This window comes from Arthrobacter celericrescens (assembly GCF_003614925.1).
Taxonomy (GTDB): Bacteria; Actinomycetota; Actinomycetes; order Actinomycetales; family Micrococcaceae; genus Arthrobacter; species Arthrobacter celericrescens.
Window position 1 is genome coordinate 56,430 of the sequence record NZ_QYLP01000014.1, and the last position, 57,671, is coordinate 114,100.

45 protein-coding genes (2 of these 45 cut by a window edge) are annotated in these 57,671 nt (G+C 63.8%); 34 read left to right on the forward strand and 11 right to left on the reverse strand.

What is annotated here, in order from left to right; all coding sequences use genetic code 11:
- From D3654_RS01925 to D3654_RS01965, 9 genes are all read left to right on the forward strand, one after another.
- On the forward strand, window positions 1-271 hold the 3' end of the coding sequence (locus D3654_RS01925) for a sigma-54-dependent Fis family transcriptional regulator (RefSeq protein WP_245413031.1). It extends 1,451 nt beyond the left edge of the window; 271 of the gene's 1,722 nt are visible here — the last part of the coding sequence; the start codon falls outside the window, past its left edge; the stop codon is at window positions 269-271.
- Between the two features lie 238 nt (window positions 272-509).
- Window positions 510-1,457 (forward strand): C-terminal binding protein, encoded by a 948-nt coding sequence (locus tag D3654_RS01930; RefSeq protein WP_120519849.1) that lies wholly within the window; start codon window positions 510-512, stop codon window positions 1,455-1,457.
- Between the two features lie 30 nt (window positions 1,458-1,487).
- On the forward strand, window positions 1,488-2,768 hold the full coding sequence (locus tag D3654_RS01935) for an aspartate aminotransferase family protein (protein ID WP_120519900.1): 1,281 nt from the start codon (window positions 1,488-1,490) through the stop codon (window positions 2,766-2,768).
- A complete protein-coding gene (locus D3654_RS01940; protein ID WP_120519850.1) occupies window positions 2,765-3,664 on the forward strand; it encodes a fumarylacetoacetate hydrolase family protein in 900 nt (299 codons plus the stop codon). The genes D3654_RS01935 and D3654_RS01940 overlap by 4 nt, the downstream gene beginning before the upstream one ends.
- Before the next feature lie 34 nt (window positions 3,665-3,698).
- Window positions 3,699-5,789, forward strand: coding sequence for a hydantoinase/oxoprolinase family protein (locus D3654_RS01945; protein WP_120519851.1), 2,091 nt, complete (start codon window positions 3,699-3,701; stop codon window positions 5,787-5,789).
- A 2-nt stretch (window positions 5,790-5,791) separates the two neighbouring features.
- Complete coding sequence (locus tag D3654_RS01950; RefSeq protein WP_120519852.1) at window positions 5,792-7,552, forward strand: hydantoinase B/oxoprolinase family protein; 1,761 nt, start codon at window positions 5,792-5,794, stop codon at window positions 7,550-7,552.
- 83 nt (window positions 7,553-7,635) lie between these two features.
- The gene (locus tag D3654_RS01955) at window positions 7,636-8,769 is read left to right on the forward strand and encodes a Gfo/Idh/MocA family protein (protein ID WP_120519853.1); all 1,134 of its coding nucleotides are present in this window, start codon (window positions 7,636-7,638) and stop codon (window positions 8,767-8,769) included.
- Window positions 8,770-8,955: 186 nt separating this feature from the next.
- On the forward strand, window positions 8,956-10,905 hold the full coding sequence (gene iolD / locus D3654_RS01960; RefSeq protein WP_120519854.1) for a 3D-(3,5/4)-trihydroxycyclohexane-1,2-dione acylhydrolase (decyclizing): 1,950 nt from the start codon (window positions 8,956-8,958) through the stop codon (window positions 10,903-10,905).
- A 99-nt stretch (window positions 10,906-11,004) separates the two neighbouring features.
- On the forward strand, window positions 11,005-12,360 hold the full coding sequence (locus D3654_RS01965) for an aldehyde dehydrogenase family protein (protein ID WP_120519855.1): 1,356 nt from the start codon (window positions 11,005-11,007) through the stop codon (window positions 12,358-12,360).
- Window positions 12,361-12,428: 68 nt separating this feature from the next.
- Here D3654_RS01965 and D3654_RS01970 read toward each other — a convergent pair whose 3' ends face one another.
- Together D3654_RS01970 and D3654_RS01975 are read right to left on the reverse strand one after the other, a co-directional pair.
- On the reverse strand, window positions 12,429-14,255 hold the full coding sequence (locus D3654_RS01970; RefSeq protein WP_120519856.1) for a flavin-containing monooxygenase: 1,827 nt from the start codon (window positions 14,253-14,255) through the stop codon (window positions 12,429-12,431).
- A 50-nt stretch (window positions 14,256-14,305) separates the two neighbouring features.
- Window positions 14,306-15,055: an SDR family NAD(P)-dependent oxidoreductase gene (locus D3654_RS01975; RefSeq protein WP_120519857.1), complete on the reverse strand. Its 750-nt coding sequence runs from the start codon at window positions 15,053-15,055 to the stop codon at window positions 14,306-14,308.
- A 183-nt stretch (window positions 15,056-15,238) separates the two neighbouring features.
- Between D3654_RS01975 and D3654_RS01980 the strand changes: the two genes are divergently transcribed.
- From D3654_RS01980 to D3654_RS01995, 4 genes are all read left to right on the forward strand, one after another.
- Window positions 15,239-15,979 carry an SDR family NAD(P)-dependent oxidoreductase gene (locus D3654_RS01980; protein ID WP_120519858.1) on the forward strand — a complete coding sequence of 247 codons (741 nt, stop codon included), beginning with the start codon at window positions 15,239-15,241 and terminating at the stop codon, window positions 15,977-15,979.
- A gap of 108 nt (window positions 15,980-16,087) precedes the next feature.
- Complete coding sequence (locus D3654_RS01985; protein ID WP_120519859.1) at window positions 16,088-17,617, forward strand: aldehyde dehydrogenase family protein; 1,530 nt, start codon at window positions 16,088-16,090, stop codon at window positions 17,615-17,617.
- A gap of 33 nt (window positions 17,618-17,650) precedes the next feature.
- Window positions 17,651-19,471, forward strand: coding sequence for a sigma-54-dependent Fis family transcriptional regulator (locus tag D3654_RS01990; RefSeq protein ID WP_120519860.1), 1,821 nt, complete (start codon window positions 17,651-17,653; stop codon window positions 19,469-19,471).
- A 189-nt stretch (window positions 19,472-19,660) separates the two neighbouring features.
- A complete protein-coding gene (locus tag D3654_RS01995; RefSeq protein WP_162943591.1) occupies window positions 19,661-21,133 on the forward strand; it encodes an APC family permease in 1,473 nt (490 codons plus the stop codon).
- Window positions 21,134-21,204: 71 nt separating this feature from the next.
- Here D3654_RS01995 and D3654_RS02000 read toward each other — a convergent pair whose 3' ends face one another.
- Window positions 21,205-22,389 carry a Gfo/Idh/MocA family protein gene (locus tag D3654_RS02000; protein WP_120519862.1) on the reverse strand — a complete coding sequence of 395 codons (1,185 nt, stop codon included), beginning with the start codon at window positions 22,387-22,389 and terminating at the stop codon, window positions 21,205-21,207.
- Window positions 22,390-22,580: 191 nt separating this feature from the next.
- On the opposite strand from D3654_RS02000, the gene D3654_RS02005 reads away from it, so the two are divergent.
- The 10 genes from D3654_RS02005 (at window position 22,581) to D3654_RS02055 (ending at window position 36,357) form a co-directional block, all read left to right on the forward strand.
- Window positions 22,581-23,348 carry an SDR family NAD(P)-dependent oxidoreductase gene (locus D3654_RS02005; RefSeq protein ID WP_120519863.1) on the forward strand — a complete coding sequence of 256 codons (768 nt, stop codon included), beginning with the start codon at window positions 22,581-22,583 and terminating at the stop codon, window positions 23,346-23,348.
- Between the two features lie 50 nt (window positions 23,349-23,398).
- On the forward strand, window positions 23,399-25,159 hold the full coding sequence (locus D3654_RS02010) for an IlvD/Edd family dehydratase (protein WP_162943592.1): 1,761 nt from the start codon (window positions 23,399-23,401) through the stop codon (window positions 25,157-25,159).
- Between the two features lie 45 nt (window positions 25,160-25,204).
- Complete coding sequence (locus D3654_RS02015) at window positions 25,205-26,209, forward strand: D-2-hydroxyacid dehydrogenase (protein WP_120519865.1); 1,005 nt, start codon at window positions 25,205-25,207, stop codon at window positions 26,207-26,209.
- A gap of 108 nt (window positions 26,210-26,317) precedes the next feature.
- A complete protein-coding gene (locus D3654_RS02020; RefSeq protein ID WP_120519866.1) occupies window positions 26,318-27,775 on the forward strand; it encodes an APC family permease in 1,458 nt (485 codons plus the stop codon).
- 42 nt (window positions 27,776-27,817) lie between these two features.
- Window positions 27,818-28,828, forward strand: a complete 1,011-nt coding sequence (gene iolG / locus D3654_RS02025; protein WP_120519867.1) for an inositol 2-dehydrogenase — start codon at window positions 27,818-27,820, stop codon at window positions 28,826-28,828.
- A gap of 455 nt (window positions 28,829-29,283) precedes the next feature.
- The gene (locus D3654_RS02030) at window positions 29,284-30,171 is read left to right on the forward strand and encodes an ATP-binding cassette domain-containing protein (protein WP_162943593.1); all 888 of its coding nucleotides are present in this window, start codon (window positions 29,284-29,286) and stop codon (window positions 30,169-30,171) included.
- Complete coding sequence (locus tag D3654_RS02035; protein WP_120519869.1) at window positions 30,168-31,166, forward strand: ABC transporter permease; 999 nt, start codon at window positions 30,168-30,170, stop codon at window positions 31,164-31,166. The genes D3654_RS02030 and D3654_RS02035 overlap by 4 nt, the downstream gene beginning before the upstream one ends.
- Before the next feature lie 68 nt (window positions 31,167-31,234).
- Window positions 31,235-32,218 carry a sugar ABC transporter substrate-binding protein gene (locus D3654_RS02040; RefSeq protein ID WP_120519870.1) on the forward strand — a complete coding sequence of 328 codons (984 nt, stop codon included), beginning with the start codon at window positions 31,235-31,237 and terminating at the stop codon, window positions 32,216-32,218.
- 122 nt (window positions 32,219-32,340) lie between these two features.
- The gene (locus D3654_RS02045) at window positions 32,341-35,271 is read left to right on the forward strand and encodes an FAD-binding and (Fe-S)-binding domain-containing protein (protein WP_245413032.1); all 2,931 of its coding nucleotides are present in this window, start codon (window positions 32,341-32,343) and stop codon (window positions 35,269-35,271) included.
- Between the two features lie 411 nt (window positions 35,272-35,682).
- On the forward strand, window positions 35,683-36,357 hold the full coding sequence (locus D3654_RS02055; RefSeq protein ID WP_245413033.1) for a TetR/AcrR family transcriptional regulator: 675 nt from the start codon (window positions 35,683-35,685) through the stop codon (window positions 36,355-36,357).
- 30 nt (window positions 36,358-36,387) lie between these two features.
- On the opposite strand, the gene D3654_RS02060 is transcribed toward D3654_RS02055, so the two are convergent.
- Window positions 36,388-37,071: a TetR/AcrR family transcriptional regulator gene (locus D3654_RS02060; protein WP_120519874.1), complete on the reverse strand. Its 684-nt coding sequence runs from the start codon at window positions 37,069-37,071 to the stop codon at window positions 36,388-36,390.
- 181 nt (window positions 37,072-37,252) lie between these two features.
- Between D3654_RS02060 and D3654_RS02065 the strand changes: the two genes are divergently transcribed.
- The 5 genes from D3654_RS02065 to D3654_RS02085 all read left to right on the forward strand — a co-directional run bounded on the left by D3654_RS02065 (window position 37,253) and on the right by D3654_RS02085 (window position 42,910).
- Window positions 37,253-38,089, forward strand: coding sequence for an oxidoreductase (locus D3654_RS02065; protein ID WP_120519875.1), 837 nt, complete (start codon window positions 37,253-37,255; stop codon window positions 38,087-38,089).
- Window positions 38,090-38,293: 204 nt separating this feature from the next.
- The gene (locus tag D3654_RS02070) at window positions 38,294-39,778 is read left to right on the forward strand and encodes an APC family permease (RefSeq protein ID WP_120519876.1); all 1,485 of its coding nucleotides are present in this window, start codon (window positions 38,294-38,296) and stop codon (window positions 39,776-39,778) included.
- A gap of 23 nt (window positions 39,779-39,801) precedes the next feature.
- The gene (locus D3654_RS02075) at window positions 39,802-40,572 is read left to right on the forward strand and encodes an SDR family oxidoreductase (RefSeq protein ID WP_205571705.1); all 771 of its coding nucleotides are present in this window, start codon (window positions 39,802-39,804) and stop codon (window positions 40,570-40,572) included.
- Window positions 40,573-40,596: 24 nt separating this feature from the next.
- Window positions 40,597-41,340, forward strand: coding sequence for an SDR family NAD(P)-dependent oxidoreductase (locus D3654_RS02080; protein WP_120519878.1), 744 nt, complete (start codon window positions 40,597-40,599; stop codon window positions 41,338-41,340).
- A 295-nt stretch (window positions 41,341-41,635) separates the two neighbouring features.
- Complete coding sequence (locus D3654_RS02085; protein WP_120519879.1) at window positions 41,636-42,910, forward strand: MFS transporter; 1,275 nt, start codon at window positions 41,636-41,638, stop codon at window positions 42,908-42,910.
- A 151-nt stretch (window positions 42,911-43,061) separates the two neighbouring features.
- Here D3654_RS02085 and D3654_RS02090 read toward each other — a convergent pair whose 3' ends face one another.
- Window positions 43,062-44,060, reverse strand: coding sequence for an ABC transporter substrate-binding protein (locus tag D3654_RS02090; protein ID WP_120519880.1), 999 nt, complete (start codon window positions 44,058-44,060; stop codon window positions 43,062-43,064).
- A gap of 408 nt (window positions 44,061-44,468) precedes the next feature.
- Between D3654_RS02090 and D3654_RS02095 the strand changes: the two genes are divergently transcribed.
- On the forward strand, window positions 44,469-46,655 hold the full coding sequence (locus D3654_RS02095; protein ID WP_120519881.1) for a PxKF domain-containing protein: 2,187 nt from the start codon (window positions 44,469-44,471) through the stop codon (window positions 46,653-46,655).
- An 84-nt stretch (window positions 46,656-46,739) separates the two neighbouring features.
- Window positions 46,740-47,027, forward strand: a complete 288-nt coding sequence (locus tag D3654_RS02100; RefSeq protein ID WP_120519882.1) for a hypothetical protein — start codon at window positions 46,740-46,742, stop codon at window positions 47,025-47,027.
- 93 nt (window positions 47,028-47,120) lie between these two features.
- On the opposite strand, the gene D3654_RS02105 is transcribed toward D3654_RS02100, so the two are convergent.
- On the reverse strand, window positions 47,121-47,621 hold the full coding sequence (locus D3654_RS02105) for a hypothetical protein (RefSeq protein WP_120519883.1): 501 nt from the start codon (window positions 47,619-47,621) through the stop codon (window positions 47,121-47,123).
- A gap of 289 nt (window positions 47,622-47,910) precedes the next feature.
- A complete protein-coding gene (locus tag D3654_RS02110) occupies window positions 47,911-48,333 on the reverse strand; it encodes a hypothetical protein (protein ID WP_120519884.1) in 423 nt (140 codons plus the stop codon).
- Window positions 48,334-48,524: 191 nt separating this feature from the next.
- Between D3654_RS02110 and D3654_RS02115 the strand changes: the two genes are divergently transcribed.
- From D3654_RS02115 to D3654_RS02125, 3 genes are all read left to right on the forward strand, one after another.
- Complete coding sequence (locus D3654_RS02115; protein WP_120519901.1) at window positions 48,525-49,514, forward strand: LLM class flavin-dependent oxidoreductase; 990 nt, start codon at window positions 48,525-48,527, stop codon at window positions 49,512-49,514.
- Window positions 49,515-49,683: 169 nt separating this feature from the next.
- Complete coding sequence (locus D3654_RS02120; protein ID WP_120519885.1) at window positions 49,684-51,687, forward strand: MSCRAMM family protein; 2,004 nt, start codon at window positions 49,684-49,686, stop codon at window positions 51,685-51,687.
- Window positions 51,688-51,845: 158 nt separating this feature from the next.
- Window positions 51,846-54,485 (forward strand): trehalase-like domain-containing protein, encoded by a 2,640-nt coding sequence (locus D3654_RS02125; protein ID WP_120519886.1) that lies wholly within the window; start codon window positions 51,846-51,848, stop codon window positions 54,483-54,485.
- A 25-nt stretch (window positions 54,486-54,510) separates the two neighbouring features.
- Here D3654_RS02125 and D3654_RS02130 read toward each other — a convergent pair whose 3' ends face one another.
- The 4 genes from D3654_RS02130 to D3654_RS02145 form a co-directional block, all read right to left on the reverse strand.
- Window positions 54,511-55,446: an AEC family transporter gene (locus D3654_RS02130; protein ID WP_120519887.1), complete on the reverse strand. Its 936-nt coding sequence runs from the start codon at window positions 55,444-55,446 to the stop codon at window positions 54,511-54,513.
- 149 nt (window positions 55,447-55,595) lie between these two features.
- Window positions 55,596-56,024 carry an aspartate 1-decarboxylase gene (panD, locus tag D3654_RS02135; protein ID WP_175453492.1) on the reverse strand — a complete coding sequence of 143 codons (429 nt, stop codon included), beginning with the start codon at window positions 56,022-56,024 and terminating at the stop codon, window positions 55,596-55,598.
- Window positions 56,025-56,072: 48 nt separating this feature from the next.
- Window positions 56,073-56,369, reverse strand: a complete 297-nt coding sequence (locus D3654_RS02140; protein ID WP_120519888.1) for a putative antibiotic biosynthesis monooxygenase — start codon at window positions 56,367-56,369, stop codon at window positions 56,073-56,075.
- 251 nt (window positions 56,370-56,620) lie between these two features.
- Window positions 56,621-57,475, reverse strand: coding sequence for a LysR substrate-binding domain-containing protein (locus D3654_RS02145; protein WP_120519902.1), 855 nt, complete (start codon window positions 57,473-57,475; stop codon window positions 56,621-56,623).
- A gap of 181 nt (window positions 57,476-57,656) precedes the next feature.
- Here D3654_RS02145 and D3654_RS02150 point away from each other — a divergent pair, with 181 nt between their 5' ends.
- Window positions 57,657-57,671 carry the beginning of an MFS transporter gene (locus D3654_RS02150; protein ID WP_120519889.1) on the forward strand. It continues 1,377 nt past the right edge of the window, so only the first 15 of its 1,392 coding nucleotides appear in the window; it begins with the start codon at window positions 57,657-57,659; its stop codon lies off the right edge, out of view.

Consider the following 57,671-nt stretch of genomic DNA (forward strand, 5'->3'; position numbering starts at 1 on the left):
GAACATTGACCAGCTGCGGGCAGTGGTGTCCAACGCGGTTGAGCGTGCGGAAGGTGCCGAAGTCACCGTGGACGACCTGCCGCAAGGCTTCCATCGTGTCTTGACCAAGGGTCGGCTCTCACGGCTCGAAGACGCCGAGCTCAGCGAACTCCGCACCGCGCTTACCGAAGCGAATGGCAACCGCAGCCTCGCGGCAGAGACGCTCCAGATTGGCCGCTCGACGCTCTACCGCCGGATGGACTATTTCCGCAGCCGGGGATTCGACCTCTAGTCCAAGGCGTCCGGTCCCAAGCGTCGGCAAAAGAAAGTGCCGGCCATCTCTGGATGGCTGGCACTTTCGGCTGCCTTGGGTGTTCCAGTCCCGCGGCCGCAGGTGTCCCAGCGGTGTCTCGATCTGGCACGGATAGGCCAGTTGTTATCGCGCTGTACTTGAAATCACCCGGAACCGGCACCCCCCGAAGGGGTGCTCGGCAGCGAACGAGGGTACGACACGAAGAGGACGAGAAACTATGACCCGCGATGCCCAGGGAACCATTCTTGTGGCCCCTCACCATTTTCCGAACCTGGACCGCGAGCACGCGCTCGCGGAAGAGTTCGGCTACAAACTCAATCCCGCGGCAGACGCCGACGGCTTCCGCGCAGGGCTTCCTGAAGCCGACATTGTGATGATCACGCCTTACGCCAAACTCACTGCCGCGGATTTCCCGGTGATGGGCAAGTGCCGGGCCGTGATCCGGTACGGCATCGGCTACGACAACATCGATGTTGCCGCGGCCACGGAAGCCGGCATTCCCGTATCCATCGTCCCTGGTACTGCATCGGAAGAGGTCGCCTCGCATGCATTCGCCATGGGCCTGGCGCTGGCCCGTCGCCTGCCTGCTGGTGACGCCTCCATCCGCGACCTCGGTTGGGCCGGAACCATCGGCTATGACACTCCGGTGTTGTCCGAGCTTGAGGTCGGGGTGCTTGGGATGGGACGCATCGGCCAGCACGTGGCGCGGATGTACCAGGCCGTTGGCGCACGTGTACGGGCCTATGACCCCTTCGTCACGGACAGCTTCGTGGAGATGACCGGCCTCGCCGACGTGCTGGAGAACTCCGACGTCGTCTCGCTGCATCTGCCGCTCAACGACGACACTGCAAACCTTGTCTCCGGAGACGTCCTGGCGAAGATGCGCAAGGGTGCCGTCGTCGTCAACGTCTCGCGTGGAGGCCTCATCGATGAGGCCGCCCTCGCGGCCGCGTTGACCTCCGGGCACATTGCGGGTGCGGGGATCGATACTTTCGCCCAGGAGCCCCTCGGTCCGGAACACCCGCTCCGTTCCGCTCCCAACGCCATCCTCACGCCCCATATCGCCTGGCGTTCGAACCGCTCGACGGGCGCCCTTCAGGACGGCGCGGTGGAGCGGGTACGGCTCGCACTCACCGGGCAGCCGCTGATCGATCTTGTGAACTGAAAGAAGGACGAATTGGGAACGAACACACACGTGGAACACGCTGCACAGCGCGGAATCGCGGAGGACCCGCATCTGCGCAGGGGACCCCGGGGTTTCCCGCTGTTGCCGGGTGGCTACGGACGGTCGACTTACTTCACCGGTGCACCGAGCCCCTATGCGATCCGGGGCGAAGGCTACCGGGTCTGGGATGACCGTGGCCGCGAACTGATCGATGCAAACAACAACTTCACCTCGCTGATCCACGGCAACGCCCACCCCGAGATCACGGAAGCAGCCACGAAAGCCCTGTCGAGCGGAGCCAGTTGGGGTATCCCCAACCTCTACGAATGGGAACTGGCAGATCTGCTGCTCTCGCGCCTGCCGGACCTCGACCAGGTGCGCTTTACGAACTCCGGCACCGAGGCCGTCATGTCGGCGATCCGAATCGCGCGGGCCAGCACCGGCCGGGAGCGGGTGGTTGTCACCAAGGGCGGTTACCACGGCACCTCCGAGGTCGCGCTGGTGCCGGGTGGTCCGAGCTACACACGGGGTGTCACGCAAGGCGTCATCGACGACGTCACCGCAGTGCCGCTCAATGACATCCAGTTCCTGCGCCAGGCAGTTGAAGCCGCACCGGACGCTTACGCGGCCATCATTCTCGACCTCTTGCCCAACCGGGCCGGCCTGCTGAGCATCAACGAGGATTTCGTGCGGGAGGCCCGCGAACTTGCGACCCGCTTTGGCATTGTCCTGATCATCGACGAGGTCATCAGTTTGCGGCTCGGTTACAGCGGCCTCAGCGGAGAATACGGGGTCTCGCCTGATCTGCTCACCACTGGCAAACTCATTGGCGGCGGATTCGCAGTGGGGGCAGTGGCCGGCAGGGCGGAACTCATGGCAGAGGTAGACCCGACCCGCCCGGGCAGCCTGCCCCACGGTGGCACGTTCTCCGGAAACCCGGTCAGCATGGCCGCCGGTGCAGCCGCACTGCGCCTCTACCCGAACGAGGAAGTGCAGCGCCTGAACCGACTGGGAGATACCACCCGTGAGGCTGTGCGGTCCAAAATCGCCGAAGCCGGCTGGGAAATCCGTGGCCGTGGCTCGCTGCTCCGGGCAGTTCCTGCCGGTGCGGAAAAGGTCGGCGAGGAGATCCAGCACCGCCTGTGGTGGGCGAGCTACGAGCGCGGCTTGCTGGGTTCGCCGGCCAACCTGCTCTCCCTCTCCACGCCCATGGACGAAAACGTCGCCGCGGACATCGCGGAGCGCCTCGCCGACGCCGTGCTTGCGGTGGCCGGAAACGCCGAAGCAAAAGACGGGAGCCAGGAACTGTGAAGCTCATCTCCTACGAACACGAATCCGGCGTCCGGGGCGGCGTCCTGATTGAAGATTCGGTCTACGACCTCGAACTCCTTCTGCAGGGCTCGAACGAAGCAGTCCACGGCGCAACGGCCTCCGTTCGTGAGTTCCTTGAACTCTACGGTGGACGGATCGCGGCGGTCTCTGCCGAGGTGACCGCGCTCGCCGCACAGGACCCGGTGGCCCGGGTCGGCGCGCTGTCCGGGGTTCGCCTCACGACGCCGGTCACGGACCCCTCGAAGGTGCTCTGCATCGGACTCAACTACAAGGACCACGTGGCTGAGACCGGGCGGGCTTTCCCCGAATACCCGGACGTCTTTGCCAAGTTCGCCTCCACCATGATCGGCCCCGAGGACGAGATCGGCGGCGCCCGCGTCAGCGAAAACCTCGACTTCGAAGGTGAGGTAGCAGTAGTCATCGGGCGCCGCGCAAGCGAGGTTTCGGAGGCCGAAGCACTCCAGTACGTCGCTGCCCTTGCCCCGCTGAACGATGTGACGGCCCGCGATCTCCAGTACCGCGGAACCCAGTGGCTGGCCGGCAAAGCAGTGGATGGTTCAACTCCCTGGGGACCGGCCCTGGTAACCCTCGACGAAATCGGGGACCCGCAAACACTTGAGCTGGTCACGCGGGTGAACGGCGTTGAAGTGCAGCGCTCCAACACGCGGCACCAGATCTTCTCCATCGCGCGCATCGTCTCCTACCTGTCGAGCTTCCTCACGCTCGAGCCCGGTGACGTCATCGCGACGGGGACACCGCAAGGCATCGGTGCGAAGCGGAACCCGCCCGTCTGGCTGGAGCCAGGCGACACGGTGGAAATCGACATCGAGAAGGTCGGGCTCCTTCGCAACCGCGTCGGCAAGCCCCAACTCTAAACCCCTGCAAGCTCTACGAAAGTAGCAAAGAACCATGAGCGAAGTTCAAACAAAACCAAGCGAGGCGAGGTACCGCATCGCCGTCGACACGGGTGGCACGTTCACGGACGTGGTGCTCGACTCAACCACGGGTGACATGGCAGTCGGTAAGGCACTGACCACCTATGACCGCGTCTTCACCGGCTTTGAAGCCTCCGTCCGCCGGGCCGCCGAGTCCGTCGGATGGGACGGCGATGAGGTCCTGCGCAACGCGGACGTGATCGTCTACGGCACCACCCACGCCACCAATGCAGTGCTCACCGGCAAAGTCGCCAAGACCGCACTGCTGACCACGGACGGTTTTGCCGACACCCTGCTGCTCCGCGAAGGTGGCCGCCGGGACGCCTTCGACTCCAAGGCTGCCTACCCGCCGCCCTACATTCCCCGCCAGCTGACGTTCGAGATCAACGAGCGCATGTCCGCTGAAGGTGACGTGCTGGTGCCGCTGGACGAAGAGCAGGTCCGCGAAATCCTGGGCTCCTTCAAGGAGCAGGGCATCGAGGCCGTGGCCGTCTCCTTCCTCTGGTCGATCATCAACGACGTCCACGAGCGGCGTATCGCGGAACTCATCAAGGAAATCTTGCCTGGTGTTCCGTACACGCTCTCCAATGAGGCGAACCCCACCATCCGCGAGTACCGCCGTTCTTCCGCCGCTTCCATCGACGCCTCGCTGAAGCCGCTGATGGCCGACCACCTGGGTAAGCTGCGCGCGGATCTCCAGGAGTTCGGGTTCGCCGGCGACCTGCTGGTGGTCACCTCCGAAGGTGCCGTGCTCGACGTCGCGGACGTCCTGGACCGTCCGGTGCTGCTGTTGAACTCCGGCCCCTCCATGGCGCCGCTCGTGGGTGCGGCGGCCGCCCCGGACCGCGACACCGTAGTGGTGTGCGACATGGGTGGCACCACCTTCGATGTTTCCCTCGTGGAAGAAGGCGTTGTCCGCCACACCAGGGAAGCCTGGCTCGGTGAGCCGTTCGTCGGCCACCTGACCGGCCTGTCTTCGGTTGCCGTCTCCAGCATCGGTGCCGGTGGCGGCAGCATTGCATGGATCGACGGCGGCGGCTTGCTTCGTGTGGGTCCGCAGAGTGCCCGCAGCACTCCCGGTCCCGCTGCCTACGGCCGCGGTGGTGAAGAACCCACGGTCACCGACGCCTGCGTGGCGCTCGGCTACCTCGACACCGAAGGCTTCGAGGGCGGGTTCACCCTCGACCGTGAGGCCGCGGTCCGGGCCATCGACACCCGAATCGCCGGACCCCTCAAGATGGACACCCTGCAGGCTGCGCAAGCCATCCTGGACGTCTCCGCCAACCACATGGCCACGGCCATCCGCCAGGCCGCACTCGAACAGGGTGTGGACCCCCGCGGCGCCTTGATTGTGGCCGGCGGCGGCGCCGGAGCCATGGTTGCCGCCGCGATCGGTGTCCTTCTTGAGGCCGACACCGTGCTCATTCCGGCAACCGCAGGTGTTTTGGCCGCCTACGGCGCCCACCGTGCACCGATCGCAACGGAATTCCTCTCGCCGCTGCACAACGACACCCGCAGTTTCGACGCCGGTTCGGCCACCCGCGCGGTGGGGGACCTCACGTCCAAGGCGAACGTCTTCGCCGAGCGTTTCAACGGCGTGGGCGAGGCGCCCAACGTCACCTACTTCGTCGATGCCCGCTACCCGGGCCAGGCATGGGACCTGCGCGTCTACCTTGACGCGGCCCCCGACACCGCCGTCGACGCTGCAGGAATCATTGAACGTGCCTTCCATGAAGAGCACGACCGCCGCAACGGCACGCACGATCCGGACAGCCGCGTCGAAATCATCACCTGGGGCGTCCGCGTGGAAATCCCCCGGCCGGAGCACGCCAAGGAGGAAGCCGGAGTCAGCCGGACCGGCGAAGTCCACCGCACCGACTCCATTGTCTTCGGCGGAGAGAGCTTCAGCACGCAGCGGTACCGCGGCGTGACGCTTGCACCTCGGGACAAGATCGTCGGTCCTGCAGTCATCGACCAGCCAACCACCACCATTGTCGTGCCGCCGGAGTGGAACGCCACCCTCGACGAACGATCCAACATCTACCTCACCCGTAAGGAGGCGTAACCGTGACGCGCGAATTCGACCCCGTAAAGCTCTCGGTACTAGCCAACGCATTCGACGGCATCGTCCGGGAGATGACCAGCGGCCTGCTGCGCTCGGCCCGTTCGTCGGTCATCAACACGGCCCGCGACTTCTCCTGTGCCGTGCTGACCGCCGACAACCAACTGCTCGCCGCTGCCGAAGGCGTGCCGGTGCACGTCTTCGGGGCAGGCCCGCTCGGCGAAGACATGGTGGAGCTGCACGACGACATCCGGGAAGGCGATGCCTTCCTGCACAACGACCCCTACATGGGTAACTCGCACGCAGCCGACCATGTGATCCTGGTTCCCATCTTCATCCAGGGACGGCACCTGTTCACTGCGGTCACCAAGGCCCACCAGGCAGACTGCGGCAACTCGCTTCCCACCACGTTCTTTGCCACGGCCCGGGACGTCTACGAGGAAGGTGCCCTGATCTTCCCGTGCGTCCGCGTCCAGCGCGACTACAAGGACATCGACGACATCATCCGCATGTGCCGGTCCCGCATCCGGGTACCGGACCAGTGGTACGGCGATTACCTGGCCTCGGTAGGCGCCTCCCGCATCGCCGAACGCCGCATCCACGAGCTCGCCGAAAAGTTCGGCGTCGACGACCTGGTGGACTTCGTGGACGCCTGGTTCGACTACTCCGAGCGCTTGACGGCAAGTGCCATCGAGACCCTGCCCGAGTACGTCCTCCACGGCACCTCGGCCCACGACCCGTTCCCGGGCACCGGCCCGGACGGTGTGCACCTGCAGGCAACCCTCGAGGTGAAGCCGAAGCAAGGCAAGATTGTCATCGACCTTCGCGACAACCCGGACAACCTCCCCAACGGCCTGAACCTCACGAAGGCTACCGCTACAGGTGCCGCACTGGCAGGCATCCTCTCGGGGATCCCGGAGAACCTGCCGAGCAACGCGGGCACGTTCCGCCGTGTTGAGGTGCTGTTGCGGGACGGCTGCGCCGTCGGCGTCCCGAAGCACCCGTACTCGTGCTCGTCCGGCACCACCAACCTCGCCGACCGCGTGGTGAACATCGTTCAGGCCGCGTTCTCCCAGATCGACGACGGTTACGGCACCGCTGAGGGGGCTGCCGGGCAGGCACCTGCCAAGTCCGTCATCTCGGGCATCGACGAGCGCAACGGCAACCCCTACGTGAACCAGATCCTGGTGGGCGGCGTCGGTGGCCCGGCGACTCCCTACGTGGACGGCTGGCCGACCTACCAGCGCCCTGTCTGCGGAGCGCTGCTGTACCACGACAGCGTGGAGGTCGACGAGCAGCGCTACCCGATCCTGATCCACGAGCGCACCCTGGTGGCCGACACCGGCGGAGCAGGCCGGCAGCGCGGCGGACTCGCTACCCGCGTCACCATGGAACCTCGTGGGGAAAGCGTGACCCTCACCTACGGCATCGAGGGCAAGCTGAACCCGCCCAAGGGCGTCCGTGGCGGACACGACGGCGCCGTGCCGTCAACCTGGGTGGAGGACCTGGCCACGGGCGAACGCCGTGAGATTCCGGTAGTGGGCCGCTACGACCTGCAGTCCGGCGAAAAGGTCGTATCCATCACCCCCGGTGGTGGCGGATACGGCAACCCGCTGGAACGTGACGTCCTGGCCGTCCTCGACGACTACCGCGAGTCCCGGGTGTCCCTGGAAGCGGCGGCCGCGGACTACGGCGTCGTCATCGCTGACGGCAAAGTGGACGAAGAGGCCACGGCCAAGGCACGCCAAGAGCGCCTCGCCAGCTAATAGCACCAGCGCTCGCAACTGATTCCGGGGCGGGGTATATTCCTCGCCCCGGGAGGTTTCAACAACTAACTACGGAGATTCACATGGAACCCATTCGAGTCGGCATCATCGGCGTCGGAAACGTTCTCAACCAATACCTGGACAAGATCGGCGTCCATCCCGACGTCGACGTCGTGGCGCTCGCGGACGTGAACGCGGAAGCCGTCAAAGCCCGGGCAGCAGAATATTCGGTTCCCAAGGCGCTCTCACCCGAGGAGCTGCTGGCGGACGACGAGGTGGAACTGGTCCTCAACCTTACGCCGCCGAAGCTCCACGCACCGGTGACGCTTCAGGCCATCGCGGCCGGCAAACACGTCCTCTCCGAGAAGCCCTTCGCTACCTCCCTCGAGGAGGCCAAACAGATCCTTGACGCAGCCCGCGACGCCGGCGTCAAGGTAGGCTCGGCGCCCACCACCTTCCTGGGCTCGGGCATGCAGACCAGCCGCAAGCTCATCGACGACGGCTGGATTGGCCGGCCTGTGGCTGCCTTCGCGTCGTTTGCCTGCCGCGGCTACGAGCACTGGCACCCGAATGTCGATCCCTTCTACAGCCCGGGCGCCGGGCCGATGCTCGACATCGGGCCCTACCTCATCACCAACCTCGTGAACTTCTTCGGCCCGGTCAAGCGCGTATCCGCAACTGCGCCGCGTTCATCGGAGACCCGTCCCCGTCCCGGCAAAGAGGGCGAAATCATCCAGATCAAGACCCCGACGCACGTCACCGGCACCATCGACTTCGAGTCCGGAGCCGCCGCCACCGTGATCGTCAGCTGGGACATCTGGAACCACAACCTGCCCCACCTTGAGATCTACGGCACGGGCGGCTCCCTGGCCGCGCCGAACCCGGACCACTTCTCCGGGGCGCCGGTGCTCCGCCGCGGTGAGCCCGGCGACCTCGCGCTGGACATGACCCCTCCCGGCGGGGGCGACTGGCGTGAAACGCCGATCACACACCGTGACGACGCCTACCGTGGCATCGGCCTGGCCGAGTTCGGCTACGCCATCCGCAAGGGACGTGAACCCCGTACTGGCGGTGACTTTGCCTATCACGTCCTGGAAGTCCTGCTCGCTTTCGAAGCATCCTCGGAGCAGGGCCGGCACATCGAGATCGAAAGCACGTGCGAGCGGCCGCGGCCGCTGCCTTCGGTCGGCCCGCAGGAGCCCTATCGGTTCGACTGACAGCCAACAAACACAACAGCAGCCGACGGCGGTACGTACGTGCCGCCGTCGGCTGCTGTTTGTGTTGTTCATGCCGGGAACCTGCGTCCCAAACTGGGACACAACTTTGCCTCCCCGCAGTGAAAACCTGAAGTTCGGGCGAATCGGTTTGCAAGTGCCGACGCACCTACGAATTTAGGAGAACGCATGACTAGCACAGCTGCTGCTGATATCGGCACCGACGTCGGCATCAAGAACGTCCGCCGCCGCACTGTCGCGCAAGCGATCGTTGAGTACCTTCAGGTCCAGTACAGCGAACTGGACGGTGAGAAGAGGCGCCTGGTTGCCGGCATGTACGGCATTTTCGGGCACGGAAACTCCGTTGGCCTCGCCCAGGGAATTGACGAGTACGGTGTGGACTTCCCCCACTATCAGGGCAAGAACGAACAGTCGATGGTGCATGCCGCGATCGGCTTCGCGAAGGCCTCCAACCGCGCCGCCACCCTTGCCTGCACAGCCTCCGCCGGCCCCGGATCCACCAACATGATTTCCGGTGCTGCCACGGCCACCACCAACCGCCTGCCGGTGCTCCTGTTCCCCGCGGACATCATCAACAACCGTTTCGGTGATCCCGTACTGCAGCAGGTTGAGCACCCGGTTGAACGGGATGTCTCGGCGAACGACTGCTTCCGCCCGGTGAGCCGGTACTTCGACCGGATCACCCACCCGGCACAGCTGCTGTCCACCCTTCCGGAGGCCATGCGCGTCCTCACCGATCCGGTGGAAACCGGTGCCGTGGTGGTCTGCTTGCCGCAGGACATCCAAGGTGCGGAATTCGACTTCCCGGAGTCCTTCTTCACGCCGCGCGTCTGGCACATCCGCCGTCGCCCGGCGGTGGAGGACGAGATCCGCGATGCTGCCGAGATCATCCGCAACGCACAGCGTCCCCTGCTGATCTCAGGCGGCGGCGTCCGCTACTCGAAGGCCCAGGAGGAACTGGCACGCTTCAGCGCGGAGTTCGGCATCCCTGTCTCCGAGACCTTTGCCGGCAAGGGGAGCGGCCCGATCAGCGAACTCAACGTTGGCGCCCTGGGCGTCACCGGAACGGTTGGTGCCAACGAGATCGCCGACGGCGCCGATTGTGTCATCACCGTGGGTTCCCGCCTCCAGGACTTCATCACGGCCTCCCACTCGCTGTTCCAGAACCCGGACGTGAAGTTCGTCCACCTCAACGTGAGCTCGTTCGATGCACACAAGATGGGTTCGTTCCCCGTGGTGGGCGATGCCAGGCTGTCCCTGTCCGGGCTGCGGGAGTGGCTTGGCGCAGCGGGCTACGGTACCCCCGAAAGCTACCGCAGCGACATTGCGGATGCGCAGAAGGCCACTCGCGAAGTCCGCAAACACGACCTCCAGGCCTTCCCCGGCGAGAAGATGAGCCAGGCGCAGGTCATCGAGGTGCTCAACAAGCAGGCCACCAGCGAGGACGCGCTGATTCTGGGTTCCGGTGGTGTGGTGGAAGGCATTCACAAGGCCTGGGACCCGTCCAACGGCGCCGAGATCCACTTCGAGTACGCCAACTCCTGCATGGGCCACGAAATCCCTGCCGGTCTCGGCTACCGCCTGGCCCGCCCTGACGCCCCCGGCGATGTATTCGTGCTGATCGGCGATGGCACGTACTTCATGCAGCCGACCGAACTCGTCACCGCGGTCCAGGAACGCAAGAAGATCATCACCATCGTGATCGACAACCGCGGACACCAGTGCATCTGGCCGCTCCAGGTCTCCAAGGGTGGTCCCGGACGCGAGTTCGGCACCCAGTACCGCGAACGCGGCACCACGTCCGGCCGCCTGGACGGGGCAGTCCTTGACTTCGACATCGCCGCCAACGCGGCCAGCATGGGTTGCGCCGCGTGGTCCACGACGACGATCGAGGAGTTCTCCGCCGCACTCACCGAAGCACGCGAGGTCGAAGGACCGGCCGTCATCGTGGCCCGCGTCGAGCCGTGGCGCTACCTTTCCGGGAACGGTTCCTTCTGGGACGTCGGAGTTCCGATGACCTCCCAGCGGCCCGGTAGCCAGGAAGGGACTGCGAAGCACCTCCAGGGCCGTGCCCGTCAGCGTTACTACGCGGCGACCAACGCTCCCGAAGCAGGTTGAGCAGCAGGGCGGGATCGTCGAAGGACGGTCCCGCCCGCCTTGTTATCAGGTCACCGGACCCCAGGACAACCGAACCAAAGACAAAAGGAGCACCGCACAATGGGCGCATTCGCCGTTATTGACCCGGCCACGGGCGCGACTCATGCCGAGTACCCAGCGGCCACAGATGCAGAGGTCGAAGCAGGCCTCAGCGCAGCGCAGAAGACCTACCAGGAATGGGCGCGCACCACCACGGTCGCAGAGCGGGCTGCGCTAGCCCAACGCCTGGCTGACTTGTTTGTTGAACGCAAGGACAAGCTCGCAGCCATCATCAACCGGGAGATGGGCAAGCCGCTCCACCAGGCTGTGGGGGAGGCCGAATTCTCCGGTTCGATCGCGGCAGCGTTTGCAGAGAACGCCGAGGAATGGCTTGCCGATGAGGAACTCGACGTCGCCGACGGCCTAAGGAGCTTCTTCCGGTACCAGGGCGTTGGAGTGATCCTCGGCATCATGCCCTGGAACTACCCCTACTACCAGGTGGCCCGCTTCGCGATCCCGAACATCATCCTGGGCAATACCGTCATTGTCCGCCACGCCAGCCAGTGCCCGGAGTCGGCGCTTGCGCTGGAGGAGCTCTTCCGCGATGCAGGTTTCCCCGAGGGGGCCTACGTCAACCTTTTCGCCACCCACAAGCAAATCTCCGACATCATTGCCGATGACCGGGTTCAGGGTGTTTCGCTGACAGGTTCGGAGCAGGTTGGTGCCATCGTGGCTGAGCAGGCCGGACGCGCGCTGAAGAAGTGCGTGCTGGAACTCGGCGGTGCCGACGTGTTCCTGGTGCTCGACACCGACGATGTTGACCTCGCAGTGAAGAAGGCCGTGATGGGCCGCATGGGCAACACCGGGCAGTCCTGCAACGGCTCCAAGAGGATCGTGGTGCTGGACAAGTACTTCGACGAATTCTCGGAGAAGTTCAAGGCTGCGATTGCCGGCCAGTCCTACGAGAACGGTGACTTCGGCCCGCTCTCTTCGGAGTCGGCCACGAAGTTCCTGGCCGCACAGGTGCAGGGCGCCCTCGAGCAGGGTGCCGAAATCCTGGTGGGCAACAACCAGCCCCAGGGCAATGTCTTCACTCCGACGGTGATCACCAACATCACCCCCTCGATGGATGTCTACAGCGAGGAACTCTTCGGCCCGGTGGCGCAGCTTTACAAGGTAAGCAGCGACGAGGAAGCGATCAAGCTCGCGAACTCTTCGCCGTACGGCCTTGGTTCCGTGGTGATCTGCGACGATCTTGAGCGCGCCGAGCGCGTCGGCAACCAGCTCGACGTCGGCATGGTCTTCATCGGCGCCTACGACCTCAGCGGCGCCGACGTTCCGTTTGGTGGCGTCAAGAAGTCGGGTTACGGGCGGGAACTGGGCAAGGTCGGCATGCTGGAGTTCGCCAACAAGAAGCTGTTCCGTTTCGCGAAATAGGCCGCTTCATACGAGGGAGGCCGGATCAGAGTGATCCGGCCTCCCTTTCACTGTGTGAAGTGATCCGCTCAGCTGTTCGGGTCTGCAAGCGGCATGGTGCCGGCTTCCATTGCCGCAAGCTGAAGCGCGAGCAGCTTCGAGTAGAACCTGCCGTCGCCGATCCCGAGCGAAACCATGAACCACAGCTGGTCGACGCCGGTGCGACGCCAGAGCCGCCCGTACTCGCGGTCCTCACCAACCATCGCGAATTCACCCACCCGATCGGCGATGTCGTCACCGAGGACCTCCCGCACCACCGTCGGGGCGCCGTGGTAGCCAGTTGCGAACACCACGAGATCAGCCGCGATGGGCTGGCCGCCGTCGAGCACGACCCCGGCGGGGGTGAGGCTCTCGACGCTACCGTGACGGAGCTTGATGGTGCCGTCGATGATCAATTCGGACGCCCCGGCGTTGTAGTAGTAACCGGTCGCGTTCTGACCAAAGATCAGTCCGAGGACTCCCTGCCCGTTCGGTCCGTCGCTCAGCTCGAAGCCCGCTGCGGTAAGGCCGTCCAGGAGTTCCCGGTCCATCGCCTTGACCAGTTCCACATGCTTCGGACCGTGTGCGGGGAGTGCCCCGAACGGCGTGGCGGCATTGACCAGATCCGCCTCCTCGGTGCTGTATGCGCCACCGACGTGGTTTGCGTGCATGACCGCATGGAACGTCGAGGTGTTCATGACGAATGTTCCCGAACGCTGAATCATGGTGACATCGACGCCATGCTCCGCGAGATCCTGCGCGATGTCATGGCCGCTCACTCCCGACCCCACAACCACCGCCCGCCTTCCCCGCCACTTGGAGTGGCCCTTGTAGTCGACCGCGTGAATCACCGTTCCCCGGAATTTGTCCTGCCCGGGAAGGCACGGAAGATTCGGCGCGGCATTCATCCCGGTCGCGAACACGAGATGCCTCGGACTCACCCTGCGAGGAGATCCATCGGCCCGCCTGACATCCACATTCCAACGTCCCGCAGCGGCATCGAACTCCGTGGCCTCCACGCTGGTTCCAGCCCAGACCGGAAGATCCAAGAGCGTTGCGTAGCTCTCCAGAAAATCGCCAAGCTTGTCTTTCGGTGTGAACCGCGGCCAGGTGGATGGAAACGGGAGGTAGGGCAAGTGGTCGGATGCGAGTGGGGTGTGCAACGCAAGCGAGCTGTAGCGCTTGCGCCAGTTGTCACCCACCCGCTCGTTCTGCTCCACGACCAAGGCCGGGACGCCAAGTGCCCTCAGGCGCGCTGCCAGCATGAGCCCATTGTGGCCGGCGCCCAAAATGAGGACTGCCGGATCGTGTGACTCGAAGTCCCGGTCGAGTCCTTCATTCCAGCTCAGCCGGTCCTGAACCGGGCCGTGGGTCTTTCCGGCGGGACGGGCATCGAGGTGCCGCTCCGGATGCGTGTCGATCGAGTCGAGTGCGAGGACGAAATTTGCCGCACGCCAAGCGCCGTCTTCCTCCCGCACGAGCCTTACATGGCCGAGGCCTCCTCCTGTTCCAGTCCGAAACTGGAGGAAAGACGTAAGTGATGGATGGCGCCCGTCCGCGGCGAAGGTGGCCGGGCTGCCGGTGCGTACTTCAAGCGAAACCGGCGGCGTTGAGCCTGGCCCGGTCAGGAGCCCTGCGATCTCCTCGCGTCCAACCGCGTTGCGGAATTCCCAGGCCAAGGCCAGAAGGTCGCGCGCGATCCCGTCCCGTTGGAACAGCTCCGCTACGCCGATCGTGTTTCGCGACCCTATTGCGGATTGGAGCGCGACGGCCCATTCATGCACGATTTCCTCGGGCGTCTTGACCGAAGCGAGCGCATTCGCTGCAGTTGGTACGGCTACATCAGTCATCTGAAGTGGTTCCTTTGTGTCAGTCATTGAAGTGTTTCCTTCGGGTGGGGAGCATTGACCGCCTCGCAGCACCTGCTCTATTGGGCGGTATAGCCGCCGTCGATAAGGAGGTCTGCGCCGGTGACGTAGCTGGCTTCGTCGCTGGCCAGGTACAGGACGCCATAGCTCACTTCGATGGGCTGGGCGGCACGCTTCATGGGTGTCGCATCGCTGAACTCGCGGTTGGATTCTTCGCCTTCCTCGAGCGCCATGGGCGTCATCACGAGTCCGGGAGAGACTGAATTGACCCTGACTCCGCGGTGCGCATACTCCATTGCGGCCGCTCGCGTCATCATTTTCACTGCGCCCTTCGATGCCTGGTACGAGAACCCGCCAGGGTTCCCGACGGTTCCATTGATCGAGCACGTGTTGACGATCGCACCCCCTCCGCTTCGCTCGATAGCGGGTGCGCCGTGCTTAAGACCGAGGAAAACACCCTGTTGATTGATCGCTGTCGTCTTCGACCAGCCGTCCAGGCCTTCCTCCGCGACGGACTTCATCGTCCCGACGATCCCGGCGTTGTTGATGAGGATGTCGACGCGGCCCCAGCGCTCTTCGGCTGTTGAGATCACTGACTCCCACTCCTGCTCTGAAGCGACATTCAGGTGCATGTAGTGCACGTCAAAACCGGAGTCCCGCAGATCCCGGGCTACGGCTTCGCCCCTTTCATCGAGCATGTCGGTGACAAGAACAGACGCGCCCTCCTGAGCGAAAAGCCGGGCGTGGGACTCGCCTTGTCCCCTTGCACCGCCGGTGATGATCGTTACCTTGCCCTGCACACGGCCCATGATTCTCTCCTTAGTGATCCTGGGTTGCTGCTGAAATGCGTCTCACGCTGTGGAAGAGGCTACTGAGCGCATCCCGCCGGATTTGTGCCAGAAAGGTACATTTTTGGTCCCTTGCTGCGGGCCAACATGGGCGGACAACGTGTGGCACTGGGTTGCGCGTAGTCGAAAGGCAAGGGTCCGGGTATGAGGCTCGAAGGAAAGACGGCAATCGTCACTGGGGCGGCATCAGGCCAAGGACTGGCAACCGTGCGGGCGCTTGTGAAACACGGGGCTAACGTCATGGCGGCGGATATCGACGCCGCCGGCCTGGAAGAGCTGGCGAAGGAAAACGTTCGCATTGCGATCCAGCGCTGCGATGTCAGCAAGCCCGCAGATGTCGAGCGGCTCGTAGATGCAGCGGAGAAGCGGTTCGGGGCGGTCCACGCGATGCTCAACTGCGCCGGCTTCCTTCGCGCCGCGTCTGTACTGGAGACGACGGAGGACCTGCTGGATCGGATCGTTGACATCAATTTGAAGGGCGTGTTCTACGGCTGCAAGTACGTCATTCCTGCTTTGCAGCGGGCCGGCGGCGGCTCGATCGTCAACTGGGGGTCGGTGAACTCCATGGTTGCTGAACCGGGTATTGCGGCGTACTCGGCGTCGAAAGGTGCCGTCTTGATGATCACAAAGTCCGTCGCCGTGGAATACGCCAAGGACAACATCAGGGCGAATTGTCTCTGTCCGGGAGGTGTGCGCACCCCGATGGTTGCAAGTTTCTTTGACGACGACTTCCTCAATGACGAGCAGGCGCAGCGCGCCTACCAGCCCCTTGGCCTGATCGTCCCGGAGGAGGTGGCCGACGTCGCGGTCTTCCTCGTCTCTGATGACTCCCGCAAGATGACCGGGTCCGCTGTCTTGGTGGACGCCGGCTACACGGCCATCTGAGGCAGATGTCCCAGCCTGGGACAGTCGCGAGCGGGGGCGGTGCGTAATCTCGACAGAACCCACCGCCGGACTTGGCGGAAATTTGATCTACAAAGGAGTTTCTTGGCGATGGCCATTGACGCGCAGCAAGCTTTCGCGGCTCGGGTGACAGAGCAACGGCGGTCACCCCACACAACCGTTCCCCATGTCATCGCAGGCCGAACGTACTTCGACGGGCCGGCCATCCAGCGGGAGGATCCCAGCAACCCGAACCTGATCATCAGCGCATGCCACGATGCGCCGGCAGCTCTGGTCGAGCAGGCCGTGGCGGCGAGCCGGGAAGCCCAGCGCGAATGGTCGCGCGTTCCCCTCATTGAGCGCATCGAACGCGTGCGCCGTGCAATTCCGTTTATCCAGGAGCACCTCGACCAATGGGCTGTCCGCGTTGCACTTGAGATCGGGAAGCCATACGCCGGTGCCTTGGCAGAGAGCGCCGAGGTGCTCGAAATTGTCCGTCATTACACCGACTACGCTTCGGCTCCGGGCGCGTTCGACGATGAACGGACAGAGGACCCGGCTGGACTGGCCAACGATTCCGTTCTTCGGCCGTATGGTGTGTTCGGCGTCATCACGCCTTTCAATTACCCGATCGTCCAGGCAGCGGGCCCGACAATTGCTGCCCTGATTGCCGGCAACGGCGTGGTTGTGAAGACTGCCCATGATGGACCTTGGTCCGGTCACGCGGTTTATGAACTCTGCGAGGCAATGGGGCTCCCGGTGGGACTGGTCAACGTGATCCACGGCGCCGACGAGCCCGGCCGTGCCCTCGTCGCGTCCAAGATCGACGGGGTGGCCTTCACCGGTTCGGTCGCCGTCGGCAAGTCCATCGTCCGAGATTTTGCTACGGGCCCGTACCCCCGCCCCGTGATAGCCGAGATGGGCGGAAAGAACCCGGTCATCGTGACGGACACAGCCGATCTCGAGCAGGCTGCTGAAGGGATCGTGTTCTCAGCCTTCGACCTCGGTGGACAGAAATGCAGCGCGCTCTCACGGGTACTGGTCACACCAGGGGCCCACGACCGGCTGGTTGAACTCGTCGAGGAGCGAGTGAAGGTCTTGAGGTCCGGTGACCCTACAGACGCCGGGGTCTTCGCGGGTCCCGTCATCTCGGCCGATGCAGTGGAGCGTTACACGTCTCTGATTTCCGCGGCGAGGACGGCAGGCTTCCAGATTGAAACCGGGAAGACCCAGGAGAGCGGTTACTTCGTCCCGGCTGCGGTTATTTCCGGTGTGCCCGCAACCCACGAGCTTGCAACGACGGAACATTTCCTGCCGTTCCTTACGATCAGCGAAGTACCGACGTTTGAAGCGGCACTCACAGCGGCGAACGACACTGATATGGGCCTGACCGCCGGAATCTATACCGGCGACGTCGAAGAGGCGCGGGAGTTCCTTGAGGGTGTCGAGGCCGGCTGCGTGGATGTGAATGTCCCAGGCCATGCAACCACAGGATGGTGGCCTGGTCCCCAGACATTCGGTGGATGGAAAGCCAGCGGCACAACAGGCAAGCAAACGCTGGGGAAGTGGTACTTCCAGCTGTTCGGACGGCAACAGGCACGGAAGCTTCCGGCCGAGCTGGAACACCTGTTGCGGTACTAGCATGCCCTCGAGATCCAGAAAGTAGGCCGTGAGATGTCTTCTACCGATGCTCTGCGTTTCAACCATGGCCAAGTGCCTCGGGTGGGAGAGAGACCGAACTCAGAGATCCAGTCACTCAGGGAACGGTATCTGGCCGAACCGGAGATGACCGACCTGAGCAGCCTACGCCCGGTGATCTCCAGGTCATGGCAGCGAAGCCTCGCCTGCAACGTCACCACTGCCGCCACCTTTCTCCAGACTTCGGAAGCGCGGGCAGACGAGCAACTGCTGATCGCCGCCGAGCCTGTCCTCACGGAGCTTGAACGCCTCTGCAGCGAAGCCGGCGGGACCGTCGTCCTTACGGATGCGGAAGGCACGCTTACCGTGTTCCGAGGGAACACGGTGGAGCGGCGTAAGGCGGAAAGGGCATTTCCTCTCCTTGGAGCGCGGATGGGGGAAGACCTCATCGGCACCAACTCCGACGGAACTGTGCTCGAAGAAGGCGAAGCTGTACAAGTCTGGGGCGCCGAGCACTTCAACGAGGCGCTGCAGAGCAGCTATTGCACATCAGTGCCCATCCGGGATCCGATTCGGAGGTCGGTGCGCGGTGTGCTGGGGCTGATGCTTCCGGAGCGACTTGCGCGGGACACGGATCCTCGCTCGGTGTTGTTAACCGTGAACGGCGCAGCGGCCGATATCACCAGGAGACTGGCGGAACGGCTCGCTGCGCGGGAGCAGGCACTTATGTCGGAGTACCTGCGGGAGGTGCGAAAACGCGGCGCAGACGCGGTGGTCGCAATGGATGACCGCACCACTATCGCAAGCAGAGGCGCCTTGAGCATGCTCGACCAGAGTGACTTCGCCGTTCTCGCTGCGTTTGCCCGTGAAGTCGGCCAGGGAGGCGGATCAAGTCAGCACCGTCTGAGCGTAAGCGCCGGCCGTGAGGTACGTCTGCATGTTCGGCCGATGGACCTCACTGCCGGAGCTGCCGTCATGCGTGTGCAAGTTCAATCCGAATCCAACCGACCTGGACGGGCCCCGGGGGACAGTGACGCCGCGGCCCAGTTCGAAGGCATCGTCGGAACGAGCCGGTCACTCAGACGTGCGCTCGACGCCGCTGGCGCCGCCGTGAGTCGTCGAATGCCGGCGTACATCGTCGGCGAACAAGGCAGCGGAAAGCGAACGCTCGCCGAGGCCATGGCCGCACGGCTATCGGAGGCGACCAGACTCTTTGATTTCTCCCAACGGTCCGGCCATGAGCCCACTGTCGAGGACATCGACTCAGCCCTTGAGCAGGGGGCAGCAGTCGTTCTGCATCGCGTTGATCGCTGCAGCCTGAACCTCAAAGACGATCTCGCAGCGCTCCTGCACGTCTTGGAGCAGCCCCAGCTCATTTTGACGGCCCGGGTCATCAGCGACGACCTTCTGCCGGTCCTCTCAGCGCTTCGCGGCATCGAAGTGGTAATGCCTCCTCTCCGCGACAGGCGCGAAGACGTTATTGCGTTGGCTTCGCACCTTCTCAAGAACGCCCTGGGGCGGGACGTTCGGCTATCCCCGAAGCTGCGCGATGCTCTTATCGGTGCGGACTGGCCCGGTAACGTCCGGCAGCTCCGGGAACTCGTTGAATCTGCCGCATCAAGATCCCTCAGCGGTGAGCTGCACCTTGCCGATCTCACTGCTGCCCAGCTCCGCGGACTCGGTACTGTCCAGCTCACGCGTCTCGAAGAAGCAGAGCTTCAACAAATCCGCGCGGCCCTCGCCGAGGCGGGGTGGAACCGCGTTCGGGCTGCGACGCTTCTCGGCATCGGGCGATCCACGCTGTATCGAAAGATCGAAGCCTACGAAGCAAAAGGTTTCAACCTGGAACTCGGATGAGCTCTCCGGACGAGATGTGCATCAGGTTGACACAGTTTCGGTGAACGGCCGATACGAAAATCAAGAAACTGACGGGAAAGTCGGGTCGAGGCAACCTGTTCCGGCTCCCGCGCAGTGCGGCCAGCCGGTCCGCATCCACCCGACACAGTGACAGTCAACGAAGACGTCACTCTTCCGAGGAGAACTACATTGAAACAAGAACTCCACATCCAGCGCCCTGTCGCGGATGACTCCGAAGACAATGAACCCCGCTCGTCCACCTACCAACTGAGAGGTCGGATGGGGACCACGGGGCTCCTCTTCACGGTGCTGGCTTTTACCGCTCCATTGGGCGTCGTCTTCGGCTTTGTCTCAGTGAACATTTCGTTTGGAATCGGCGTGCCGATCGCCTTCGTGGCCGTAGCCATTCTGATGGCTCTCTTCGCGATGGGGTTCACGGGAATGACGAAAGCAATCCCGCGCCCGGGCGCGTTCTACACCTACATCCGGGAAGGACTGGGCCGCCCCGTCGGCCTGGGTGGATCATTCCTCGCTCTGGTCACCTACGGATTCAACGTCACCTCCTGCATCGTCGTATCGGGCATCGCCGTGAACAACCTGCTAGGTGCCTTTCTTCCGGAGGTAGCCACTCCGTGGTGGCTTTGGAGCATGGTGATGTTCGCCATTGCCTGGGTGCTTAGCTACTTCAATGTGGAGTTGTCCGCCAAAGTTCTCTCCGTCATCCTCGCCGTCGAAGTTCTGTCCGTGGCGATCTTTGACGCCGTGATCATCGCTAACGGAGGTCCCGAAGGCCCTTCATTCGAGCCGTGGAACCCCGCGAACCTCTTCACTCCCACCATCGGTGTCCTGCTGCTGTTCAGCATTGGGGTCTTCAACGGTTTCGAGGCGACTGCCATCTACCGCGACGAAGTCAAGAAGCCGAGTATCACCATCCCTCGAGCGACCTTCCTTGCGGTGGCTTTCCTTGGGATCTTCTACGCGATCTCTGCCTTTGCCCTGATCCTGTCGGCGGGAACGTCGAATGCTGTTGCGGTGGCACAGGCTGATCCAACGGCAATGATGCCGGATGCGCTCCTGCGGTACTTCGGCGCTTTCGCAAACCAGGTCATTGCCATTCTGCTGGTAACCAGCTTTTTCGCCTCGGGGCTCTCACTCCAGAACATCCTGTCCCGCTACACGCACTCACTGGCAGTCGATGGGATCTTCCCCCGAGCGATTGCAAAGGTCCATTCGAAGCATGGGTCGCCCCACCGTGCAGCGGTGACTGTGGGCGCTGTCCTTCTCCTGGTGCTGGTTGTACTCGTTCTCTCGGGTGGCGAGGAGAACGCGCTGTACGCAGCAGCTGCAGGTGTTGCGTTCTACGGAATGCTGCTTCTGCTGTGCCTGACGGCGGTGGCCGTCATTGTCTATTTCCGTCGAAACAAGTCCGGCATGTCCTTCTGGCGAACCCTCATCGCCCCCATCGTCGCTCTCGTCGGGATCGGTTTCGCGCTGCTGACGGCGTCATTGAACATGGGCCTGCTCGTGGTTGGTGACCCGCTCCTGCTCACGGTGCTGCTTCTCATCCCGTACGCATCGATCGTCGCAGGGATCGTGACGGCGTTGGTGCTTCGGCGCCGAAATGCCGACACCTACAAACGCATCGGCCGCGCCGTCGATTGAGAATGCAAGAAGGAGGCCGGATCTGAGTGATCCGGCCTCCTTCGTCATGTGTTGCGGTGGTGCCGCCGCGGTTACGCCTGGTACGTCGTGTTCCCGGAGACCTCGGGGATCTCCACCCAGGCGCCGGACTCGGCGCTGCGCAGGGAGGCGTCCACCAATTCGGACGCCGACCAGCCATCCGCCGCGGACGGTCCGATCTGCCTTCCTTCGGCAACAGAGCGGAGGAACAGTGCTGCCTCGATCGTCTTCAGGTCGTTGAAGCCGATCCCGGGACCGGGACCGGGCTGGAAGCGTCCGAATTCCCCGAACGACGGGGGAGTCATGATGGTGCGGTAGCCGCTGCGGTCCGTGGCGACTTCGAGTTGGTTCATGCGTTCGAAGTTCCAGCGCAAGGACCCCTCGCTGCCGTAGACCTCCACGATGTATTCGGCGTGCGGGCCGATGGCAACGCGGGTGGTCTCGAACATGCCGATCGCGCCGCCCTCAAACCGGGCGAGCATGGCTGTGTAGTCTTCGTTCTCCACCTCGCGGGTGACGTCGGATGCCTCACCCGTGTTGAAGGAGTTGGACGAGTTGCCCGCGGGGAGGGGGCGGTCCTTGATGAACGTTTCGGTGACGGCGTTGACCGAGGAGATCCGGCCCACCAGGAACTGTGCCAGGTCGAATCCGTGGCTGAGGATATCGCCGAGCACGCCGGATCCTGCGCGGGCCTGCTCGTAGCGCCAGGTGAAGACCTGGTTCGGATCCGATGCGTAGCTGGTCAGCAGGCGGATCTGCACGTTCGTGATGCGGCCAAGTGCCCCGGAACGGATGAGGCGGCGGGCCTCGGCGATGGCGGGAGCGTGGCGGTAGTTGAAGCCCACCGAGGTAATCAGTCCGGCGGTTTCGGCGCCCTGCGCGATCTCACGGGATTCCCGGGCGCTGCGCCCCATGGGCTTCTCGATCCAGAAGTGCTTGCCGGCTTCGATGGTGGCCAGGGCGATTTCGTGATGGAGGAAGTTGGGGGAACAGATGGAGACGACGTCCACGTCAGGGTTTTCCAGGACTTTGCGGTAGTCGGTGGCGGTTTCCTTGTAACCGAGCGCGTCTTCTGCGTGGTGGCGGCCGGCATCGTCAGGATCTGCGGCGATCACCAGCTCGGGGTGCTGCGGCAGTTCCGGGAAGAACTGCTTGGTGGCGAGGTAGGCGCGCGAATGCAGCCTCCCCATCCACCCGACCGAGATAAGGCCTACGCCAATGCGGTTTTGGTGTTCCACGAGCACTCCTTAGTCTTCTACCGCTCTCCGGCGGTGTTGTGCCGCGGACCGGACGGCGGCATCTGTTGATCAGCCTAAGAACGCGGGCCGTGTGCGCTGTGTCTCAATCTGAGACATCCGAAAGCTCCGCCGCACTGTTCTAGTGGAACGTGACAGCCGGCCACCCCGAGTCCGAAGGAGCTCCGTCGACGATGATGGACCGCATTCACACGATCCCCCGGGAACAAGCGAGAGTCCTGGTCACGGGGGCTACCTCCGGCGTCGGAGAGGCCACGGCGAAGCTGTTCGCGAGCAGGGGTGCCAAAGTGGCGCTGCTGGGACGACGCCGCGAGGAACTGCGGCGCGTCGCAGGGGAGATCGACGGCGGCGCGCACACCGTGATTGCCGACGTCGCCGATGCAGAATCCGCAGTCAACGGCGTCCGGGCGGCAATCCACGTGCTTGGCGGCATCGATGTCGTGGTGAACGCGGCCGGCGTCGCTGGATTTGCGGCACTGGAGGAAATCAACGAGCGCCGTTGGCGCGAGGTGCTGGACACCAACCTCTCCGGCACCTTCTTTGTTTCCCGCGAAGCCGGTCTCCACATGCGCAGCTCGGGCGGGGGAGCGATCGTCAATGTGGCCTCCGACCTCGCCTCGATGGGCGTTCCGGGGCTTGCGCCTTACTGCGCTTCCAAAGCAGGTGTCGTCGGACTCACCAGGGCCCTTGCCCTGGAGTTGGCTCCCGACGTCCGCGTCAACGTCGTCTGCCCGGGACCGATCGACACGCCGATGCTGCGGGCAGGTTTGGCCGCCGAGGAAGACCCGCTTGAGGCGCTGCGGCTCAAAGAGAGCACGGTGCCGCTGAACAGGCTCGCCGATCCCCGCGAAGTGGCCGCGGCCATCTACTTCCTGGCGGTTGACGGCACTTTTGCCACCGGAACCAGCATGGCGTTCGACGGCGGCACAACAGCTGCCTGATTGCCGCTCCAAATACCTGTCAAGACACAAGCCAAGGAGCTTTGAAGGATATGCAAGAGTCGAATTACAACGATCTCCGGAGTGCACGGTGGTTCGCCCCGCACGACCTGACCGGATTCGTGCACCGCACCGCCATCCAGGCCGAGGGCTTCTCGCGCTTTGCCATCAAGGACAGGCCAGTGATTGGCATTGCCAATTCCTGGTCCGAACTTGTCAACTGCAACATCCACTTCAAGCTCCTCGCAGATGCAGTGAAGCGCGGCGTCTTGATGGCCGGCGGTCTGCCGCTTGAATTCCCCACCATCTCCCTTGGCGAGAGCCTGATGAAGCCCTCCGCCATGCAGTTCCGCAACCTCATGGCCATGGACGTGGAGGAATCCATCCGCGCCTACCCGTTGGACGCAATCGTTCTGCTCGGTGGCTGTGACAAGACTGTTCCCGCCCAGCTCATGGGTGCGGCCAGTGCCGACATCCCCACCATCATGCTCACAGGTGGCCCGCAGGAACCGGCCCACTTCCGTGGCAAGCAACTTGGGGTCGGCACGGACACGTGGAAGTACGCGGACGAACTGCGTGCCGGAAAGATCACACAGGCAGACTTTGACGAACTGGAGTCGGCTGCGAAGCCGTCCGCCGGTCACTGCAGTGAAATGGGCACTGCATCAACCATGACGTCCCTTGTCGAAGCCCTGGGCATGTGCCTGCCCGGAAGCGCCTCCATTCCCGCAGTGGATGCGCGTCGCGGACAAGCAGCGGAAGCCACCGGCCGCCGGGCGGTGGAGATGGCCTTGTCCCAGGGCCCCAAGCCGAGTGAGATTCTGACCAAGGAAGCCTTCGACAACGCGATCACGCTGCTCATGGCCGTCGGCGGCTCCACCAACGCCGTGGTGCACCTCCTCGCCCTCGCCCGGCGAGTTGGCTACGAATTGCCACTTGACCGCTTCCACGAGATCTCGCAGCGGACCCCGCGTATCGTCAATGTCCGCCCGTCGGGCGAATACCTCGTCCAGCAGCTCTTCCAGGCCGGCGGTGTCCCCACCGTCCTGAAGGCACTTGCGCCTCTCTTGAACAAGGACGCGATCACAGTCACCGGCGAATCACTCGAAAAGGGCTTCATCTCGGCACCCGAGCCCGACGGCGTCGTCGTGAGTACGCTTGACGAGCCGTTTGACGCCTCCGGTGGCATCGCCGTCGTTCGCGGTTCCCTCGCGCCGAACGGCGCCGTAATCAAGCGCAGCGCAGCATCCAAGGATCTGTTGCAGCATAAGGGCTCCGCGATCGTGTTCGAGGACATCTACGACCTTGGCCGCAGGATTGACGACCCCGATCTGGATGTCACCGAGGACTCGGTGCTGGTGCTGCGCAACAGCGGCCCGGTCGGCGCGCCCGGCATGCCGGAGTGGGGGATGCTTCCCATCCCCGAAAAGCTCCTGCGCAGGGGCATCCGCGACGTCGTCCGGATTTCGGACGCCCGCATGAGCGGCACGGCGTTCGGCACAACGGTCTTGCATGTTTCGCCCGAGGCGGCGGTGGGCGGGCCGCTCGCGATCGTGCGCGACGGCGATCCGATCGTATTGGACGTCGAGAACCAGCGCCTTGACTTGGATATCCCCGCCGAAGAAATCGAGAGCCGCCTCGCCGGGCTCAAGCTGCCCGAACCGAAATACCGCCGCGGGTACGGCCGGCTGTTCATCGACCATGTGAACCAGGCCCATGAGGGTTGCGACTTCGATTTCCTGAAAGGCCTGCCGGATGAGGAACCCCAGCGACTGCCCTACGGCCTGATGAGTGGCTGGCAGGGCGGCTGGTAAACGGCAGAACCGCATAACCACAAGATGTGAGGGGTCGTCCCCAAGATGGCCCCGGAAGGAAGAGATGTGTCACGACCAAAAGTGATTGCGATTGTCCAGGAGGGCCGCCCGGTTCCTCCGGTTGAGCGGCTGGAAGCCGAAGCTGATGTCGTCGTTGTGCGGACGGCCGACGAATTCCGGGCCGCACAGCCCGGTGCCGAGATCCTGTTCCTGAACGACTTCCGGACCAAGCTCCTTCGGGACGTCGGCCCAGGCGAGTTGCGCTGGATCCACACGTCCAGCATCGGCGTGGACACCCTGCTGACCGAAGAAATCGTCAACAGCGACATCGTGGTCAGCAACTCCCGTGGCGTCTGCGAACGGCCCATCGCGGAGTGGGTCCTCGGTGTGCTGTTGATGTTCACCAAGGACTTGCGTCGCACCATTGAGCTGCAGCGGGCGCGCACCTGGCAGCACCGCGAAACCGAGCCGCTGCTGGGCCGGAAGGTCCTCGTGGTGGGACCGGGCCCGGTGGGGCGTGAAACAGTGCTTCTCCTGCGTGCCGCGGGAATGGATGTGACTGTCGTGGGGCGGTCGGCCAGGGACGATGCACAGCTCGGTCCTATCTCCGGATTCGATGACCTGGACGCGCTTCTTGGCGAAGCCGATGACGTTGTGCTGACGGTGCCCCTCACGGAGGAGACCCGCGGCTTGTTCAACGCGGCACGGTTCGACAGGATGCGTCCGGGCGCCCGACTGGTCAATGTCGGCCGTGGCGCTGTAGTCGTGGAACAGGACCTGCTCGAGGCGATCGATACAGGACATCTGGGTGCGGCTGCGTTGGATGTCTTTGAAAACGAGCCGCTTCCAGCAGGGAACCCACTTTGGAGCCGAAACAACATTCTGGTGTCTCCCCATGCCTCCGGAGACCTGATTGGCTGGCGCGGCCGCGTCGTTGAATGCTTCGCCCGCAACTTGCAGCGATGGAAAACCGGCGAACCTCTCAATGACGTGGTTGACCTCAAGAAACTCGGTGGAGCAGCGCCTTCGCTGGTGCCTGAAATGCCCTGAAATCATCAGGATTTTCCTGTAGGAGCCGGTGTCTCAAGCTGGTACAGTGCTCGCACGATCCCCGTCGATAGTGTGATTCAGCACTAGAACTTTCGTGACGAGGATTACATGTCAAGCACTACACGAGGTACGACGAAAACGCGGACCCAAACCCAGGAACACAAGCTCAGCGGGAACATGGGAGTGGGCGAGCTCGTGATGAACGTGCTCGCCTTCTCCTCCCCGCTTACAACAGTTGCCGGCACGTTGCCTGTGATGCTGCTTTTCAGCGGACACACAGCCCCGGGCATCTACCTCCTGGTGACGCTGATGCTGCTCATCTTCTCGGTTGGTTTCGTCAGGATGAGCCGGAGCGTGGATGCGCCCGGGGGCTTCTACTCATTCGTCACCGCCGGCCTCGGAAAGCCGGCCGGCCTGGGCGGGGCGCTCCTGGCGCTCATCGGGTATGTCTTCATCGGCTTCTTCGCACCTTCCCTGTTCGCCTTGACCCTGCAAAGTTTTGTGGTCAACACGCTCAACGGCCCGGAGATCCCCTGGTACTGGTACGGGCTGGGCATCATCGCCATCAACACGGTTCTGGCGTATAACCGCATCGACCTCTCCGCGAAGGTACTGACAGTGGTCATGCTGCTCGAGTCGGCCGTCGTCGTGGTTTTCGATGTTGCGGCCTTCGCCTCCGGTGACATTTCGCAGGGTGTCGGATTCTCGATGCCGTGGATTACTGACGCAGGATTGGGCTTGGCGCTGCTGTTCGCGGTCGGAAACTTCTTCGGGTTCGAGGCCACCGTGATCTACCGGGACGAGGTCAAGAATCCTGACCGCACCATCCCCCGGGCAACGTACCTCGCAGTAGTTGGCATCGGGCTGTTCTATGCAGTCGCGGCGTGGGCCTACACGGCGTTCCTCGGAGCCGATAACGTTCAGGCGGAGGCCAAGTCCAACACGGTGAACCTGTTCAACGACGGCGCAACGGCATTGGTCGGCAAGATCTTCGCCGATGTTGGAGTGGTCCTGCTTATCACCTCGATCCTGGCCTCAATGCTCTCGATCCAGAACATCGCCGCCAGGTACAGCTTCTCGCTCGCCGCCGACGGGGCGCTTCCGAGGGCGCTGGGCAAGGTCCACCCCCGCCACAAGTCACCGTACGTGTCGGCAGTGGCAGTTGGGCTGATCTGGGCGGTGGCTACTGTGGTCTTCACGGTGGTGGGTGTTGCGCCCGAAGCGCTGTACCCCATCGCCAGCGGCAGCGGCACTTTCTCTGTCCTGCTGCTGATGTTCATCACCAGTTTTGCCGTACTGGTCTACTTTGTCCGCCGCCGCAGCTTCGCCCCGGAGTCGGTGTGGAAGACAATTGTCGCGCCGATCGTTAGTGTCATCTTCCTTGGCCTCATCACCTACCTTGCGATCGCTAACTATCCGGAACTCATTGGCGGTTCGACGGTTATGACAGCCATTTTTATGACGTTCACTTTTGCTTTGTTCTTCGGCGGGATTGTTTATGCCTGCTTCCTGCGTTCAAAGCGCCCCGATGTCTATGCGCGCCTGGGCCGGCAAGAGATCGACTAAGGGCCCCCTTTCAAACAAAACTTCGACATCTGGAGATCTGCAATGACGCAACAGATCAGAGTTGGCCTGTTCGGAACCGGACGCATCGGTCAGGTGCACGCCATGAGCCTGGCGACGTTGGACGAAGCCACGCTTGCTTGGGTATGCGACCCGTTCATCGAAGGTGCGAAGCGGACAGCTGCTGAGTTCGGTGGCCGGGTGAGCGACGATCCCGAGGAAGTATTCGCCTCGGGGGAAGTCGATGCCGTCATCGTCGCTTCGCCAACGGCAACCCACGTGGGCCTCGTTGAGATGGCCATCGATTCCAATGTTCCCGTGCTCTGTGAGAAGCCAATTGACTTGGATATTGCCCGCGTCGATGCCCTCCGCGCGAAGGCGGCGGAGTCGGACGTGCCGATTGCGTTGGGATTCAATAAACGCTTTGACAGGCACTTCGTGGAGTTGAAGCGTCGCGTGGCGGCTGACGAGATCGGTGCACTGGAGCAAATGGTGATCATAAGCCGGGACCCTGGGGAGCCACCAGCCTCGTACCTTGCTGAGTCGGGCGGGATTTTCCGTGACATGACCATCCACGATCTGGATCTGGCACGCTACTTTGTTCCGGACATCGTCGAGGTATCGGCGCGCGGCGCCAACGTCTTCAGTGAGAACGTCCGGCAGGCCGGTGACTTTGACTCTGCAGTCGTCACGCTCCGCGGGGCCAACGATGAACTCGTGACAATCGTAAATTCTCGCCATGCCGCCTACGGCTACGATCAGCGCGTTGAGGCCTTCGGTTCCACAGGGTTGCTCCATGTGGGCAACAAGAACGACACTCTCGTTCGGCACTGGAGCGCCAGGGCCGTTGAATCGATCGGGCCATACCAGAACTTCTTCCTGGAGCGGTATGCGGAGGCATACCGTCTCGAGGTGGCCGAATTCCTTCGGGCAGTCCGTGGCCTGCCGTCGCGGAGCCCGGGTTTTGAGGATGGCAGGGCGGCCCTCATCCTGGCGGACGCCGCCGGGGAATCGGCCCGCACGGGTGCCGCGGTCGCCGTGGACCTGGTCTCCTAGGGGGCTGGATGGTGCCTGCCTGGGCCGTGTGACTTCTCGCCATAGGCCCAGGCCAGGCTTTGTCGATATGCGGCATGAATTGGATCCTCATGATCGGGCAACGTCGCCTGTTTCATAAAGCCGACGGATAAAGTTTCGCCGCACCCGGAAAACGCTGCTGGTGACCGCCGGGATCAGGCGGAATTCGTCAACAGAATTACAGTTGAGTTGGTCGCGGGACCTATTCTTCGGTCGTCGGTGAAACGTTTCATCTCCGTGTTCCATATTGGCACAGATGTCCCGATGTGACGTGGGTCAAAGTTTCTAGTAAGTGAAACAGTGTGGCGGAGGTCACGCAGGCGTTCTGGACTTCTTCGGATTTCCTGAAAACTGCAGAGCCAAACAGCGTCGTTTGATTGACCACCGCGCATGGCGTTTCACCGGTTCATTGCATGGCCCTATCAATCGAGGATGAGATGACCGACGCACCACCGGCGACCCCTCCACTGGTCGCACTCAAGGACATACACAAGACATTCGGGGCGGTATCCGCACTGCGCGGTGTCAGCATCGATGTCCAGCCCGGCGAAACCTTCGCCCTTCTGGGAGACAACGCCGCGGGCAAATCAACACTCATGAAAGTACTCACCGGCGTTTACCAGCCCGATCGCGGCTCAATTGAGCTGGACGGAAAGCGGACGGAGTTCCCCACACCGTCAGCTTCACGCGACCAAGGCGTCGAGATGGTCTATCAGGACTTTGCCTTGGCGGACAACCTTGACGTCCGGACCAACGTCTTCCTGGGACGCGAGCCGCAAAAGAATATCCTCGGCCCATTCCTGCGGATCATCGACCGAAAGAAGATGGAGGCCGAAACCAAGCGGGTGCTCGAGCGATTGGATATCCCGATCAATCCCCGGCTCAAGGTCAAGCGCCTGTCAGGTGGTCAGCGGCAGGCTGTTGCGATTGGCCGTGCACTTGCCTTTGATGCACGCCTGATCATCATGGACGAGCCCACGGCGAACCTGTCGGTCGCGAAGGTGGACAAGCTCATCGAGGTGACCCAGCGGCTCAAGGACCTTGGTATCGCGGTCATCATCATCACGCACCGGCTGGACGAGGCTTTTGCGGTCGCCGACCGTTTCGCAGTGATGCGCCAGGGACAGGTGGTCGGCCGCTTCCATGTGGGAGACGTAACCGAAGCCCAGGTGGCACACCTCATCTCCCACGGCACCTTGGACGACTACGTCGACCACGGGGACGGTATCCCCGCGGAGCGCCGCAGGATCGGGAGCACGTCATCCATCGATGTAGTCGACGCCATGGCCACACGCGGTACTACGACGGACGGGAGCGACTCGTGAGCCTCACGACAGAGAACATCAAGGCCCTGCTGGGGCCGGCCGACCTGAAGCAAGGATCCGCCGCCACCAAGGTCAAGCGATTCGTGGGCGACTACGGGATTCTCATCTTCTTCGCACTCATCGTCGTTTTCCTGGCTGTTGCTGCCCCCAACTTCCTTACCCTGAACAACCTGGTCAACGTCGTCCGGCAGTCATCGATCATCGGATTGATTGCCTTGGGAATGACGTTCATCATGATCACGGCCGGCATCGATCTCTCGGTCGGGTCCGTAGTCGGCCTGGCGGGCATGACCTTCGCCTTGCTCGCCCCAGCCAGCGGGGGCGCTTTCTGGCTGCCGCTGATAGTCGGTCTCGGAGTAGGCCTGCTGGTGGGTTTCCTCAGCGCCGCGATGGTGGTCTGGGGAGGGATCCTGCCGTTCCTTGCAACATTGGCGACCATGGCCATCGCCCGCACGGCGGCACTGGTGATCACAGACGGGCAGGTCGTCTCCGGGCTGAGTGGGCCGGCTGAATGGCTCGGCTCCGGGTTCGTCGGACCCATTCCGGTGCCGGTCATTATCTTCCTCCTGGCCGCACTGCTGTGTGAGTTTGTGCTGAGCCGCACCAAGTTCGGCTCGCACGTCTATGCCGTGGGTGGCAACGAAGAATCCGCCAAGAAAGTGGGCATCTCCACTGGCCGGGTGCTCTTCATGGTTTACCTCATCGGTGGGGTCACCGCAGCATTGGGAGGTCTCGTACTGACTGCCCGCCTGGATGGCGCGGCCCCGGTAGCCGGCACCGGCTACGAGCTGCAGGTGATTGCGGCAGTCGTGATTGGTGGAACGAGCCTCTTCGGGGGCGTAGGCACCATCCGGGGAACGGTCATCGGGGTGCTCCTGCTGGGCGTCGTGATGAATGGCATGAACCTTATGGGCGTCTCCTCCTACTACCAGCAAGGCGTCCAGGGCATCATCCTCGTGCTCGCCGTCCTGCTGAACCGCTGGAAGTCCGACTGACCTCCGGTTCACCAACCACAAATCAAACAATCTCCTCGCGCACAGACAAACCATCGAAAGGAAAAACCATGGGAATGCGACGTAAGATCGCGGCCGCGGTCGCAATGCTGGCGGCGGGTGCACTCACCCTGACCGGGTGTGCCGGCGGCAGCAACGCAAGCAATACTGGCGCAAGCAATACCGGAGCGGCAGGCAAGACCTACAACATCGGCGTTGTGGTCCTCGACCTGCAGGACCCGGACCTCGCCCACATGACCGATGCCATGAAGAAGACCGCCGACGAAAAGGGCGTAAAGCTCAACATCACCGACTCCAAGAAGGACGTCGGCAGCGAACTCAACCAGGTGGAGGACTTGCTCACCCGCCAGGTGGACGCGGTGATCATGCAGCCTTTGGACGGCGAGGCCAGCCAGAATGCGGCAAAGCGGGTCATTGCCGCCAATATTCCGCTCTTCATTCTGTCGACTGAATTCGCGGAGGGTTCGAACGTCGGCTACAAGAGCTACATCGGTGTGGATGACACGGTGGCCGGCGAGATGCAGGCCGAGTACCTCAACAAGCTGCTTCCCAACGGTGGCAACATCGTCTTCGCGGCCGGCATCTACGGTGCATCCTGGACCGACCGCCGCAAGTCGGGCTTCGACAAGACAATCAACAAGAACTTCAAGATTGTTGCTGAGTTCCAGGCGAAGGGCAGTCGGGACGACGCCAAGCGCAACATGGAGGACACCCTTCAGCGCTTCCCGTCCGGGAAGATTGACGCCGTGGTGGCCAACAATGACGAGATGGCGATCGGCGCGGCTTCGGCCATCGCGGATGCGGGCCGCACTGCCGAGTTCAAGGCAGTGGTTGGCGTCGACGGTACGGACCCTGCCCTGCAGGACATCAAGGCCGGGACGATGACCGCAACGGTGCGCCAGGATTCAGCGGGTCAAGGCGTAAAGGCAGTCGAGGTTGTCACCGACTTCCTCAAGGGTGGGAATGTGGAGAACCGCTACACCCTGCCGTTCACGCTCATCACGAAGGACAACTTGTCCGATTTCCTGAAGTAGCCAGCGTCCAAGGCGACGGGCACGGCGGATCCATCCGCCGTGCCCGTTCCTTTTTGGCACACTGCGGCAGCTGTCCCGCCTGCCTACACTCACGTGGGACCAACGAAATGGAGAACGCAAGCATGCCCAAGAGCGACGACGAAGTGGTGACCACGTTGTTGGACCGGCTCCGAACAGCGGGAATCGACGTGGATGACTCTCCGCGAAGGCGTTCAGAGTACTCCTACGACGCTTCCAACTATCGCGTGCGCCCGGCGGCCGTGGTGTTCCCAAGGAACGTCGACGACGTGCGGACCGTGGTGCGTGCATGCTCGGCTTCGGGCGTCCCCACTACCGCTCGCGGCGGCGGTACGTCGATGGCTGGAAACGCGATAGGCGAGGGCCTGGTCTTAGATGTTTCACGCTCGATGACCTCGGTAGGAACCCTCGACGCCGGTCACCGCACTGTTTGGGTGGACGCAGGGGTTGTCCTGGGTGAGTTGCGCGCCCACGTTGAAAAAGCCACACGGGGTGAACTGACGTTTGCCCCCGATCCTTCATCGCTGACACGGGCCACCATCGGCGGGTCCATCGGAAATGATGCCTGCGGAAACCACTCCGTGGCGTATGGACGCATGACTCATCATGTGCAGGAATTGGAACTCGTAACGGCTGACGGCGCCTACCTCAGGGCCGGCCGGGATTTCCTGCGTGCTGTTGATGAAACGGATGCTCACTCGATTGCCCGGGCTGAGGAAATCCTGCTGGACCTCAAGTCACTGGTACATGCCAATCTCGGGCCTATCCGCGTCGAGTTGCAGACCATTCCCCGCCAGGTCTCCGGTTACCACCTCGGCCACCTGCTTCCCGAGCACGGCTTCGACATCGCTGGCGCATTGGCAGGCAGCGAGGGGACTTGCGCAATCGTCGTGCGGGCCAAAGTAGGCCTCGTCCAGAAGCCAAGGACGACGGCTCTGCTGTGCCTCGGCTACGAAGACACCATCGAGTCGGCGCGGGACGTCATGACCATCCTGGCGGCGAAACCAAGCGCAGTCGAAGGACTGGACGCAGCGATCGTGGACATCATGCGCCACCGCAGGGGAGCGGCCAGCGTAGATTCCCTCCCGCAGGGGAACGCGTTCCTGATGGTTGAATTCTCCGGTGACACCATCGGGAGGGCGGGCGATGACTGTGAACGGTTGCTTGAGAAGCTGCGTACTGACGGACGCGTGATCGACCATTCCATCGTTACGGAACCATCTGAGCGGGCGAAGCTATGGCGGGTCCGGGAAGACGGGGCTGGGTTGTCTTCCCGCCGGATCGACGGCGTGCAGACCTGGCCGGGTTGGGAAGATTCCGCGGTCGCCCCGGAGCGGTTGGCGGACTACTTGGCCGAGTTGCTCCCCCTGGTGCGGAATTATGGCTACAGCGCCTTCATGTACGGCCACTTCGGCGCTGGGTGTGTTCATATGCGGCTGGACTATGACCTGCGCAGTGAATTGGGGCGCACGAGGTTCGAGGAATTTACGCGGGAGGCCGCGACGCTGGTAGTGGCGCATGGCGGCTCGCTGTCCGGAGAGCACGGTGACGGGAGGGCCCGGAGCGAACTTCTGGACGTGATGTACTCCGCAGAATTGGTGGCGCTGTTCAAACATTTCAAAGGTGTGTGGGACCCGGCGGGTGTGCTCAACCCCGGAATCATCGTGGATCCGGAGCCCTTTGCCGCATCGCTGTCCCTGGAAGGCGTCGCCAAGCCGGGACCAAGTCACGGCGAGCAAGCCGCACTCTCAACTGCCGCCGTCGTGCCTTCATCCGAGGATCGTTCCCTGCTCCCGATGGCGAGCCCGTTTGTCGGCAACACGCACGCCTGCATCGGCGTGGGGCGCTGCCGGGCTACGGCCGGCGGATTCATGTGTCCCAGCTACCGGGCAACCAAAGATGAGAAAGACTCGACGCGCGGCAGGGCAAGGGTCCTGCAGGAACTTACGCGGGCCAAGGGAAACAGCCAGAATGGCTGGTCAAGCCCGGAAGTCCGGGAAGCCTTGGACCTTTGCCTTTCGTGTAAGGCCTGCTCGGCCGACTGCCCCACGGGCGTCGACATCGCGGAGGCCAAATCGCAGCTTGTCGATGAGTACTACCGCGGACGCATCCGCCCCTTCACTCACTACTCAATCGGATGGCTGCCCCGATGGCTGCCGCTGCTGACCAAGGTCGCATCGCTTGCTAATGTCGGCACGCGCATCCGCCCCTTCAGGTACGTAGGGGAGCTGCTTGGGGTCAGTGCACGACGGCGGCTGCCGGACTTTGCGCAGTCCCACAGGATCCGGCGCAGGATCCGTGAAGCCGGATTTACGGACGGCGCGGAAGTGCTTCTCTTCATCGACAGTTTCACCCGTGCTTTCAGGCCGGAGGTTGTCCCGGCAGCAGCCCGCGTGCTCCGCGACGCCGGCAGCTCGGTGGGGTGCACACCGGAGGCCTGCTGCGGTTTGACCTGGATCTCCACGGGACAACGCGAAGGTGCCCGGCGCCGGCTCTCGCGGCTGATCACGACCCTCGACGACGGTACGGACCGGGACATCGTCGTTCTCGAACCCAGTTGCGCGGCGACCATTCGCGACGAGGGACCAAAGCTGGTTGGCGGCGCGGCAGCTGCCAGGGTCGCGGCGAGGGTGCGCTCCTTCTCAGTCGCTGTGGAGGAAGCCATCACGCGTGGATGGAAGCCGAAAACAGTCCCGCCCCAGGCTGCCGTCCTTCAGACGCACTGCCACGAGCATGCTGTTTTCGGCTCGGGCGCCCAGAAGCGGGTACTGGAGGCATGGGGCGTGCCGAACATCGTGGAATCGTCATCATGCTGCGGCGTGGCGGGCAACTTCGGTTTCGAGGCCGAGCACTTCGATGTTTCGATGAAGGTGGCAGAACACTCCATCATTCCCGCCCTTGGTAGGGGAGGCAGTGAGGCTTTGGTGCTCACTGACGGATTCAGTTGCGCAATGCAGGTTTCCCAAGTCGACTCCCTGCGCGAGAGCGAGCATCTGGCCATCGCATTGGACCCGGAGGACTCCCGCCGTGCCTGAGACCAGTGGTGTCTCAAAATGACACGGTCGGCGCAAGCCCCGGGGACACATGCTGGAAGTAACCCAATAGCCCCACTACTTCTTGAGAGTGATCTCGATGATGAACAGGAAGCTCGCACAAGGACGGCACGTTGAATGGCTGCGAGCATCGGCACACTGTAACGAGACGGACCTTGGAGAGCGGACTGACTATCAGTCGAAGCGCTCCGGCAAGGTGGTCCACCGCCTCCGCCAGGACATGGCGGAGGGCCGGGACTTCAGCGACGCCACACCCTGGCCGTATCCGGCTGCTTAACCCCTAAACTGCGGGCCGCGGCGCTTGGACCTGGCACTGAGTCCAAGCGCTGCGGCCCGCTCCCATTCCCTAACGATCGTTAGTTACAATGGTTGAGAGCCCCGCCGGTCAGTTGAATGGATGAGATGAACCTGTTGCCTCGCGAGCGAGCAAACGCCGCTGTCAGGGAGTTCTTGTCGAGCCGCGACTGGTCCTCCCAGACCCCTGCGCGTCGTCGCATCCTGGCGGCGTTTCTGCAGCTTGCCACAACACGGGGCTTCGATTCGGTGACCATGCGAACTTTGGGTCGCGCGCTGGATATGAAGGCGCCCAGCATCTACTCGAGCTTCCCTCAAGGCAAAGACGAGATTGTTGCGGAGTCGCTCCGTTGGTTTACCCACACCTTTGCCCGTGACCTCCTGGCCAGCGCCGAAGAAGCCAACTCGCCGGAGGAGTACTGGGCTGCGCTTGTTCGCTTCCATCTGGCCCAGCAGCTCCAGCGGCCGGAAGCCGACCTCTGGGACCTCCTCGTTGCCACGGACAAGGTGGCACGCTTTCTGACCGACGAGGTCCGCGATGAGGTCGGGCTGTGGATGGGCCTCCATGCGGACATGTATGCTGCGGCGGCTGAAGAAATGGGTTACGAGCTCCCTGTCCGAACCACCAAAGTGATTTTCACGCTTTTGGACGGCGCCGGGCGATGGGCTGGCTGGAGCGGCAGTGACCATGATCTCGCTGAGCTGCTGGATCACACGGTTGCCCTGACCCGCTCAATTCTCGAGGTCGGCACCGGAAGCCGGACCCTGGCCTAGGGCCCCGTCTCCTCAAGCGAGACACGCCGTTCAAGAGGAGTCGCTGCCCTGCGCCGTCAAGCCAAGGAGGAAGGTCACGATCACCCCGTTCAGTGCCGAGGCAAATGACTGGTGCATGAACGCCAGGCTTGGATCTGTTTCGTAGGCTGCCAGTACCGGAGGTGTGGGGTGGGAGTGTGTCCAGAGGGCACCCACCAGGATGATGATCATTTGGGCACCCTGGACTGAGCGATCCCTCTGAATCTCGGGCAACACCTGTCGAAGTAGTGCGGCAAATCCCGTCAGGCTGTCGCGCGCTCCCAGCTTGTACTTGAGCACGACCTCTGTGGACACGTTGCGTTCCAGGACGCCGGCCTGCGCGCTGAGAAGCTCACACAACTTCGGGCGAGCGGCGAAGGATGCGGACAGTGTGGCCGCAACGTCGCGTGCCCTGGTGATCGCTGGAGTCGAAGGGTCAACGTCTGCCTGGAGTGCTTCGCCAACTTCGGCTAGGAATTCGGTTGCGGCATGGGCTAGAAGCTCAAGGAGAACCGCTTCACGCGACTCGAAGTAACGCAGCACATTGGATTTTGCTAGTCCGACCCGACGACTGAGTTCGTTCAGGCTCAATGCCGAGACGGGCATCTCGTCAAGCATGACCGCTGCGGTCTCAAGGATGCTTTGGCGTCGTGATGCGCGTTGCTCGTCGCTTCGGGCGCGTTGGAAGGCACTCATGCCTTCAAGCATAGGAGACCGGTAGTCTCTTGACTATAGACCGCCGGTCTCTTACTCTTTTAGAGACCGATGGTCTGATACCCCTTCGGGATCGGGCGAACGGACACGGAGAGCAAATGCTCATCCCCTTACCGCCTCGGCGCCGAGCTCGCCGGGGTCAAGATGAATGGAAGGAATTTTCATGACGCAGAAGGTTGCTTTGGTCACTGGCGCATCATCCGGCATTGGTGCGATTACAGCCCGCCAGCTCAAGGAGGCCGGTTTCGTCGTGTACGGCGCGGCCCGACGTGTCGACCGCATGGCGGAGTTGGCTGCTCTCGGTGTGCACACGATCGCCCTGGACGTGATCGATGAATCATCAGCCAAAAACGCCGTAACGAAGATCCTCGAGACCGAGGGCCGGATCGACGTTTTGGTCAACAATGCCGGCTATGGATCCTATGGGGCGCTTGAGGACGTGGCGATGCACGAGGCGCGTGCGCAGATCGACGTGAACTTGTTCGGGCTGGCATACCTGACGCAACTCGTGCTCCCAGCCATGCGCGCCCAACGCGGCGGCACGATTATCAACATCAGCTCCATGGGCGGGCAGTTCGCCACGCCCATGGGGTCCTGGTACCACGCGAGCAAATATGCCGTCGAGGGGCTCAGCGACGCGCTGCGTCTGGAGCTGAAGCGGTTCGGCATCGACGTCGTACTTATCCAGCCCGGCTCGATTCGTACCGAGTGGGGCGAGATTGCCGCCGAAAAGCTACGCATCACGTCCGGCCATGGACCTTATGGAGAACAGGCCAATGCCATGGCCAAGTCCCTGGCAAGCAGTTCCCAGCCCGGCACGAAAATGGCTTCGCCGCCCAGCGTCATTGCCCGGGCGGTGACCAAGGCGGCCACCGCCCGCCGTCCACGCACCCGTTACCGCCTGGGATTCGGGGCCCGACCGCTCATCTTCCTCAGCAGGCTCCTTCCCAATCGCGTCTTCGACGCCTTGGTCAAGCGCTCCACCGGCGTGCCGGCCTAGAGGCGCGTCACTGAGTGCTGGGGGTTCGCAAGGTTCACTTCCTGGTGCCCTGTATGCGCGAGCGACATCGCAGTCGGGAAACTTGGCGAAAACTCTTGCCTAACTAACGCTCGTTAGCCTAAGGTTTTCGCTAGGTCCGATGATGTGCCTGCAGGAAATCTCGACCTACCCAATTACCCAGACGTAATTCGATAGGGAACCGAAATGAGCCAACACATAAGTGCCGAACGCGATGAGTCGGCACCCCCACAAAGCACCGAATCGCCAACCGAGCTTCGCGGTCAACTTGGTGTAGGAAGCATCCTCTTCTCCGTAGTCGCCTGGGCGGCCCCATTACTGGTCGTCGTCGGCCTTATGCCGTCGATGATTGCCTTCGGAGGCAACGGCATTATCGCTGCCCTTGCCGTTTCGACAGTCATATTGCTCCTGTTCTCCGTGGGGTACACCGCCGTCACGAGATACGTTGAACGCCCTGGAGCTTTCTATGCCTACATAACCGCTGGACTCGGCAAGAATGTGGGGCTCGGCGGAGCCTTCCTGGCTATGTCGGGATATCTTGTGCTCCTCTTGTCCACGTGGGCTGCGTTCGGAGTGTATGGCCGGCAACTCGTTGTTGATACGTTCCATGGACCGGATCTGCCTTGGTATCTCTATGGGATTGTCGGAGCGTTACTCGCCGGAGTGGCTGCGTACCGCAAGATCGAGTTCTCAGCCAAGACCCTCGGCGTAGCCCTGATCCTCGAAGTAGTGCTCGTTGTCGTCTTCAACCTCAGGGTCTTCTTCGACGGCGGCCCGGACGGACCGCCGCTGAACGCCCTGTCCTGGGAGGGAGCGAGCACCGGAAACTTCGGCTTGGTCCTGTTGTTCGCGATGCTGTGCTTCGGAGGGTTCGAATCCTCGGCCATCTATCGTGAGGAGGCCAAAGACCCCAACAAGACCATTCCCAGGGCTACCTATGTTGCGGTTGTCCTGATCGGTCTCTTCTACCTTGTGGCGGCTTGGGCCATGCTGACCGCACTCGGCTCACAGGGCGTCGCCGATGCCCGGGCCGGAGGCGCCGTGGCTTCCATGTTCGGCGACCTTGCCGCCGCATACATCGGAAACGTTGTGCCGGGCATCATCAATGCCCTTGTGATCTCCTCGACGTTTGCATGCCTGCTGGCCCAGCACAATGCCGTCGCACGGTACGCCTACTCGCTCGGCAAGGACGGGGTGCTGCCACGCATTCTCGGGGATGCGCATGCCAGGCATCGTTCACCATTTGTTGCTTCACTCATCGTCAGCGCCCTCGAAGTTGCGGCTGTAGTCATCATCGCTGCGGCCACGGCCTTTGATTCAGCAGGCACGGACGCGTTCACCGTCTACATCCGGCTCAATGGTCTCGGCGCGATCGTCGTCGTGGCTCTCCTGGTACTGGTTTCCGTCGCAGTGCTCGCGTATTTCAGACACCACAAAGTGCCCGGCCGTGGCACCTGGAAGACCACCGCCGCGCCCACGCTCGCGCTGGCAAGCCTGGCGATAGTGCTGGTTCTCAGCTTCTTCAACGTTGATGCACTCATCGGCGCCGGGTTCATGGCTTCGTTGTCGTTCACGCTCTTCATCCCGGTGGTCTGGGTGGGCGGCATTGCGTACGCGCGCTGGCTGAGGAAGTCGAGGCCCGCCGTCTACGAAAAAATCGGGCGCCAATAGTCACTCCGCCAGGAGCCACACACATGACAACTCAGAAGGAAAACAACATGACAGATCGTCTCGCCGGCAAGATCGCAGTTCTCAGCGGCGGAGCAAGCGGCATGGGCGTCAGCCATACACGCCGCTTGATTCGCGAAGGGGCCCGGGTCATCTCATTCGACCTTAACGAGGGTGCCGGGCCTCACCTCGTTGACGAGTTGGGCGAAGACAAGCTGATCTTCCTCCGCGGAGACGTCCGGAAAGCCGAGGACTGGGATCGGGTAGTGGCCGCGGGACGAAAGCGCTTCGGCATTCCGAACGTGCTGATCAACAACGCCGGGATCTCGCCTCTGCAATCACTGGAAAAGGTTTCCGAGGACGAGTACCGCCGGGTGATTGATATCAACCAGGTCGGTACTTTCCTGGGAATGCGCGCGCTTGTTCCATCCCTGCGCGAAGCTGGTGGTTCGGTCATCAACATCGCCTCGACTGCTGCGCTGGTGGCCTTTGCCGACTTGTTCCCCTACGTTGCATCGAAATGGGCCGTGCGGGGTATGACGAAGGCCGCGGCACTGGAGTTGGCCAAGGACGGCATCCGGGTAAACGCGATCTGCCCGGGAGACACGGATACTCCGATGATTCGCGCGATCGCCGACACTCCTTCAGGTGCGTTGCCACCCACCGACGACCTGCCCTTCAAGCGATGGGCGCAGCCGGAGGAGATCAGTGCCGCCGTCGTCTTCCTCGCCTCGGATGAATCGTCCTACATGAGTGGCGGCGAGCTTGTCATCGACGGCGCCTACACCGCGCAGTAATCCTCCAGACAGAAAGGTCGAATAATGGATCGAGTCAAGGGCAAGATCGCGATCGTGAGCGGTGCCGGAAGCGGCATGGGCTTGGAACACGTGCGCGCACTCGTGGGGGAGGGAGCACAAGTAGTGGGCTTTGACATTGCTGCCGGGGAGGGGGCTGCGCTGATGGATGAGCTTGGCGCAGACCGGTTCCGCTTCCTCCCTCAGCGGAGCGTCACCTCAGCGTCTGATTGGGCCGACGTTGTCCGTGCATGCGAGATCACGTACGGAGCGCCGAATGTTCTCGTCAACAACGCCGGAATCTTTCGATCGACCCGAGTTGAGAGTGTCAGTGAACAGGACTATCGCGCCGTCATCGATGTGAACCAGGTCGGACCTTTCCTCGGAATGCAGACTGTCATTCCGGCGATGCGGTACGCAGGCGGGGGCTCCATCATCAACATCTGTTCCACGTCCGGCATCGTGGCTTTCGAAGACAACTTTGCCTATGTAGCTTCGAAGTGGGCCGTGCGGGGAATGACGAAGGCGGCGGCACTCGAATTGGCGGCGGACGGCATCCGCGTCAACGCTGTGTGCCCGGGTGAGACAGAGACCCCGATGTTGCTCGGCAGCTCTGAACCTGGGACTGCGTTGCCGCCGGAGAGCTTCCCGTTCGGACGGTGGGCCCGCCCTGAGGAGATCGCCTCCGTTGTGCTGTTCCTCGCCTCAGATGAGGCGTCCTACATGAGCGGCAGTGAGGTTGTAGTCGACGGGGTATACACCGCCGCGTAGAACGTGCCCTGGGACGGATGCGCCGAGGCAATGACTTGCCTCGGCGCATCCCGAGTCATTCGTCAGTCGCCGCTGTTGAAAGACAAGCAGCGACCGCCAGCCTGTTCGAAGCCATGCGCGCCGAGTCGCTAGGGGACCGTGTGCCAAATTGAAACAGATTTCCCGGGTCTCTTCCATGCTGTGATGGCCAGTGTGCAAGCAGACGATTTAGAAAGGGAGATTTGTGGTTTCACTGATAAAAGAACGTTTGCCTGACCTGGCATCCCGAACTCAGCGGAAGGTATTCACGAGGCTAATGCCGATTCTGATGCTGGGGTACATTGTCGGCTACCTCGATCGGACGAGCATCTCCTTCGCCAGCCAGGGCCTAAATAAGGAATTCGGCATGAACGCCAGTGCGTTCGGATTCGCCGTCGGGATTTTCTTTCTCGGGTATGTTCTTTTTGAGGTACCGAGCAATGTGCTGCTCCATCGGGTAGGAGCGCGTCTCTGGATTGCCAGGATCATGATTAGTTGGGGGATTATTACCGTCCTGATCGGATTCTCCACCGGGGTTGAGTGGGTTTATATTCTCCGTTTTCTCCTGGGTGTCGCCGAGGCTGGATTCTTTCCCGGAATTATCCTTTACCTTACATACTGGTTCCCCAATGCCATCCGGGCTCGCATGCTGTCCATTTTCATGCTTTCTGTCTCAATCGCGCTCGCTTCGGGAAGCCTGCTGAACGGCCAGATTCTGTATCACTTCGATGGATTCATGGGTTTTTCCGGATGGCGGTGGATCTTCTTTGTTGGAGGTATTTTGGCAATGCTCCTCGGTGTTCTCTCGTTTTTCCTCCTAACTGATTCGCCACAAAAGGCTCGTTGGTTGGCGGAGGATGAGCGGTCCTGGCTGGTCCAAACCCTCGAGGCTGAGAACCAGGAGCGCGCGGCGGGGCGCACGAACCACGGAACTTGGGCGGGATTGCGCGATAGGCGCGTGCTGCTTCTGGCGCTTGTATTCTTCCTCATCCAGTTTGGAAACTATCCCCTTGCTTTTTGGCTTCCCCAGCTGGTGAAGTCAATTGGACCGGGACTTTCGGGTGTGCAGGTGAGTCTTCTCACTGCTGTTCCCTACGCCTGTGCGGCAACGGTGCTCCTGCTGATGGCTTTGCGTTTTGCCCGGCGCGATTCCCAGGTTTCCCATATCGCGGTCCCGTTGATCATCGCCACAGGAGCATTCGCTGTGATCACGGCCGCGCTTGGTCAGCCACTTGTCGCGCTGATTGCTATAACGGTCGCGGTGATGTGCGTCTTGCCGGCCACGGCTATGTTTTGGTCGCTGCCTACCCATTACCTGACTGGAGCGGCCGCAGCCAGCGGGATCGCCTTTATCAACTCCGTAGGCAACATCGCCGGATTTGTAAGCCCGTACAGTTACGGTGTTCTCCGCGATGTCACCGGCAGTGACAATTTTGCGCTTGCAACCCTCGGAGCAGCCGTGTTCATTGCGTCTGCGGTCCTGATTTCCTGGAGGATGGTCACAGCCAAACGTCATTCTGAACGTCCGGTTCTTCTTGAGACGGGACACTGACTCTCGGCCACACCAGTGTGCGGCACCGAGGTCGTCGTCGACGGGGCACATACCGCCGTGTCGTCTCCGGGTCCGGGCGACGCGGAGTTGCCCCGGCAACGTGGGAAAATCCCGCGTTGCCGGGGCCGCGCCACCAAACCATCAAGCAAACCTACTTCTTAGGCAACCCCGGCGGATTCAACTCAGACTTCGCAATAGCCTCCGAACCCAGGCCCCAGCGGTCCAGGATCTTCCCGTACGTCCCGTTCTTAATAAGCACGTTAAGAGCAGCCTGCGCCGCAACCGCCAACCCATTCCCCTTCTTCGTCGTAAACGCGATGTCGGCGTTCAGCGGCCAGCCACCGTTGACGGTGCCCACCTGCTTGGTCTTGCCGTCCTTCGCAGCCTTGTACGCGGCCCCCGCGTTCGGCCCGAAGGTCAGGTCCGCGCGGCCGGACTGGATCGCCAGCGACGAGGCGGAGTCGTCGTCGTAATACTGGAACTCAACCGGCTTCAGGCCGTTCTTCTTGTTCTCCTCGTCCCAGCGCACCAGGATCGCTTCCTGGTTGGTGCCCGAGCCCACGATCACCCGCTTGCCCGCCACGTCCTTCGCCTCCTTCACGGAGCCAATCGGAGAGTCGCTCTTCGCGTAGAAGCCCAGGAGGTCGGTGCGGTAGGTGGCGAAGTCGAACTTTTCCTTGCGCGCCTCGGTGACGGTGACGTTGGAGAGCACGGCCTCGTACTTGGACGATTCGATGCCCAGCGGCCAGTCCGCCCACGCCACCGGCAGCACCTCGACCTTGAGGCCCAGGGTCTCGCCGATCGCGTACGCCAGGTCCACCTCGTTGCCGATCAGCGTCTTGTTGTCCGTGGCGAACAGGCTGAGCGGAGCGGTGCCTCCGGTGCTGACCACCGTCAGCTTGCCGTCCGCCTTGACGGCCTCCGGAACCAGCGCCGCGGCCGCGGCATCCGTTGAGACCGGGAAGCGGTCCTGCTCGGGGCTGAGGTTGAAGGTCTTACCGCCGATGCTCGCAGCGGACGACGACGGCGCTGCCGCCCCCTGTGAGCCCTGCGCGGCGGTTGCGCCCGGGTCGGAGCAGGCCGCGAGCCCGAGTGTCGCCGCTGCCGCGAGGGCCAGCGCCGTGCCCTTGGTGAAGGCTGAAATAACCATGGAGTACCTCTGATTTCTGCTGAACGGGATGCTTGTGGCTGCAACTATCCGGCAGCGAAAACGGGCCGGTCAAAGCCATTTGAAACGCTTGGATACGGGAAGAAACCGGGCTTAATCGCGGGTCCGCGAGGGTCATATTCAGGGTCCGCCAGAAGGACAACCAAGTAGTGCGGCGAAATAAACCCAGCAAAAGACAAGTACCCGGCGGCGAAAGACGGGTGGCGATTACGCGTGTGGGCCATATGACCCCGGCCCTACGGTTGGACCACGCTGCGGCCGCGGGGGCTGCAAGAAGTCTGGGGAGGCACCAAAATGGCACCAGTAGCAGCCTGTCAAAACGCGCCCGGAAGCCCGGGAAACTTACGAAGAACAGCTCGGAGAACTGCGGCGGCGCTGGCCACGGGGGCGTTGCTCCTGGGCGCGGCCGGGATCGCACGGGCCGACAACATCTACAACAACCTCGACGGCAGCGTTGATTCGGTTGCCGAAGTCATGCCCTTGAACGCCGGCGGAGCCAATGGCGTCACCGTACTCGCGGTGCAGACCGCCAATGGCGACGGCAAGAACGGCTGCAACCTCACCGGTGGGACGGCGCTGACGCTCAGCCTCACCTCGAGCCAGCCTTCGGTGGCCACGGTCAGCCCGTCCAGCGTCACCTTCACGTCTTGCGGCACCACCAGGCAGGTCACTGTGACACCCCTGAGCGCCGGGTCCACCACCGTGACCGCGGGCGTCACCAGCAACAACACGGGCGGAACCTTCAACCTCGCCCCGGCCACCTTCCAGGTCAATGTCACCCCTCCCGCGCCCACCAACACCGCACCCACCCTGGGCGTCACCGGCGTCTCGGCCGGCTCGTCCTACTCCAAGGGCGCGGTACCCGCAGCAGTCTGCAACGTGACGGACACCGAGGACGGTCCCAGCACCTTCCCGGCCACGCTGGGAGCTGTCACCGGACCGGACGCTGCCACCGGCGTCGGAAGCCAGACGGCGAGCTGCGACTACACGGACGACGGCGGCCTGCACGCTTCCAGTTCCGTCACCTACAACATCGTTGACGCCACCGCCCCGGAAGTCAGCTACACGCTCAGCCCAGTGGCGCCTGACGGACTCAACGGCTGGTACCGCAGCGAGGTGTACCTGGACTGGACGGTCACCGAAGGCGATTCGCCCAGCACCCTGGCCAAGACCGGCTGCGTGGACCAGCTCATCAGCGCCGACCAGGCATCTGCGGACTACAGCTGCAGCGCCAGCAGCAGCGGCGGCAGCGCAGGCCCCGTAACGGTGTCCATCAAGAAGGATGGCACCGCCCCCGGCGTCTCCTACACGAGCGCCAGCGGCACCGAAGGCAACAACGGCTGGTACACCTCCGACGTCACCGCCACCTTCACGGGAACTGACGCGACGTCGGGCCCGGCCTCCGCGACGCAGACCGCCACCTCCTCCGGTGAGGGATCCGACGTCGTCGTCCAGAGCCCGGCGTTCTCCGACAACGCCGGAAACGAAACGGCGGCAGGCGCGGCCAGCCACAGCTTCAAGATCGACAAGACGGCACCGGGCGTCGAATACACCAGCGCCGCCGGCACCGAAGGCAACAACGGCTGGTACACCTCGGACGTCACCGCCACCTTCACGGGAACGGACGTAACGTCCGGTCCGGCGTCGGCCACCCAGACCGCTGCCAGCAGCGGTGAGGGATCCGCCGTCGTGGTGGAAAGCCCGGCGTTCGAGGACAACGCCGGCAACGTGACGGCAGCCGGTGCTGCGAGCCACAGCTTCAAGGTCGACAAGACGGCACCGTCGGTGTCGTACACCGGTGCAACCGGCACCCTGGGCGCCAACGGCTGGTACACCTCCGATGTGACCGCGACCTTCACGGGAACGGACGCGACGTCCGGCCCGGCGTCGGCCACCCAGACGGCCACCTCCTCCGGTGAGGGATCCGCCGTCGCGGTTTCCAGCCCGGCGTTCTCCGACGAAGCCGGCAACACCACGGCGGCTGGCGCGGACAGTTGGAGCTTTAAGATCGACAAGACGAACCCGACCGCCGCTTTTGACTCGGTGGTGGGCAACGCCTACTTCGGATCCGTGGCGGCGGCCCCGAGCTGCACGGCCTCGGACGACGTCTCCGGCCCGGCAGGCTGCGTGGTCACCGGCTACTCCACCCTGGTGGGTACCCACACCCTGACCGCGACGGCCACGGACAACGCCGGCCGCACCTCCACCACCCAGCACAGCTACACCGTGATGGCCTGGACGCTCAAGGGCTTCTACCAGCCGGTGGACATGAACGGCGTGCTGAACACTGTCAAGGGCGGCAGCACCGTCCCGGCGAAGTTTGAAGTCTTCGCCGGCAGCACGGAACTGACCGACACCAACATCGTGACGATGAGCGCCACCAAGATCACGTGCACCCTGACCACGGTGGACGACATCGAGCTCACGGCCACGGGGAACACCTCCCTCCGGTACGACTCGGTGAGCGGCCAGTTCATCTACAACTGGAAGACTCCGGCCACCCCGGGATCGTGCTACCGGTTGACCATGAAGACGACCGACGGCTCCAGCATCTTCGCGAACTTCAAGATGAAGTAGTCGAACTGCTCGCACGAAGGCCTGGGGTGTGACCCCGGGCCTTCGTGTGGTCTGCGTGTGCGTACTGACGGAAAGGATCACAACTTGAAACAGGAACACGAGCAGGTGCGGCGGGCCGTCCGGCGCGCCTTCCTTGAAAGCGACGTTGTCGGGCTCGGGACGGGCGGTGACTGGTTTCCGGAGGATGAGTACGACGCCGAAGCGGACCGGGCGATGTCCCTGCTGGTCAGGGGGCTGTCCCTGGAGGAGGTGGTCGCCTGGACGGTGGGCGCCATCGCCCGCGATTGGGGCGTGGATATTGGGCCCGGAAAGAAGCAAATGCTGGCCGCCGCGCTCGCCGGGGCTGTGGGGGAGCACCGGGGTTGGGCCTAACCCCGCTAAGCGTGCGCCCGCCCGGCCCCGGCGGGAGCAACCGGTACTCCCGCGGGACCCAAGCCTGGCGAAACCGGCCTTAGCCCACCACCGTCATGACAGCGCCGCGCAGATGTCGAACTGGCGTCCGCTGCTCACGACGGGGCCCACCTGGTCACCTGTGGCCGTCTTCAGGGTGAAGGTGACGTTGCCGTTGTAGACAGTGGTCGAGGGACCGTCGGCATCCGTGGGGAAGAGCAGGAGAGTCCCGTACCCCTTGATGGAGTATTTCGTGACATCACCGATCTCTGCCGTCTTGGTGACCGAGGCCTTCGTATCCACCGTCACGGACCGGAGAAGGGCTCCGGTTTGGCGGTCGACGGCATAGAACGTGATGATCGTGCCGCTTCCGGCGGTGACGGTATAAAACACGCCGTCATGGAGGCGGGTCACGCGCAGCCCTTGGTTTCCGCCCGTGAAGGAAAGGGAAACGTCGAAGTTCGGGCATGCCGGGAAGGGACCAAAGATGTCCTCGGCGTTGGCCGCCTGTGGAGCGAACAGGGTCAGGCCGGCGAGCAGGGCCACCGACGTGAGGGCGCGCAAAACTTTCTTCATGACTGTTCCTGGAGGGTGCGAAGGAATTCGTTGACTGCAGCGCACCATCAAGGGCTGACGGAGGAGACCGACCACCGCGTATCGATCGGGACGAGCCCTGATTGCAGCACGTGGACGCGCTGCGGCGACATGATCATGCCGTCCTCCATGAGGACGCTCAACGGCCTCGAAGATCCCGACGGCGGAGCTCCCCATTCCCTGCCGACCGGCCTTCACGGTAAATAGTGGCCGCCCACGCGGGGCTTGTCCAGAGCCTGGCGCAGCAATCGAAGGCGGCTACGGAAACGTCCTAATGATGATGGTGCGCGTGCCCCTCGGCGCCGTGCGCGTGGCCTTCCGCATCATGGGCTCCGGCCGCGATGCCGGCGGCCTCGGCCAGATGCTGCCATCCGGCGTCGCTGAGGGCGTGGTAGCTGATGTGCAGTTCACCCGCCGGGCCCTTGGTCGCGTCGGTATCCCGTAGTTCGAGGGCCGAAACGAGTTTCTCGGCAACCGTGAGGAACGCCTGGACCTGCGGGTTGAGCCCTTCGGGCCAGTGCGTAGCAGCGACGGCGATGCGCGCGTTGCCGATCAGCGCGGCCCAGTTGCGGTCGATCTTCGGCGCCGGGCCGGTGAGGTTGGTGGCGATGCCGTGGAAGCCGACGTTATCTATGAACGCAAGCGCGGCCAGGACGCCGGCAATTCCTTCGCCGCGGCTGTCATGAGGGTCCATGGTTGCTCTCCTCTGTCGGATTCAGGATGCACCGCCGAGGTGGGCCGTTCAAGGCCCCACGAGCCGGTGGGAAGAAAGCAGGTGACCCGCCACACCCTTGAGGTGAGGAATTTACCGGCCACCCGCCGTCGTTGTCCCAAATGCGGCCGGATACGCGGCCGCCTGAACGCAATCGAAAGGCCGGCACCGACGTGACTGTTCCCCTCTCCATCCTCGACCTGGCAATCATCGGCAAAGGCCAGACGGCGGCGGAGAGCTTCGCGGGCAGTGTCGCCATGGCGCAGCTCGCCGAGCGGCTTGGCTACCGGCGGATCTGGTACGCCGAGCACCACAACATGAGCTCCATCGCCTCCTCCGCCACGAGCGTGCTGATCGCGCACGTCGCCGCCCACACCGAAAGCATCCGGCTGGGCGCCGGCGGGATCATGCTTCCCAACCACTCGCCGCTCACCATCGCCGAGCAGTTCGGCACCCTCGAAACCCTGCATCCAGGGCGGATCGACCTCGGCCTCGGCCGCGCCCCCGGCAGCGACCAGAACACCATGCGTGCCCTGCGGCGGGATCCGACGGCGGCAGACACCTTCCCGCAGGACGTGCTGGAACTGCAGGGCTACTTGAGCGGTCCCAGCCGGATCCAAGGTGTGGAAGCGACGCCGGGACGCGGCACGAACGTGCCGCTCTATCTCTTGGGTTCCTCCCTGTTCGGCGCGCGGCTTGCCGCCCAGCTCGGACTTCCGTACGCCTTCGCGTCCCATTTCGCGCCCGCCGCGCTGCAGGACGCCGTCGCCCTTTATCGCCGTGAGTTCCAGCCCTCCGGCCAGCTCGCGGAACCGTACGTGATCGCCGGCGTGAACGTGGTGGCCGCGGATTCGGTGGCGGAGGCGCAGCAGCTGCACTTGGACGTGAAGCGGGCCCGCATCTCCACCTTCTTCGGCAACGGCCGGGTGTTCACCGACGATGAGGCGGACATGATTCTCGACTCCGCCCAGGGCCAGCACGTGGCCCAGATGATGAAGTACTCCGCCATCGGGACCCCGGAGGTGGTGCGCGACTACCTCGACGAATTCGCCAAGCACGCCGACGCGGACGAGCTCATCGTGGCCCACCAAAGCACCGGCACCGAGAGCCGCCTGCGCTCCGTGGAACTCACCGCGCAGGCCGTGGGACTGGTGCGGGCTTAAGTCATGACTGGCGGGGCGCCGCCGGTGATTTTTCAGGCCGCAAAGCATACCGCCGGACTTTTACGCGGCCCGGCTTGAGTCGCGGTTCGGCGGGGCCATAGAGTTCTCCTCATCACTCGGCGCTACGGCGCCGATCCTTCGCATCTTTTCGTGAATAATTGGGGGCTACATGGCGCGCGCCATCTCCAAGGCGCGGCTGCGCCTTGTTCTCTTATTGACCCTGCTGACCGGCATGGTTTTCGCCGGCGTTGCGCCGGCCCACGCCGCGGGCACGGCCAGCATCTCCGGCACCGTGACCGTCCCCGCGGGGGCGGACGTCACCCAGGCGGTGGTCTTGCTCCTGGCGGAGACGCCCGAGGGCTACACCATGCCGGATGCGGAAATTACGCCCGACGCCACCGGCGCCTACACCTTCGCGGAAATTTGGCCGGGGCGGTACAAGATCGTGTTCGCCCACCCGGCAACCACGGTCGTGTGGAACGGCGGCGCGTCCACCGAAGAGACCGCGCCGTGGATCGAACTGGCCGAGGGCCAGTCGGTGACGGGCGCGGACGCCACCCTTGCGCTGGCGGGGTCCATTGCCGGCACGGTGAGCTTCGCCGCGGGCGCGGATCCGGAACAGGTAGTGGTTTCTGCCTTCCTGGACGGTTCCTATGATTTCCCCGTTACGGCGACGGCGACCGACCCGGACGGCCAGTACATCCTGGAAAACCTTGCACCGGGTTCCTACAAACTCAACTTCATGGGCAGCGCAGCATCGGTGTGGAACGGCAACAGCCTGAGCCCGGAGACCGCACCGGCCATTGTGGTGGCCGAGGGATCCGCGATTACCGGCGAGGATGTCACGATCACCGTCGACCCCGGTGCGGGCAGCATCTCCGGAACCGTGGTCCGGCTCGGCGGCGGCGGAGTCGAAGGAACCTTGGTGGAGGTCAGAGACCTGTCCGGCATGCCGATAACTGAAACGAACGCCGCAGCCGACGGCACCTATACGCTGTCCAGCCTTGCCGCTGGGCTCTACAAGGTGTCCATTCACCCGAGCCCGATCGGTAGCGATCCTGTTTGGTACGGCGGCACGGATCAGGCCACGGCTACCCCGATCGAGGTCGCCGCCAGTGCCGCAGTCACAGGTATCGACTTCACTTTGCCAGCCGCGGCGAGCCTCAGCGGCACCGTGGCAGGCTACGACGGGGAAGCACCCCTGATGGTGCAGGTCTATCCGCTTTCCAATCACCCGCGATATGGCCCGCCCCTCGGCTACACCATGGTTAACCCGGACGGCAGCTACACCGTGAGCGGCCTGCCCACCGGTCAGGTGAAGGTACGGCTTTTCGGGGAGATCGGCGGCTACGCCAATGAATGGTACGGCGGCGACATCCGCACCACCACTGTCCTGAACGTGACCGAAGGACAGACAACCTCGGGGATCAATTTCACGGCGGTTCCGGAAGCCGTGATTGCGGGGCAGGTCAAGTCCCCGTTCCCTCCTGACCGGACGACTGTCAGGGTCCTGAACGAAGCCGGCAACGAGGCGGGCGATGCCCTCCCGGCCGAGGATGGCAGTTACGAGGTCCTTGGTCTGCCCGCCGGTTCCTACACGGTCGAATTCCGGGCGTCCACGGACGACGGCAGCATGACCTCCTGGTACGGCGGTAAGACCCTCGCCAGCGCGGCCACGGTGACCGTCGAGGCCGGCCAGACAGTGACCGGCATCGACAGCGACGTCGTGAAGAAGCCTGCCCCGCCGCGGAAGCCCACTGATACCGTGCCGCCGCGGAAGCCGGCGGGTTCCGCCACGTCGGCGCAGAAACCTGCGGACGCGGAACCGTCCCAGGAACCTGCCGAAGTTGCCGCTGCGGCTACCACCGTGGAGCCTGCAGGAACGGCAACCACCCCGCAGGCCGCCGCGAACACCGCCGGCGTGCAGCGGGCCTCCGCCACCGGCGCTGCTCCGGTTAAGGCTGGTGACGAGGCCAAGGTTGGCGACCCGGCCCCGACGGGCGAGGCGGCGGACACCGGTAGCCCGGCCACAACGGGCACGCCGGCCGCCGCAGGTGACCTCGCCGAAGCCAGCGCGCCGGCGAACCTCGCCCCGCTGGGCCTGGCCCTTGGAGTGCTCGGCGCTGCCGGCGTCGCGATCTTCCTGACCGCCCGGTTCCGGGCCCGCCGCTAACCGCTAACAGTCTGAGGGCCCGGGAACCGCATGGTTCCCGGGCCCTCAGCCGTCCCTCCCGCGGCTCGCGCAGCCGTTACGCCCCGGCAACACCGGGGCCACGCAGGCGAAACCGGGCGGGCGGACACTGGACGGATCCACCCGGAAGGATGCCGCCCATGCCCACTCCGCTCAACCAGTCCGTGGCCGATTCTGCCCTGCTGACCAAGTCGCTCCCACTGGGCCTACTGCGCACTTTTGTCCAGTCTGACGGGGCCGACGACGGCATCACCCCGCAACTGCTCGCCGAGTTGCGGATCCTTGCCCGCACCCCGGGCTTGCTCGTGGCCTGCAACTACGGCGGGACCCTGTGCGTGGCCGAGGGCGTATCCACCGAAACCCTTCCGCTGGGCAGCGCGGCCGTCGCGCTCCGGGCCCTCGCCGCCCTGCCCAACACGCACGCCGCCGTCGTATCCGGCAGGTCCTTGAGGGACCTGGCCGCCGTCTCGCGGCTCCCCGCGGAAGTCCACCTGGTGGGTTCGCACGGCGTCGAATTCGACATGGCGTACGCCTACGGGGTGTCCATGGCCACCGAAGCCCTCCTGCAGCAAACCGCCACGGCCCTGCACGAATCCCTCGGCTTCGAGAAGGGCATCAGCATCGAACGCAAGCCGGCCGCCGTCGGGGTCCGCACCCGCATGGCGACGCCGGACGTGGTCGCCAGGGTTACAGAGCGCGCTCGGGAGATCGCGCAGGAATTGGGCCTGTCCTTTATCGTGGACGGCTCGGTGCTGGACCTTTCGGTGGTGGAGCCTTCCAAGGACGCAGCCCTGGAACAGTTGCGGCAAAACCTCGGCGCCAGTGCCGCCCTGTTCGCCGGCGACGCCGACAGCGACGAACTCGCCCTGGCGACCCTCCGCGGTCCGGACCTCGGCCTGCGCGTGGGACCCGGCGACACCGTGGCAACCCACCGCCTGCCGGACCCCGAGGCCTTCGCGAAGGTCCTGGCCATCCTGTTCGAACTGCGCCGCGCCTGGCTGTTCGGTGAAGACGCAGTGGGCCTGGAACGGCATTCGATGATTGGCAACGGATCGTCCACGGCCCTGCTCACCCCGGAAGGCAAGATCTGCTGGATGAGCCACCCCCTTCCAGATTCCGGTTCCCTGTTCGCGCACATCCTGGGCGGCGATCCCGCCGGTCACTTCAGCGTAGAGCCGGTGAAGGCGTCGCAGGTGCTGGGCCAGCGCTATGTGGACAACACGATGATCGTGGAGACCCGCTGGGCCGACGTCATGGTCACGGACTACCTCGAACCCGCGCCCGAGGGCATCACCAGCCTCGTCCGCGTGCTGACCGGGACGGGCAGCGCCCGCATCGTGTTCGCGCCGCGCCCGGACTACGCGAACGCCCCGTTCAGCATGGAGGTCCGCGGCCATGAGCTGCACGTCGTGGGAACCTCGGACCCGATCGTGCTCGCGGCCCCCGGCGTCGCCTTCGCCGTCACCAGCGACGGGAAACACGCCACCGCCACCGCCGAGGTCAGCCTCGCCTACGGTCCCGTTGTCCTGAATCTGAGGTGCGGGGACACGGAGCCGGCGACGGCGGACCCCGCCGGAGAGCCCGACCGGAGGGCCGCCGTCGCGCAGGAATCCCGGCAGTGGGTCCGGGAGCTGGAGCTGCCGGGCATGAAACCCTCGCTGGTGCGGCGCTCCGCGCTGGTGCTGAAATCCCTGGTGCACGAGCCCACCGGGGCGGTCCTCGCCGCGCCCACCACCTCGCTGCCGGAAGGAATCGGCGGGACCCGCAACTGGGACTACCGCTATTGCTGGCTGAGGGACGGATCCATGACGGTGAACGCACTGGTGGACCTCGGTTCCACGGAGGAGGCCGACGGTTTCCTGCGTTGGCTGGACCGGATCCTGGAGAACGCCCCCGGGCCCGAATGGCTGCATCCGCTGTACTCCGTGACGGGTGCGCCCCTGTCCACCGAGGCGATCATCGAGACCCTCCCCGGTTACGCCGGATCGCGGCCCGTGCGGATCGGGAACGCGGCGGACCACCAGGTGCAGCTGGATGTGTTCGGCCCGATCGCGTCGCTCATCCACGGCCTGGGCACCCGCCGGGGGAGCCTGCCGGACGGGCATTGGCGGCTCATGGAGCAGATGGCGTCCGCTGTGCTGGCGCGCTGGCATGAGCCGGACCACGGCATCTGGGAAGCCCGCCGTGCACCGCGCCACCACACGTACACCAAGGTGATGTGCTGGGTGACGCTGGACCGGGCCATGCGCACCGCCGTGCGTTTCCGCAGGCCTGTGGGCGCCGGGTGGGAGGAAACTGCGAACACCATCCGGGCGGAAGTGCTCCGCGAAGGCTGGGACGATTCAGCGTGCTCCTACACCGTGGCGTACGACAGCCCGGACCTGGACGCCGCGGTGCTGCACATCGGCCTGTCCGGGCTGCTGGATGTCCGCGACCAGCGTTTCCTGGACACAGTGGCCGCCGTCGAGCGCGAACTGCGGGTGGGGCCGACCGTCTTCCGGTACCGGTACGACGACGGCCTTCCGGGTTTGGAGGGCGGGTTCCACATCTGCACCACCTGGCTGATCGAGGCCTACCTGGCCGTGGGCAGGATGGACGATGCGCTGGAGCTGTTCAACCAGCTGGTGGCGCTGTTCGGGCCGACGGGACTGCTGCCCGAGGAGTACGACCCGGGTACGGAAACCCACCTGGGCAACCATCCGCAGGCGTACTCACACCTGGGCTTCATCCGCTGCGCGCAGCTGCTGGACCGTTACCTTTCCACAGTGGAAGAGGAGTAGTCGCTCCGGCGGTCGGGGGGAAGGCTCAGTGCAGGAACGCGGCGATGACGAGCATCGCGGGCACCGCGATCACGGTGGTGATCAGCACCGTGTCCTTCGCGATGGTGATGCCCTGCTGGTAGCGGGTGGCGGCCACGAATACGTTCTGCGCCGTGGGGAGGGCGCCGGCGATGGTGGCCGCGAACAGGGCGTGGCCGTTGAGCCCGAGGACGAAGTGGGCCACCAGGAACGCCAGGGCCGGGTGCAGGATGAGCTTGAAGGCCGACGCGATCACGATGTCCGTCCGGCGTCCGCTGGCTGCCGAGAAGGGCCGGTTCCCGTTGAGCGACATGCCGAAGGACATCAGCATGGCCGGCACCGCGGCGCCGCCGATGAAGTGGATCGGCTGGAGGACGGGGTCCGGCAGTTGCAGGTGGAGGGCGGAGAACAGCAGCGCCAGCGCTGAGGCCACGATCACCGGATTCCGCAGGATGATCAGCAGGAACTTCAGCAGCGGATTCTGTTTCGCGCTGCGGGAGCCGTGGGTGGCGTCCAGGGCCATCAGGTAGACCGGGTTGTAGAAGGCCAGTTGGAAGATCAGCAGGGGTGCCACGTAGCTCGCGTCGCCCAGCACATAGACCGCGATCGGAATGCCGAGGTTGGCGCTGTTGGCCTGGCTGGCGCTCATGGCGCCGATGAGGGCCTCGGGCATCTTCCGTTTCAGCGCGAACTTGCTGAGCAGCACATAGATGATGCCCACAACCGTTCCGCTGATCGCCGCGGCGGCGAGCTGCGGGCCCAGGACATCCTCGAGCCTGGCCTTGGACAACGTTTCGAAGAGGAGCGCAGGGCTCGCTACGAAGAAGGCGAGCCGGCTGAGCGTCTGCCCGGCATTCGGGCCGAGGATCTCGCGCTTGCCGACGAACCAGCCCACGCCGATGATCGCCCACACCACGAAGAAGCCCGACAGTACCTCGATCACAGCAGGGTTCCGGACGTGCTTGGTGGAGTGCCGGGGAGGTTCACGATCCCAGCGTAATCAGATTTATTTGCCGGAGAGGTGCGGCGGGGGCCGATTCCCGTTATGTGGACGCGGGTGGCCGGTGTGGACGTGCCGGCGGCCGGCGCCGCTTAGTGCTGGCGGGCGTTGCTGAGGGCGTGCGGCGGGCGCATCAGCCCGGGCGTGTGGCACTCGGCGGGATCGTTGCCGAGTTGGAGGATCTTGTTGTCTCCATCCACGTGGACCACCTTGGGCTCGTAGGCCAGGGCTTCTTCAGTGGTCATCTCCGCGTAGGTGATGAGGATGACGACGTCGCCCACGTGCACCAGGTGCGCGGCGGCCCCGTTGATGCCGATGACGCCGGAACCGCGCTCGCCGGCGATGGTGTAGGTTTCCAGCCGGGCGCCGTTGGTGACATCGACAATCGACACGAGCTCTCCGGGCAGGATGTCCGCAGCGTCCAGCAGATCGAGGTCCACGGTGACGGAGCCGACGTAGTGCAGGTCGGCATGGGTGACCGTGGCGCGGTGGATCTTGGACTTAAACATTGTGCGGTTCATAACGGGACAAGTTTAGCGTGGGCTGCGCCCGGCGCTCTGTGATGTGGGTTACGCCTGTTTCCGGGCGGTGTTCTGCGCCCGGCGCTTCGCGAACATGCCGTACATGGCGAAGAGCTTGGGCACCACGAAGTACACCGCGGCTGGAACTATCAGCACAGTCAGGAAGAACGCGCGGAGCACGGGGTGCCAGCTTTCCATCAACGGGCCGAAAGCCACCAATCCGACAGCCACCAGAGGGAAGATTGCCAGCCAGGTGATGAAGGCACGGACGTGGATGGAAGGCAGGGGCGGGGCGGCCGCCGGGCCGTTCTGGGCTGCTGCTTGCTGGGCTGGGGAAGGGCTCATGGGTACTCCTTATAGGCAGGTATACGCAGGTGACTCACGCAAATCAACACGCGCGGCCCGCAGTTTCTTCCCGGTGCCAGTTGGCGCGGTGCGCGCTGGCGGTGGGTGCTGTCCGGTGCCGTCACGCCATGCACGTTTTCAGGCTAACCGGGGGCGCTGCGCCGCGGAAATCCAGGGTGGGCGGCCAATGGAGAAGCGCAAAACCTGCGTGGCGTGACGCCCCACGCCCCGCCCCCCTCGCGACCCAAGCCCTACGCCTGCTTCCGCAGCGTCCTGCCGATGATCGCCTGCGTCAGGGCATCCACCGCCTCGGCGTTGGCCAGGGGGTTGCGGATCAGGGTGAAGTCCACGCCGCCGACGGGCGGGAGGTCGAAGCGGTTCGTGATGACCTTCAGGTCCTCCGGAACCAGCGACGACGGCATGACCGCAACGCCGATGCCCGCCCGGACCGCCGCGAGGACTCCCGCGATCTGCTTGGTGGAGCACGTCACCCGCCACGTGCGGCCCCGGGCCTCGAGGGCGTCGATGGCAAGCTTGCGGCTGATGCTCGGCGCGGGGTAGCAGATGAGCGGGACCGGGCTCCCCGGATCAAGCACCGTCTGCTCCAGGCCCACCCAGTCGAAGCTGTCCTTCCGGACCACCGTTCCGTCCTTGGCCTCGCCCACCCACTTCACGAACACGAGGTCCAGTTGGCCCGCATTGAGCCGCCGGTACAACTGGTCGCTCTGGCTGACCGTGAGCTCCAGGTTCACCTGCGGATACAGCTGCCGGAATTCGCGCAGGATCCGCGGCAGGCCCGTGATGGCAAGGTCGTCCGCCGTGCCGAAGCGCAGCCGGCCGCGCATCGCCGACCCTGAAAAGTAACGCGCGGCGTCGTCGTGGGCTGCCAGGATGCTCCGCGCGAAACCGGCCATCGCGTCCCCGTTGTCGGTCAGCCGGACGTCCCGGGTGTCCCGCGCCACGAGCGAACGTTTGGCCGCCGCCTCCAGTTTCCGCACGTGCTGGCTGATGGTGGGCTGCGCCAGGCCCAGGCGCTCGGCCGCCTTGGTGAAGCTCAGGGTCTCCGCCACGGCAAGGAAGGAACGCAGTTGCACCGGATCGAACAGTGTTGCCTCGGACAAGGGACTCCTCAACGGACCTCGGCCCGCCCTATTGCGGAATGCAATGAGAGTTATAAGGCCAATACGCTTCCATGATTATCGGGGCCAACCCTAGCGTTAAAGGCATTCCAGTGAAACCACCTGAACCGAATCCTGCCTGAACCAAACGTTTGATGAGGACACTCCCTTGGCACCCCCTCCA

Excerpts from the sequence above, each read along its gene's own strand:
- D3654_RS01930 (WP_120519849.1), top strand. The coding sequence starts at position 510 with ATGACCCGCGATGCCCAGGGAACCATTCTTGTGGCCCCTCACCATTTT.
- D3654_RS01945 (WP_120519851.1), top strand. The coding sequence starts at position 3,699 with ATGAGCGAAGTTCAAACAAAACCAAGCGAGGCGAGGTACCGCATCGCC.
- D3654_RS01955 (WP_120519853.1), top strand. The coding sequence starts at position 7,636 with ATGGAACCCATTCGAGTCGGCATCATCGGCGTCGGAAACGTTCTCAAC.
- iolD (WP_120519854.1), top strand. The coding sequence starts at position 8,956 with ATGACTAGCACAGCTGCTGCTGATATCGGCACCGACGTCGGCATCAAG.
- D3654_RS01965 (WP_120519855.1), top strand. The coding sequence starts at position 11,005 with ATGGGCGCATTCGCCGTTATTGACCCGGCCACGGGCGCGACTCATGCC.
- D3654_RS01970 (WP_120519856.1), bottom strand. The coding sequence starts at position 14,255 with ATGACTGACACAAAGGAACCACTTCAGATGACTGATGTAGCCGTACCA.
- D3654_RS01975 (WP_120519857.1), bottom strand. The coding sequence starts at position 15,055 with ATGGGCCGTGTGCAGGGCAAGGTAACGATCATCACCGGCGGTGCAAGG.
- D3654_RS01980 (WP_120519858.1), top strand. The coding sequence starts at position 15,239 with ATGAGGCTCGAAGGAAAGACGGCAATCGTCACTGGGGCGGCATCAGGC.
- D3654_RS01985 (WP_120519859.1), top strand. The coding sequence starts at position 16,088 with ATGGCCATTGACGCGCAGCAAGCTTTCGCGGCTCGGGTGACAGAGCAA.
- D3654_RS01990 (WP_120519860.1), top strand. The coding sequence starts at position 17,651 with ATGTCTTCTACCGATGCTCTGCGTTTCAACCATGGCCAAGTGCCTCGG.
- D3654_RS02005 (WP_120519863.1), top strand. The coding sequence starts at position 22,581 with ATGATGGACCGCATTCACACGATCCCCCGGGAACAAGCGAGAGTCCTG.
- D3654_RS02010 (WP_162943592.1), top strand. The coding sequence starts at position 23,399 with ATGCAAGAGTCGAATTACAACGATCTCCGGAGTGCACGGTGGTTCGCC.
- D3654_RS02015 (WP_120519865.1), top strand. The coding sequence starts at position 25,205 with ATGGCCCCGGAAGGAAGAGATGTGTCACGACCAAAAGTGATTGCGATT.
- D3654_RS02020 (WP_120519866.1), top strand. The coding sequence starts at position 26,318 with ATGTCAAGCACTACACGAGGTACGACGAAAACGCGGACCCAAACCCAG.
- iolG (WP_120519867.1), top strand. The coding sequence starts at position 27,818 with ATGACGCAACAGATCAGAGTTGGCCTGTTCGGAACCGGACGCATCGGT.
- D3654_RS02030 (WP_162943593.1), top strand. The coding sequence starts at position 29,284 with ATGACCGACGCACCACCGGCGACCCCTCCACTGGTCGCACTCAAGGAC.
- D3654_RS02040 (WP_120519870.1), top strand. The coding sequence starts at position 31,235 with ATGGGAATGCGACGTAAGATCGCGGCCGCGGTCGCAATGCTGGCGGCG.
- D3654_RS02045 (WP_245413032.1), top strand. The coding sequence starts at position 32,341 with ATGCCCAAGAGCGACGACGAAGTGGTGACCACGTTGTTGGACCGGCTC.
- D3654_RS02055 (WP_245413033.1), top strand. The coding sequence starts at position 35,683 with ATGGATGAGATGAACCTGTTGCCTCGCGAGCGAGCAAACGCCGCTGTC.
- D3654_RS02060 (WP_120519874.1), bottom strand. The coding sequence starts at position 37,071 with ATGAGTGCCTTCCAACGCGCCCGAAGCGACGAGCAACGCGCATCACGA.
- D3654_RS02065 (WP_120519875.1), top strand. The coding sequence starts at position 37,253 with ATGACGCAGAAGGTTGCTTTGGTCACTGGCGCATCATCCGGCATTGGT.
- D3654_RS02070 (WP_120519876.1), top strand. The coding sequence starts at position 38,294 with ATGAGCCAACACATAAGTGCCGAACGCGATGAGTCGGCACCCCCACAA.
- D3654_RS02075 (WP_205571705.1), top strand. The coding sequence starts at position 39,802 with ATGACAACTCAGAAGGAAAACAACATGACAGATCGTCTCGCCGGCAAG.
- D3654_RS02080 (WP_120519878.1), top strand. The coding sequence starts at position 40,597 with ATGGATCGAGTCAAGGGCAAGATCGCGATCGTGAGCGGTGCCGGAAGC.
- D3654_RS02085 (WP_120519879.1), top strand. The coding sequence starts at position 41,636 with ATGCCGATTCTGATGCTGGGGTACATTGTCGGCTACCTCGATCGGACG.
- D3654_RS02090 (WP_120519880.1), bottom strand. The coding sequence starts at position 44,060 with ATGGTTATTTCAGCCTTCACCAAGGGCACGGCGCTGGCCCTCGCGGCA.
- D3654_RS02105 (WP_120519883.1), bottom strand. The coding sequence starts at position 47,621 with ATGAAGAAAGTTTTGCGCGCCCTCACGTCGGTGGCCCTGCTCGCCGGC.
- D3654_RS02110 (WP_120519884.1), bottom strand. The coding sequence starts at position 48,333 with ATGGACCCTCATGACAGCCGCGGCGAAGGAATTGCCGGCGTCCTGGCC.
- D3654_RS02120 (WP_120519885.1), top strand. The coding sequence starts at position 49,684 with ATGGCGCGCGCCATCTCCAAGGCGCGGCTGCGCCTTGTTCTCTTATTG.
- D3654_RS02125 (WP_120519886.1), top strand. The coding sequence starts at position 51,846 with ATGCCCACTCCGCTCAACCAGTCCGTGGCCGATTCTGCCCTGCTGACC.
- panD (WP_175453492.1), bottom strand. The coding sequence starts at position 56,024 with ATGAACCGCACAATGTTTAAGTCCAAGATCCACCGCGCCACGGTCACC.
- D3654_RS02140 (WP_120519888.1), bottom strand. The coding sequence starts at position 56,369 with ATGAGCCCTTCCCCAGCCCAGCAAGCAGCAGCCCAGAACGGCCCGGCG.